Genomic DNA, 54,959 nt, shown 5'->3' with positions numbered 1-54,959 from the left:
CCGGCCTTCGTGCCGCCGGACTGTCCGTGAGCGCAGCGTTTTTACCCACGCGCGATCCGCAGGCGCGCGTGCGCCTGGGCTGGACGCTGCTCGCGCTCGCCATCGCCTGGCCCATGCTGCAACTGGCCGAGTTCAATCCCTCCGCGCTGTTCGCGCCGGGCAACCTCTCGGTGGTCGGTGGCTTTCTCGCGGGCTTCCTGCCGCCCGAAACCGCGCCCTCTTTCCTGGTGCTGCTGGGCCGCGCCACGCTCGAGACCCTGGCCATGGCCACGGCCGGCACCGCATTGGCGTTCGTCATCGCCGTGCCGCTGGCCTTTGCGACCACGCGCGCGCTGTCGGTTTCGCGCATCGGCCCCGGGCCCGGCCGCAAGCTGGGCGCGGTGCTGCGGCAATCGGGCCGGCTGGTGCTGATGGTGCTGCGCGCCATTCCCGAGATCGTCTGGGCCCTGCTCTTCGTGCGCGCGCTCGGCCTCGGCCCGGGTGCGGGCGTGCTCGCGCTCGCCATCACCTACAGCGGCATGCTCGGCAAGGTCTACGCAGAGATCCTCGAATCGACCGACACGCGCCCCGCGCGCGCGCTGCTCGAAGGCGGCAGCGGGCGCATCGCGGCGCTGTGCTACGGCCTGCTGCCCAACACCGCGCAGGAGCTGGCGTCGTACACCGTGTACCGCTGGGAATGCGCGGTGCGCGCCTCGGTGGTGATGGGTTTCGTCGGTGCCGGCGGGCTCGGCCAGTTGATGGACCAGTCGATGAAGATGCTCAACGGCGGCGAAGCCAGCAGCATCCTGCTGGTGTTCCTGCTTCTCGTGCTGCTGGCCGATGCGCTGAGCCATGCGCTGCGGAGGCTGCTGGCATGAAGGCACCGGTGTGCGTGCGCTGCCGCGTGGCCGCGCTCTCGATCCTCGTGGCGGTGGCCGCGAGCTTCGTCTACCTCGGCGTCGACTACAGCGCGCTCGCGAGCGGCGAATCGCTGCGCTTCATGGGCCGCTTCGTGCGCGAGTTCTTTCCGCCCGACCTGTCGCGCGGCTTTCTCGCCAAGGTCGGCTGGGGCGCGCTGCAGACACTGGCCGTCTCGGCGCTCGGCACGGTGCTCGCGGCCGCGGCGGGAGCAGTGCTCGCGCTGGCGGCCGCGGGCCGTGCGGGCGCGGTGCTGCGCCACGCAACGCGCTTCGTGCTCAACCTGCTGCGCAGCGTGCCCGAACTCGTGTGGGCCGCGCTCATGGTGCTGGCCGCGGGCATCGGGCCGTTCGCGGGCGCGCTCGCGCTGGCGCTGCACACCGCGGGCGTGCTCGGCCGCCTGTTCGCCGAAAGCCTCGAGAACGCGCCGCGCGAGCCCGAACAGGCGCTCGCCCTCGGCGGCGCCGGCGCCGTGGCCGCCTTCGGCTACGGCAGCCTGCCGCTGGTGCTGCCGCAGTGGGTGGCCTATGCGCTGTATCGTTGGGAAATGAACATCCGGATGGCGGCCGTGCTCGGCTTCGTCGGCGGCGGCGGGCTCGGCCAGCTGCTCTATTTCCACCTGTCGATCTTTCAGCAGCAGCAGGCCATGACGGTACTGATCGCCATGTTCGCGCTGGTGGCGCTGGTCGATCTCGCGAGCGGCCGGTTGCGCGCTACCCTGGGACATGCCCATGCCTGACCATCCCAACCCCCGCCACCAGCCGACGCGCGTGGCCGACCTGCCGCGCTTCGACACCATCATCGACGCGCGCTCGCCCTCGGAGTTCGCGCTCGACCACATTCCCGGCGCCATCAATTGCCCGGTGCTCGACGACGAGGAGCGCCGCATCGTCGGCACCATCTACAAGCAGACCGGCGCCTTCGAGGCGCGGCGCGTGGGCGGCGCGATGGTGGCGGCCAACCTTGCGCGGCACCTGCGCGAACGCTTCGGCGAGCAGCCCCCCAGCTGGCGCCCGCTGGTGTATTGCTGGCGCGGCGGGCTGCGCAGCGGCTCGATGGTCACCTGGCTGCGCCTGGTCGGCTGGGACGCGCAGCAGCTCGCGGGCGGCTACAAGAGCTACCGCCACCACGTGCTCGCGCAGATCGAGGCCGCCGTGCCCCAACTGCAGCTGCAGGTGATCTGCGGCGCCACCGGAAGCGCCAAGACGCGCGTGCTGCAGGCGCTGGCCGCGCGCGGTGCGCAGGTGCTCGACCTGGAGCACCATGCGAGCCACAAGGGCTCGCTGCTCGGCGCGCTGCCCGGCGTGCCGCAACCTTCGCAGAAGCAGTTCGAGACGCGCATCGCCACCTGCTTCGAGACGCTCGACCTCGCGCGCACGGTGTACGTGGAAGGCGAGAGCGCGCGCATCGGCAGGCTGTCGGTGCCCATCCCGCTGGTCGCCCAGATGCGCGCGGCCGCCTGCATCGAGGTGCAGGCCGATGCCGCGGCGCGCCTGGACTACCTGCTGCGCGACTACGCCTACCTCGGCGACGATCGCGAGGCGCTCGCCGCCCAGCTCGGCAAGCTCAAGGAGATGCAGGGCAAGGCGGTGGTCGAACGCTGGCAGCAATGGGCGTTCGAAGGCGCGCTCGCGCCGCTGTTTGCCGAACTGATGGCGCTTCACTACGATCCGCACTACGAGCGCTCGCAGGCGCGGCACTTCGCGCAATGGCCGCAGCGCCGGCAGGTCGCGGCGCCCGATCTCACGGAGGCGGGCATCGAGGCGGTGGCCGACGCGATCCTTCGCCTCGGCTAGCGCCGCCGCCCCTTCAGGACTGGAGCGAATCACCCATGTGTAGAAGCATCAAGACCCTGTACAACTTCGAGCCGCCCGCCACCGAGCAGGAGATCCGCGCCGCCGCACTGCAGTTCGTGCGCAAGCTCAGCGGCTTCAGCGTGCCGTCGAAGGCCAACGAGCAGGCCTTCGAGCGCGCAGTCGACGAGGTGGCCGCGAGCGCCGGACGGCTGATCGGCGCGCTGGTCACGAGCGCCGAACCGCGCGACCGGGCCATCGAGGCCGAGCGCGCGAAGGCCAGGTCGGCGGCGCGCTTCGGCACCTGAACGTTATTCACTGGAGAAAAACACCCATGCCCATCGAACTCTGGCTCGCCTTCGTCGCCGCCTCGGCCGTGCTGCTGGTCATCCCGGGGCCAACCATCCTCACGGTCATCAGCTACTCCATGTCGCACGGCCGGCGCGCCAACGTGCCGCTGGTCGCGGCGGTGGCGCTGGGCGACTCCACTGCGCTGGTGGTGTCGCTGCTCGGCCTCGGCGCCCTGCTGGCGGCCTCTGCGTTCTGGTTCACGGTGGTGAAATGGGCGGGCGGGTTGTACCTGCTCTATCTCGGCATCAAGCTGCTGCGCGCCGGCATCGGCAACACTGACATCGCGGCCCCGGCCGCGCCCGATTCGCGTTGGCGGCTGTTCGCCAACACCTACCTCGTGACGGCACTCAATCCCAAGGGCATCGTGTTCTTCGTGGCCTTCCTGCCGCAGTTCCTGAGCCCCGCAGCCGACGTGACGCGCCAGCTGTGGGTGCTGGCGATCACCTTCGTGGCGATGGCGGCGCTGAACGCCACGCTCTATGCGGTGTTCGCGGGATCGGCGCGCAGGTTGCTGGCCTCGCCGCGTGCGCAGAGGCGCTTCAACCTTGCGGGCGGTTCGCTGCTGAGCGCGGCCGGCGTCTGGGCATTGTTGGCACGCCGGCCCGCCTGAGCCGCCTCAGCGGTTCGGATTGTTCGGCCGGCGGTCGTAGCGGTTCGGCACGCCGTCGTTGTCGCGGTCGCGGTCATAGCGGTTGGGCACACCGTCGCGGTCGCGGTCCCAATCGCCATGGGCCGGGCGCGGCGGCGGCGGACGGTCGTAGGCGGGGGCGACGACGCAGCCGGCCAGCACGGCCGATGCGACCAGCAGAAGGGGCAATGTCTTGTTCATGATTTTCTCCTTGGCGTTGTGGGAAGCCGGCCTGCGCTGCGGCAAACCGAATCCGCATTGAAGTCCACCTCCGTCTCGACGCGGTATCCGCTGTGAGGCTCGCACGTGAAGTTCGTTACGGGATGTGGTGCGTGTTGCGACTTTGGACATTTGGCCGCCCAGGCGAAGGCAGCGGCGCGCCTGTTTCGGGGTAGGTGCAGTTCCCGTGGCGGGATCGTCGGGCGTTTGGCCGAGAATGGCGCGCAGCGCCTTGCTCGCACGCTTCTTTTTCCATGCCGTACCGCCCGCCCCTCCTCGCCCGACACCGCCGCCTCGCCATGGCGCTGGTGGCTGCCGTGGCATGCGCGCACGCGGTACCCACCGCCGCGGCGGTGATGCGCTTCGACGAGGTGAAGCGCGGCTTCCGGCCGTCGGACACGGCGGTGCTCGACCGCCACGGCGAGTTGCTGCAGCGCGTGCGCACCGACGCCAGCGTGCGGCGCGGCCAGTGGATCGCGCTGGCCGACGTGTCGCCCGCGCTGCGCACGGCCATGGTGCTGAGCGAGGACCGGCGCTTCTACGAGCACAGCGGCGTCGACTGGCGCGCGGTCTCGTCGGCGGCCTGGGGCAATCTCTGGAACACGCGCACGCGCGGCGCATCGACCATCACGATGCAGCTCGCCGGCCTGCTCGACGAGGACCTGCGCCGCGCCAACAGCGGCCGCACCCTGTCGCAGAAGATCGGCCAGACGGTGGCAGCCGCGCAGCTGGAACGCAGCTGGCGCAAAGACCAGATCCTCGAGGCCTACCTCAACAGCGTGCCGTTCCGCGGCGAGATCGTGGGCATCGATGCACTCTCGCGCACGCTGTTCGGCAAGGCGCCTAGCGGGCTCGATGCGCGCGAGGCCAGCGTGGCCGCCGCGCTGGTGCGCGCGCCCAATGCCAAGCCGGCGGTCGTGGCGCAGCGCGCCTGCGACGTCATGCGAGCCATGGCGCCGGGCGAAAAGATCGACTGCGAGGCGCTCGACATGTTCACCAGCGCCGCGGTGCAGCGGCGCGCCTTCGATGCGAGCGAGGGCATCGCGCCGCATGCCGCACGCCGCGCGCTGAGGGACCTGCGCGAGTCCGCCGCGACCGGGCGCGAGGACGACGCCAGCGTGCGGACCACGTTGCGCGCGCCGCTGCAGCGCTTTGCGCTCGAGACGCTGCAGCGCCACCTGAAGGAGCTGCGCGGCCGCCATGTGGAAGACGGCGCGCTCGTGGTGCTCGACAACGCGAGCGGCGAAGTGCTGGCGTGGGTCGGCTCGTCGGGGCCGCTGAGCCAGGCGGCCGAAGTGGATGCGGTCACCGCGCTGCGCCAGCCGGGCTCCACGCTCAAGCCGCTGCTCTATGCGCAGGCCATCGCCGAGCGGCGCATCACGGCCGCGTCGCTGATCGACGATTCATCGGCGCAGATCGGCACCGCCAGCGGGCTCTACATTCCGCAGAACTACGACCGCCGGTTCAAGGGGCCGGTGTCGGTACGCACCGCGCTGGCCGCATCGCTCAACGTGCCGGCCGTGCGCACCCTGGTGATGGTGTCGCCCGAATCCTTCGCGCGCCAGCTGCGCGCCGCAGGCCTGCCGCTGCGCGAGAGCGGCGACTACTACGGCTACAGCCTCGCACTCGGCAGCGCCGAGGTGTCGCTGCTGTCGCTGGCCAATGCCTACCGCGCACTCGCCAACGGCGGGCGCCACGGGCCGACGACGCTGGTCGCGCGCGCGCCTGCCGCCGTGCGCAAGCCCGTTGCGCCGGTGTTCGATCCGCGTGCGGCCTTCATCGTCGGCGACATCCTGTCCGATCCGAATGCACGCATGCGCACCTTCGGGCCCGACAGCCTGCTTTCCACACGCTTCTGGACCGCGGTCAAGACCGGCACCAGCAAGGACATGCGCGACAACTGGGCCCTGGGGTGGTCCGAGCGCTACACGGTCGGCGTGTGGGTCGGCAATGCGAGCGGCGCCGCGATGTGGGACGTGAGCGGCACCACCGGCGCGGCGCCGGTGTGGGCCGAGCTGATGCGCTTTCTGCATGCGCGCGAACCGAGCCGCGCGCCGCGCCCGCCGGCCGGCGTGGTCGCGGCGCAGGTGGCTTTCGGCGCGGGCGAAGACGGCAATGCGCTCGAAGCCGCACGCAGCGAATGGTTCGTGCAGGGCACCGAACAGCCGCTCTTCGCACTCGACACCGGCAGCACCGGCGCACCCGCGGGCGCAGTGCCTGCGCGCATCACCGCGCCGGCCGACGGCACCATCATCGCGCTCGACCCCGACATCCCGCCGTTGCATCAGCGCGTGCGCTTCGAGTCCGAAGGCCGCGGCGTGCAGTGGCACCTCGACGGCAAGCCGTTCGCGCGCGGCAACAGTGCGCAATGGCTGCCCTGGCCGGGCCGCCACGTGATCGAACTGGTGGACGCCACGGGCAAGGTGGTCGACCGGCGCCGACTCGAGGTGCGCGGCGCCGGCGTGCTCGCCAAGAGCGCAAGCCGGCGTTAACAATTGCCCTGCCGCCGACTGCGGCATTCCGGCTCGGCCAGAATTCATCCAATGATTCAATGACCCACCGGGTCGTTCGCCCCCTTTCTCTTCTTCGCATCCATGCTCCTGCAGGCACCTCGCACTTCCCTGGCCGACAGCGCGGCCAACAGCATCCGCGCCGAGATCGCGGCTGGCCGCTGGCCGGTCGGCTCGCGCATTCCGATCGAACCGCAGCTCGCGCAGTTGCTCGGCGTGAGCCGCGGCACCGTGCGCGAAGCGGTCAAGACGCTGGTCTCGCGCGGCCTGCTCGAAGTGCGGCAGGGCTCCGGCACCTACGTGCGCTCGGGCTTCGATCCGTCGGCCAGCCTGCAGAAGCTGCGCCGCGCGAGCCTGCGCGACCAGTTCGAGGTGCGCCGTGCGCTCGAGGTGGAGGCCGCGCGCCTCGCGGCCGTGCGCCACACCGCCAAGGACTTGCGCAACCTCCGGGCCCTGCTCGCCAAACGCGGCGTGCCCGATGCCGGCGACGGCGGCGCGGCCTTCGTCGAGCGCGACCTCGCCTTCCACCTCGCGATCGTCGATATCTCGGGCAACCTCGCGCTGGCCGAGACCTGCCGCTTCATCGGCGGCTACATCAAGGAAACCATCGCCAGCACGATGCACACCGCCCTGCCCGAGCCCGACAGCGCCGCGCATGGCGCGATCGTCGATGCCATCGCGAGCCGCGATCCCGACCGCGCGGCCGAGGCGGTGCGCACCTTCCTGTCGCCGATGATCGACGCGCTCGCGCGGGAGGCGGAATGAGCGCAATCCCCGTGCAGACGGTGGCGGCCAGGGAGTTGCTGATCGACGCCGAGGCCGACAGCCTGCCCGCACCGCGCGCCACGCCCGCGCCGAGCCTGGCGCGCCGCGTCCTGCTCGGCGCCAGCGTGGTGCTGATCGCCTTCAACCTGCGCCCCGTGTTCGCGAGCCTCTCGGTGGTGCTGCCGGAGATCATCCAGGCCACCGGCCTCTCGGCCACGGCCGCGAGCCTGTTGACCACGCTGCCCATCGTCTGCCTCGGCGCCTTCGCGCCGCTCGCGCCCTGGCTCGGCCGGCGCTTCGGCACCGAGCGCACGCTGCTCGGCTGCATGCTGCTGATCCTGGTGGGCACCGCGTTGCGCGGCATCGGCAGCATCCCGCTGCTGTTCGTGGCCTCGGCCATTGCGGGCAGCGGCATCGCGGTGGCGAACGTGCTGCTGTCGGGCCTGGTCAAGCGCGACTTCGCGCAGCACGCGGCGCTGATGATGGGCCTCTACACCATGGCCGTGTGCGGTGGTGCGGCCAGTGCCGCGGGCCTGACGGTGCCGCTCGAGCATGCGCTTGGCGGCGGCTGGACCGGCGCGCTCGCGATGTGGGCGGTGCCCGCGCTGCTGGTCACGCTGCTCTGGGCGCCGCAGGCACTGCCGCTCGAACCGGTCGCGAGCGAATCGGGCTTCACCGTGCGCGGCCTCTGGCGCGATCCGCTGGCCTGGCAGGTCACCTTCTTCATGGGCTTGCAGTCGGCGCTCGCGTACATCGTGATGGGCTGGCTCGCGCCGATCCTGCGCGAGCGCGGGCTCGGCAGCGAAGTGGCCGGCTACGTGGTGTCGCTCTCGGTCATGACGCAGGTGGTGACCTGCCTCGTCGTGCCCGCGCTCGCGGTGCGGTTGCGCAACCAGCGCGCGCTCGCGGCGGTGCTCTCGCTGCTCACCGTGGCGGCCATGCTCGCGATGCTGATCGCGCCGCTCGGCGGCGTGTGGCTCTGGGGCGTGCTGCTGGGCATCTCGCAGGGCGGCACCTTCGCGCTCGCGCTCACGATGATCGTGCTGCGCTCGCGTGATTCGCACATCGCGGCCCATCTCTCGGGCATGGCGCAGGGCGTGGGCTACATGGTGGCCGCGCTCGGCCCGCTCGTCGCGGGCCTGCTGCACGGCTGGACCGGCAGCTTCCGCGCGTCGGCCTGGCTCTTCGTCGGGCTCGGCATTGCGCTGGTGCTGGCCGGCCTCGGTGCGGGCCGCACGCTCTACGTCGGGGCGGTGACGGTACCGCGGCGTGGAGGAGGCGCCTGAGAACCACCGCCCGAGCGTGCCGCGCGGCCGGAGCGGATGACATTCTTGTGGCTGATCCGGGAGGTTCGTCACGCGATGCTGGCTTTTCAATCGACGGGGCCGTGCCGCTGCGTGCACGCCCGATATAGTCCGCCGAAACCGCCACTCAACCGCCGTACAGGACGACATGAACAAGCTTGCAGAACAGATCGCCTCGACGTTGCTGCCCGGAATGTTCCTGCCCGATGCTTTCGAGCAGCTGTTCACCTGGATCGAAAGCCGCGAGCTTTATGTCGATGCCGAGAAGGGGCGTATCGGCTTTCTTTTTCCAGACGCGGAGATGCAGGCCGGATGGATCGATAGCAGCCGGCCCGGCGGTACGCTCATCGAGTTCGCCGCGCAGGGCAATGCGCATCTCAAGTACTGGTTCGGGCACGAGCGCCCCGAGGTGCTGAACCGGCTTTGCGTGTTCGCGAAGACCGGCGCCGATGGGTCGATGGCCGCGTTCTGGCTGGACCCCTCCGGACAGCAGAGGATCGTCCACCTCGGGTCCGGCTCCGGATCGACGATGGTCTGTGTTCTTGCAGACACTCCTGTCGATTTCCTTCGCTTGCTGGCCATCGGTTACGACGAGATCTGCTGGGGCGAGCAATTCGCCGAGCCGCCAGCCACCCAGCCAACGGATGAGACGTTCGCAGTCCAACCCAACAAGGCCTTCCAGGAATGGGTCTGCGCCACCTTTGGCGTGACGCTGCCGTCAGCGGGATCCGAAATCGTTCCGCACCCCGACAACATGGGCGGGTCCGACTCCCAGGATGCGTTCAATCGCTGGGTGACGGCGAACGTTGCCTAGGCGTCCCAGCTACTGCGGCCCGCCGCAGAACCCGACCCGCTCGGTCGTGGTGGCGGCGAAGTGCAGGCGCGAGGTGGTGGCGGCGTTCGCGGGCGCATGCGCCGGCCAGTCGCTCTGCAGCCAGGTGTATTGCCAGCGGTAAGGCTCGCCGGGCCGCACCGGTTCGCCATAGGTGATGCGCAGGCTGCCGCTGCTTTCGTCGTGGCAGTGCTTCGACTGCTTGTATTCCTTCTCGCTGAAGCAGGCGCGGACCATCTTCGTGCACGAAAAAGGAATGCCCTCGGCCACCATGCGCGTGCCTTCGAGCGGCACGAAATCGGCCTTGCTGAACGCGGCGCCGCCGCCCGAATACGACTCCGACACTGTCTGCACCACGGCCACGGCCCACTGGCCCTCGGCCACGGGATAGAGCGCGGGCGCGAGCGACAGGTCTGCCCCCGACATCGGGTTGCCAGAGTCCTTGCGGATGGCTTCGGCATAGCCGCTGAAGTCGTGCAGCCGCTGCAGCTGCCAGCCGCCCGCGCCTTTGCCGCTGCCGCCGCGCTGCACACGCGCAATGGCAAGCGGCTCGACCGAGACCACCGCATAGTCGCCTGCGGCGCCGCCACGCGGCTTGTACAGCCCCAGCGCCTGCGCGACGCAGGGCTGGGGCAGCAGCGCGCAAAGGCGCACGCGCCAGTCCGGATCGACCGCCTCGGGCTTCTGCACCGCGACGAACACCTGGGCCGATGGCGTTGCCGCCAACGCCGGGCCGGCGGCCATCGACAAGGCAAGGAGCATCGGCAGCGCCGAAGCAGCAGCGGGGAGAAAGGCGGGCGGCTGGTTCATCGCCGGCAATGGTAGCGACGCGATGGCAAAGATGCTGCTACCAAATAATGCCAGGCTACCCACTGCCCGCACCGATGGGGTAGCCTTTGCCGTGGGCCGCCGTGGCCCGCAACGCATGGAGCGACGACGCATGACCGACAGGATCCTGGTTCTCTATGGCTCGTACCGCTCGGACCGCATGGGCATCCGGCTCGCCGACTACCTGGTCGCCGGGCTGCGTGCGCGCGGTGCCGACGCCGAACTCGTCGACGCCCAGGCCGTCGGGCTGCCGATGCTCGACCGCATGTACAAGGAATATCCCAAGGGCAGCGCACCGCCGGCCATGGAAGCCCTGGCACAGAAGATCAAGGCCGCCGACGCCTTCGTCTTCGTCACAGGCGAATACAACTGGGGACCGCAACCGGGCCTGAAGAACCTCACCGACCACTTCCTCGAGGAATGGTTCTGGCGCCCCGCGGCCATCGCGAGCTACTCGGCGGGGCGTTTCTCGGGCGTGCGCTCGGGCACGGCCTGGCATTCGATCCTGTCGGAAATGGGCATGGTCGTAGTGTCGAGCACGCTCGCCGTCGGGCCGATCTCGCAGACGCTCGATGCGGCAGCCAAGCCCACGGGCAGCGCGGGCGAGTCGCTGGACCGCGCCTTCGGCCGCTTTGCCGACGACCTCGCATGGTGGACCGAAGCGGCACGCGCGCAGCGCTCGCGCAAGGCACCGCCTTACTGAGCACGCGCGGATCGCCCGCGCAATCTGGCAGAGAACGTGAGGCCTCTCGTTGCCTTTGCGCGCGGGCTTTCCTACACTCGGCGCCATGCAACGCCAGGCTCCCATCCGCGACACATCGCGCACGGTCTTCACCGTGCGGATGATGGCGGGGTCGCACCAGACCCTCGCACATCCCTGAGCCCGGCGGTCAGCCTCCCCCTTCCCTTTTTCAGCATTCACATCGACCGCCGGGCACCCGCCCCGCGCGGTGGCGCGCCCCTTTCTGCGGGCATGCCGCGCTTTTTTCCAAGCTGATTTCTCCCGCTGTTCGCGGCCGCATCGCCTCCATGCAGGCGGGTGCGGCCGCGGCGGCCTTGCCATGCGGAAAGAGCACCGATGAACATCCAATCCATCCTCGCGCTGACGGACCTGTCCGTGCGCGGCCTGCACACCGTGGCGCGCGCGGCCTTCCTTGCGCAGGCGCACGGCGCTCTGCTGAAGATCATGTATGCGCCCGCGGCCTTCGCGGCGCCGGCCGATGCCGACGCGGCCCAACGCCTTGGCGCGCTCTGCCTCGAGACGGCCGAGGGCTTCGGCATCCTCGTGAAGAAGGTCGACGATGCCAGCGGACGGTTCGATGCCGCCGCGGAAGAGGCGCGCTGGTGCGACCTGATCGTGATCGGCGACGAGGTCGACCGTTCGCTCCCGGCCTTCTTCCACGGCCAGGCCGCCGAGCGCCTGCTGCGCAGCGCGGCCAAGCCCGTGCTGGTGAGCCGGCTCGCTGCTGCTGCGGCGGCGGGCGGCTACGCGCGCATCCTCGTCGCCGTCGATCTGCGGCGAGACGCGGGCGCGCTGGTCGACATGGCCTGCGCCTTCGACGGTGCGGCCGAGGTCGAGATGTTCCACGCCTTCAGCCCCGCGTACGAAGGCAAGCTGCGCTACGCCGACGTGTCGACGCGCATCATCGAGCACTACCGCGAGACCTGCGCACGCCATGCGCGTGAGCGGCTGCTGCGGCTGTCGGACGCGTCGAGCGCGCGCCGCAACCGCGTAGTCTCATCTGTCGGGCGCGGCGACCCCGCGCGCCAGTTGGCCGTGCAGCAGCAGTACACCCGCGCCGACCTGCTGGTGGTCGGCAAGCGCAGGCGCCCGGCGCTCATGGACTTTCTCTGCGGCAGCGTGGCGCAGCGCGTGCTTCGCGGGGCCGCGAGCGACGTGCTCGTGGTGCCGCACGACGCCATCGCCCAACGGCAGGCGCGCTTCAGATGCGAGGTGCGGATGGACTGAATCCGCCGCCTCAGCGCCCCGCGCCGCGCGGTCCGAACATGATGATCGCCATGCCGATGAAGCACACCGCCACGCCGACCCAGTCGCTCGTGGATGGCGTCACCTTGTCCACAGCCCAGAGCCACAGGATGGCAACGCCGATGTAGACCCCGCCGTAGGCCGCATACACGCGGCCCGCGGCCGTCGGATGGAGCGACAGCAGCCACGCGAAAAGCGCCAGGCTCAGTGCCGCCGGCACCAGCAGCCAGGCCGAGCGGCCTTGCTTGAGCCAAAGGTAAGGCAGGTAGCAGCCGACGATTTCGGCCAGCGCGGTGACGATGAAGAGGCCGAAGGTCTTGAGAACGTCCATGGCGCCTAGTCCCGAAACCAGATCTTGAGCGTGACGTACACCGCATAGCCCAAACCGAGCACCAACCAGGCAAGGAAGAACATGTTGGCCCAGTAGTCGCCAGCATTCGTTGCCAAGGTGTAGACCTGCATCTTGCAGGCCTTGCCGACGCATGGCACTTCGCCCCTGACCAGCGCGCGTGCGAACTCGAACAGGAAGTAGCAGGCCAGCGCAGCGGCCATCAGCAAGCCCACCGGCCCCGCGACCCCTTCGTTGCGTTCGCCGTTCTCGTTCCAGCGCCCCTTGCGGAGCTGTTTCTGCCCGTATTTGTACCAGGCGAATCCAAGCAGGAGCATCAGAAAGTAGTAGAGGGCGGTGATCATGTCGTCGAACCGTGGCGCTGTGAAAAGAGCGCGTCGGCACGGATCGTATCCGAGCAACGGAGCGTCACGTCGACGACCGCTGTGCCCTGTTGGACGCAGGGCGTCCCCGTCGCCTGCTAGCCCGAATACCCCGCCAGACGCGGCAGGAACAGCACCAGGTCGGGCCACACCGTCACCAGCGCCAGTGCGCCGAACATGACCAGCAGGAACGGAAAGGCTTCCCGCACCAGCACCGCCATCGAGACATTGGCGATCTTGCTCATCATGAACAGCAGCAGCCCGTAAGGCGGCGTGACGAGGCCGATCATGATGTTCAGCACCGCCATCACGCCGAAGTGCACCGGGTCGATGCCCAGCGACACCGCGGTCGGCAGCAGCACGGGCAGGATGATCAGGATGATGGTCGAGCCTTCGAGGAAGGCGCCGAGCACCAGCAGGATCAGGTTGACGAGCAGCAGAAAGGCCATCGGCGAAAGGCTCAAGCCCTTCATCGCGGTGCTCAGCGTGGCGGGAATGTTCTCCGACGTGATCACGTAGTTGAACACCAGCGCACCCGCGATCAGCATGCCGATCGAGACGCTCATGCGCGCGCTCGACAGCAGCGACTGGTACAGGTCGGCCCAGCGCATGCTGCGGTAGAGCCCGACGGAGATCAGCAGCGCATAGGCGGCGGCGATGCCGGCGGCCTCGGTGGGCGTGGTCACGCCGCTGTAGAGGCAGCCGAGCAGGATCACCGGCAGCATCAGCGCCGGCAGCGCTTCGCGCGTGATGCGCGGCATCTCGCGCAGCGGCACCCTCGGCTCCACCGGAAAGCCGCGGCGCCGCGCGAGCACGTAGATCAGTGCCATCTGCACCGCACCGAGCAGCAGGCCGGGCAGCACGCCGCCGATGAAGAGATAGCCGATCGAGGTGCCCGACACCAGCGCATAGAGCACCAGCGGGATCGAGGGCGGCAGGATGGGGCCGATCACCGCCGAAACCGCGCTCAGCGCGGCGGCGAAGCCCGGCGTGTACTTGCCGTCGCGGGTCATCATGGCCTGCATCAGCTTGCCGGAGCCCGCGGCATCGGCCAGCGCCGAGCCCGACATGCTCGCGAACACAATGCTCTGCAGCACGTTGACCTGCGCGAGTCCGCCCGGAAAGCGGCCCACGAGCGCATTGCAGAAGCGCAGCAGCCGGTCGAGGATGCTGCCCGAGCTCATGATGGTGGCCGCGAGGATGAAGAGCGGAATCGCGAGCAGCAGAAAGCTCGAGTAGGTGCCGTTGAGCAGCTGCTCGGCCGCGGCGCCCATGTCCATGCCCTTGAGGTACAGGTACAGCACCGAGCCGGCGATCATCGCGTGGCCGACGGGCACGCCGAGCAGGCTGAGCGCCACGATCGCGTAGAGCGCCAGCGAGAGGGGACTGGTGAAATTCACAATGCGGAGGGAGAAGCGGATGGATCGGCAGGCGCGGTGCGCGCGGGTCCGCGCACGAGCAGGCGAAGGTTGCGGGCGATGACGGCCACGACGAAGACGAGGTAGATCGCATAGAGCCAGTCCATGCGAATGCCGAGGTACGAGCTCTTCTCGACCTTCATGAAGCTCACGTAGTCGTACGACGCGGGCAGCGACATGCCGAACAGCACGATCACGCCGAGCGAGGCCACGGCGCCGGCGACGCGCCGCACGCGCCGGCTGGCGATGCCGGCGACGATGTCGATGCGGATCTCTTCCTCGTCCTTCAGCACGAAGGCCGCGCCCCACAGCACCAGCCAGAGCCAGGCCGCGAGCGAGAGCTCGGTGGTCCAGCCCACGGGCCAGTCGAAGATGTAGCGCGCAGCGATCTGCACGATGAAGGCGACGAAGATCACCGCCAGAAGCGTGGCCGCAACCGCCTCGGCGAAGCGGTGCAGCAGATGGAGGATGCGGCCGAGCATTGCAGCAGCCGCCTTCACTTCATGGCGTTGATCTTGTCGAGCATGCCGGCCGGCCAGCTCTTGGCGTCGGCCGAGGCGAGGTACGCCTTCTGCGCATGTGCACGGAAGGCGGCGATGTCGGGCGCATACACCTCGAGCCCCTGCTTGCGGAAGCTCTCGGCCAGTTCAGCCTCGCGCTTCTGGTGCTCGGCGGTGCTCCAGGCGATGGCCTTGTCGGCGGCGGCCTGGAAGGCCTGCTGCTTCGCGGGCGCCATGCCCTGCCAGGTCTTCATGTTGACGGCCAGCACGTCGAAAGCCACGAGGTGCGAGGTCAGCACGATCTGCGACATGACCTCGTAGAACTTCATGTTCTGCACGTTCGGCAGCGGGTTGTCCTGGCCGTCGATTGCGCCGGTCTGCAGGCCGGTGTAGGTCTCGGCGTAGGCCATGGGCGTGGGGTTGGCACCGAGCGAGCGGCCCAGCATCTGCCAGGTGTCGCCGGGCGGCATGCGCAGCTTGATGCCGGCCAGGTCGGCGGGCGCGTTGATGCGCTTCTTGGGCTTGATGCCGACGTGGCGCGTGCCGAAGAAGGTCGGCCCGAGGATCTTCACCTTGAGCTGGTCTTCGACCATCTTCTTCATCTGCGTTGCGAGGTCGCTCGCGAAGAAGCTGTTCAGGTGGTTGGCGTCGCGGAACAGGTAGGCCGAGGTGAGCAGCGACCATGCGGGCACCTGCTTGGAGATGTCCTGCGGCGCTATGTTGCCCATCTCGAGGTTGTCGCGCTGCAGCGCCACGAGTTCGGTGCCCTGGCGGAACAGCGTCGAGTTGAGGAACATCTCGACCTTGAAGTCGGCCTCGATGTCCTTGGCGAACTGCTTCATCATGTCGGCGCGAATGTCCTTGTCGGAGAACACGGCGGCGAAGCGCAGCGTGGGCTGGCCCTGGGCCCAGGCCGGCACGGCGGCACCGGCGGCCAGCGCGGCACCCGCGCCCAGCAGCGTGCGGCGGTCGATGGAACGGTTCATGGTTTTGTCTCCTGTTTTCTCTTGGCGATTGGAATGATGAACGAAGGCGAAGGCGGGCTCAGGCCGCGGTGGCCGCCGCGGGCTCCGGCGCCAGCCGCTGGGCCAGCGCCCGGAGCGCGAGCTCGTAGCCGAAGGGCCCGAAGCCGCAGATCACGCCGGTGGCCGCCAGCGAGACCAGCGAATTCTGATAGAGCGCGTCGCGCCGATGGATGTTGGTCACGTGGACTTCGGCGATCGGCTGGTCCAGCGTCTTGAGCGCATCGAGCAGCGGGATCGAGCGGAACGACAGCCCCGCCGGATTGATGACGACCGCCGCGGCACGCTCGCGCGCTTCCTGTACCCAGTCGACGAGCACGCCTTCGTGGTTGCTCTGGCGAAATTCGCAGCCGAGGCCCAGTTCGTCCGCCACGCGGCGGCAGAGCTGCTCCACCTGCGCCAGCGTCGTGCTGCCGTACAGGTGCGGCTCGCGCACGCCGAGCAGGTTGAGGTTGGGGCCGTTGAGGATGTAGACGATGGGACGCATGCGGCCGATTCTTCGGCCCGGCCGCCAAAGGCTTTCCAGACTGGAAACCTATTTCATAATGCGGCGCATGAGCATCTCCCTCGACCGTGGCCTCTCCGTGCTGGAGCATCTCTCGCACCATCCGCAGGGGCTGCCGCTGACGCTGCTCGCGTCCGAGCTCGACATTCCGCCGAGCGCCTGCCACCGCTTGCTCGCGGAGCTGCAGCGCCGCGGCTACGTGCGGCAGGCACGCAAGCAGGGCGACTATGTGCTGACCACCAAGGTGGTGTCGCTCGGGCTCGGTTTCCTGAGCGGCGCGGGCATCGTGAACGTGGCCGAGCCGCTGCTGGAGCGGCTCGGGCAGGCTTCGGGCGAGCTGGTCCGCCTGTCGATCGTCGACGAGGATCGCCTGACCTGGGTCGCCAAGTCGCAGGGCCTGCGCCAGGCGGGGCTGCGCTACGACCCCGACATGGGCATGGACGCGCGCCTGTCGTGCACCTCGTCGGGCCATGCCTGGCTGATGACGCTGAGCGACGAGCGCGCGCTCGAACTGGTCTCGCGCCAGGGCTTCGGCACGCCGGCCGAATACGGTCCGAAGGCGCCCACGACGATCCGTGCGCTGCTCGGCTACCTGCACGCGGCGCGGGTGCGCGGCTACGCGATGATCGACGAGGTCTTCGCGCCCGGCATGTCGGCCATGGCCGCGCCGGTGTTCCGCCGCAAGGAAGTGATCGGCGTCATCAGCATCGCGGGGCCGCGCACCCGCCTGGGCAGCGACCGCATGCACGAACTCGCGCCCGCGCTGCTGGCCGCCACCGCCGAGCTCGGGCCGGTCAGCAATGCGTCGAGCCTGTTCGGGCGGCCCGCGCTCGGCAAGGGCTGATCGGGCCCGCTTCTTCCCGCGCGGATTGCAGGATCAGGCAAGAACGCCGTTCGATTCGTCTACCGCCCGCCGCAGTGTCGGCACGAAACTTCCCTGCATGGCCGGCGCAGCCCCTGCGCCATGCTTCAGACAGACCGCAGAGGAGTTTCACATGAGCGCAATCCAGGAGAAAGTCGTCCTCATCACCGGCGCGAGCGGCGCCATCGGCGAAGCCACTGCGCGCCTGCTGGCACGCCGCGGCGCCAAGGTGGTGCTCGGCGCCCGCCGCACCGAGCGGCTCGAGGCGCTGGCCGGGCAGATCGCGACCGAAGGCGGCACCGCGAGCTGGCAGCGGCTCGACGTGACGTGGCGCCCCGACGTCGAATCTTTCGCCGAATTCGCGCTCGAGCAGCACGACCGCATCGACGTGCTGGTCAATGCCGCTGGCGTGATGCCGCTCGCGCCGCTGTGGACGCGCAAGGTCGACGAGTGGGAGCTGATGATCGACGTCAACCTGCGCGGCGTGCTGCTCGGCATGGCGGCGGTGCTGCCGACGATGCAGGAACAGGGCGCGGGCCACATCGTCAACGTGGCGCCGGTGCCGGCCGAGGGCGTGTCGCCGAACTCGGCCGTCTACTGCGGCACACAGTATGCGATCGACGCGGTTTCCGAAGGCCTGCGGCAGGAGCATGCCGGGCGCATTCGCGTGACGGTGGTGCGCCCCGACGTGAGTGCGGCGAACATCACGCTGGCCGACCACATCGCGGCCTGCAGTGCGTTCGAGCGCATGGTCACGCGGCGCCGCATCGCGGTGCCCGCCGAGGCGGTGGCGCGCTCGATCGCCGGCGCGATCGAAGGCGGCAGCATTGCCGCGCCACGCCGCCCGGCATGGCGGCCGCGGCCGGCCGAGCACGCCGCGTTCTGACGCCGTTCAGGCCCGCGGCTCGGCGGGCAGGTAGATCCGCGTCAGGCCCTTGGCGATGGCGTCGACGATCTGCTCCTTGCGCAGCCCGATGTGCTCCTTGAGCACGCGCTGCGCCGCGGTTTCGTCGCGCGCGGCCAGCGCCTTCAGGATCTGCTGGTGCTCCTTCTGCGTGGCGTTGCGCCCCACGTTCTCCATGTCGATCCAGCGGATGAAGCGGATGCGCTCGTTCAGCACGCCCAGCATGCGGCGCAACTCCTGGTTGCGTGCCATGTCGGCAATGCGCAGATGGAAGCCCTCGTCGAGCTCCACCAACTGCTCCACCGGCGCATCGGGCGGCGCCTTCTGGCTCGCAGCCAGGTAGGTCCGGGCCTGGGCGATGTCCTCGTCGGTGGCGCGCAGGATCGCCAGCGACAGGCAGGCGCTTTCGACGGCCACCCGCGCCTCGTACAGGTCGAGCGTCTCCTGCACATCGAGCGGACGGCGCACGAAGCCGCGCGTGGCGGGCAGCAGGAAGCCGTCGTTCACCAGCCGGGCCAGCGCCTCGCGCACGGGCGTTCGGCTCACGCCCAGCCGCTCGGCCAGCTCGATCTCGCTGAGGCGCTCGCCCGGCTTGAGCTGGTAGGAGATCGCCATGTCGCGCAGCGCCTCGAAGACGCCCGAGCCCCGTTCGCGCCGCAGCTTGGAGATGGGTGTGACGGGGCCGGGCGCGACCACCGGGCTGCCGCTTGTCTTGTGCATGTTTTTAAGTATACTGAAATGCGTTCTTAACTGGACCCCCACAGGGTCCACCCCGCTGGAGCTTATCGAATGTCATCCATGAACGGCGCGGACGCGCTGGTGCGCATGCTGCAACTCAACGGCGTCAAGCACATCTTCGGACTGTGCGGCGACACCAGCCTGCCCTTCTACGACGCACTGGCGCGCCTCGACCACGGCATGGACCACGTGCTCACGCGCGACGAGCGCAGCGCCGCCTACATGGCCGACGCCTATGCCCGCGTCACCGGCAAGCCCGGCATCTGCGAAGGTCCGAGCGGCGGCGGCGCGACCTACCTGCTGCCCGGACTGGTGGAAGCCAACGAATCGGCCATTCCGGTGCTGGGCATCACCTCGGACGTGTCGGTCGGCGCGCGCGGCAAGTTCCCGCTGACCGAACTCGACCAGCAGGCGCTCTACCAGCCGCTGACCAAGTGGAACACCACGATCGACCGCGTCGACCAGATCCCGCACGCGGTGCGCAGCGCCTTCCGCGCCATGGTCACCGGCCGGCCCGGCGCCACGCACATCTGCCTGCCCTACGACGTGCAGAAACACGCCATCGATCCGGCTGAGGTCTGGGCGCAGCCGGGGCACGACCGCTACCCCGCCTACCGCTTCGCGCCCGACCCGGCCGAGGTCGAACGCGCGGCCGACAAGCTGGTGGCGGCGCGCTGCCCGGTCATCGTGTGCGGCGGCGGCGTGGTCATCTCGGGCGGCCATGCCGCGCTGGAGGCGCTGGCCACGCAGCTGAACGCGCCCGTCTGCATCACCATCAGCGGCAGCGGCAGCCTGCCGAGCAGCCATCCGCTGAATGCGGGCGTGATCGGCACCAACGGCGGCGTCGAGGCCACGCGCGATGTCATCGCCGAGGCCGACCTGGTGCTGTTCGTCGGCGCGCGCGCGGGCTCGACCACCACCGAACACTGGAAGATGCCGGCACGCGAGGTAGCGATCCTGCACCTGGACATCGACCCCGGCACCATCGCCACCAACTACCGCACCGACGTGGCACTGGTCGGCGACGCACGCCTGGGCCTGGCCGCGCTGGCCGCGGCGGTGGGCGAGCGCATCGCGCACCGGCCGGCCGATGCCGCCGACGGCCGCGCGATCGTGGCGCGCAGCCGCGCGCAGAAGCAGGCCTTCTTTGCCGGGCTGGCCCGATCGACCGATCGCCCGATCAAGCCCGAGCGGGTGGTCGATGCACTGAACCGGCTGCTGCCCGCCAATGCCGTGGTGGTGGCCGACCCCGGCACGCCGTGCCCGTATTTCGCCGCCTACTTCGACGCACCGCAGGCCGGGCGCCACTTCATCACCAACCGCGCCCACGGTGCGCTCGGCTTCTCGATGGCCGCAGGCGTCGGCGCGGCGTTCGGCCGGCCCGACGCCATGGTGGTCTCCGTGATGGGCGACGGCAGCTTCGGCTTCACCTGCGGCGAGATGGAAACCATCGTGCGACGCGGCGTGCCGTTGAAGATGATCGTGTTCTCCAACGCGGTGTTCGGCTGGATCAAGGCCAGCCAGAAGACCGGCTACGACGAGCGCTACTACTCGGTCGACTTCAACCGCACCGACCATGCGCGCGTGGCCGAGGCCTTCGGCGTGAAGGCCTGGCGCGTGGAAGACCCGAGCGAGCTGGAGGCCGCGCTCAAGGCGGCGCTGGCGCATGACGGTCCGGCGCTGGTCGACGTGCTCTCGCAGCCGTTGCAAGACACCGCCGTGCCGGTCAGCCAGTGGATGGGTTGAGCAAGAATCGAGCGTCCAACAGCAGTCACTCACATCGAAAGGCCAACAAGATGCAGTTCCCGATCCATCGCCGCCGCGCCCTGCTGGCCGCGGCCGCCCTGAGCCTGGCGGGCGCCGCCGCGGCCCAGCCGTCCGACGCGCCGCTGCACATGGTGGTCACCTTTCCGCCTGGCGGCAGCACCGACATCGCGGCGCGCATCATGCAGCCCGAGCTCGAAAAGCGCCTGGGCCGCCCGGTGGTGGTCGAGAACCGGCCCGGCGCCGCGAGCCAGCTGGCGACCAGCCACGTGGCCAAGTCGGCGCCCAACGGCAACACCGTGCTGGTGGCCTTCGACACGCACGCCATCAACCCCATCGCCAAGTCGCGCCTGCCCTACGACACCTTCAAGGACTTCACCGGCGTCACGCTGGCGGTGCGCTTCCCGCTGGTGATCGGCGCCTCGGCCTCGGTGCCGGCCAAGGACCTGCGCGGCTTCATCGACGCGGCGAAAAAAGAACCGTCGCGCTTCAGCTACGCATCGACCGGCGTCGGCTCCATGAATCACCTGGTCATGGAAGACATCAAGCGCCGCGCTGGCGTCTATGTGCTGCACGTGCCCTACGGCGGCGGCGGGCCGGCCGTTCAGGCGGTGGTGGGCAACGTCTCGCAGCTCACGCTGCTGAGCTACGCCGCGCTCAAGGGCCAGATCGCCGCAGGCAAGATCAAGCCGCTGGCCGTCACGGGCACCGAGCGCCTGCCCGACCTGCCGGACGTGCCCACCGTGGCCGAGTCGGGCTTTCCGGGCTTCCAGGCCTATTCGTGGATCGGCATCTTCGCGCCCGCGGCCACGCCGGCCGACAAGCTGGGCCCGCTCACCGAAGGTTTCCGCGCCGCGCTGCAGGCGCCCGAGGTGAAGAACAGGCTCACGCAGGCGGGCTTCGAAGTGATGGCCACCGATGGGCCGGGCGTCGACCGCCATGCGCGCGCCGAGTTCGAGCGCTGGACCGCCTTCGTGCGCGAGACCAAACTGAAGCTGGAGGAATGACGATGCCCATGGCGCTGGACCATGTGGTGATCGCGGTCGAATCGCTCGACGAGGCGGTGGCCGACTACCGGCTCGCCGGCTTCAACGTCATTGCCGGCGGCAGGCATCCGGGGCGCAACACCGCCAACGCGCTCGCGGTGTTCGACGACGGCAGCTACCTCGAGCTGATCGCCTACTCGGCGCCTTCGCCCGAAGAGCGCTGGTGGCGCGTGCTCGATGCGGCCGGTGAGGGCCTGGTCGACTTCGCGCTCTGGCCAGAGGACATCGATGCCGCCGTGGCCGCCGCGCGCAAACGCGGGCTGGCCGAACTGACCGCCGTGCCCGGTGCCCGGCAGCGGCCCGATGGCGTGCGCATCGCCTGGAGCTCGGCGCGGCAGGTGCGGCACGACCTGCCTTTTCTCTGCGCCGACATCACGCCGCGGGCGCTGCGCGTGCCCGAAGGCGACGTGCGCCGCCATGCCAACGGTGTGCGCGGCATTGCCGCGGTGCAGGTCGCCGTGCACGACGTCGAGGAAAGCCTGGCGCGCTACCGCATGCTGCTCGGCCCCGATGCGATGGCCGGTGATGGCCGTGTGCGCCTGCAGGGTTTCGACATCGCGCTGCACGCCGAGCCCGGCCGCTCGCGCGGCGAAGGGCCGAGCGCCATCACGTTGAAAGTCGATGCGGCCGGCAACCCTGGCCAGATCGACCCGGCGCTGACGCACGGCGTGGCGTTCGCGCTGACCGGTTCGTAGCACCGGGGGGCCCGCGTGGGGCTTGGCTAACATCGCCCCATGGTTTCCACCACGCGCCTTCCGTCGACCCAGGGTCTGCTCGCTTTCGAGGCCGTCGCGCGGCTGCGCAGCGTGAACCTTGCCGCCGAGGAGCTCAGCGTCACGCCGAGCGCGGTGAGCCACCGCATCCGGCAGCTCGAACTGCAGCTCGGACTCAAGTTCTTTTCCGGCGGCGATTTCGGCCTCAGCACCGACGGCCTCGCCTACCTTGCCCGCGTGCGCGAGGCCATCGCCGCGCTGCAGCAGGTGCCCGGGCGCGAGCCCGCATCGCAGCTGCGGCGGCTGCGCGTGGCCGTCACGCCCACCTTCTCGCGCCAGATGCTGCTGCCGCGGCTGGCACAGTTTCGCGATGCCTATCCGAACATCGAACTGATGCTGCAGGTCACCATGCCGGTGCGCAACCAGACTGCCGAGGAAGCCGACCTCGAACTGCGCTTCGGCAGCGGACCCTTTCATGACCGTGAGTTCTGCCAACTGCTGGCCGACGATGTGTCGCCGGCCTGCAGCCCGGCCTACCTGGCACGCCACGGGCCATTCGAAGAGGGCTTTGCGAGCGAGGCCGAGATCGCGCGGGCCCAGCTGCTGCGCACGCCGCTCGAGTCGTGGCGCATCTGGTTCAAGGCCTGCGACATCGGACTGCCCGAGCCGGCCACGGGCCATCAGTTCAACGACCTGGGCCTGGCCCTCGACGCGGCCGCCGAGGACTTCGGCGTCGTGCTGATGCACCTGCGGCTCGGCCGCGCCTGGCTCGAGAGCGGGCGGCTGGTGCGGCTTTCGGCGCGCAGCGTGCCGTCGCCCAATGCGTACTTCCTGTGCTGGCGCCCGGGCGCGATGGAGCGCTGGGAGTGCGCGACGTTCGTCAAATGGCTGCGGCAGGCGCTGCGCGACGGCGCACAGCCCTGAATTCTTTTCAGCACCGCCGCGGGTATTTTTCAGATCGGCCGCGCCGCGGCGCGCCACACTCGGCGCGGGCGCAGCCTGCCTGCTGTCCATAATGGCGCGCCAACGCCGCACCGGCCGACCCCTACAAGCGATACCGAGGAGACACCCCTTGCCCGACCTTTCCAAGATCACCACCATCGAAGACCTGCGGGTGATCGCCAAGCGACGCGTGCCGAAGATGTTCTACGACTACGCCGATTCCGGCGCGTGGACCGAAGGCACCTACCGCGCCAACGAAAGCGACTTTCAGAGCATCAAGTTGCGCCAGCGCGTGGCGGTGAACATGGAGGGCCGCAGCACGCGCACCACCATGGTCGGCCAGGACGTCGCCATGCCCGTGGCCATTGCGCCGACCGGCCTCACGGGCATGCAGCATGCCGACGGCGAGATCCTCGGCGCGCGCGCGGCCAAGGCCTTCGGCGTTCCGTTCACGCTGTCGACCATGAGCATCTGCTCGCTCGAGGACATTGCCGAACACACCGGGCGCCATCCGTTCTGGTTCCAGCTCTACGTGATGAAGGACCGCGACTTCATCGAGCGCCTGATCGAGCGCGCCCGCGCCGCCAACGTGTCGGCGCTGCAGCTCACGCTCGACCTGCAGATCCTCGGCCAGCGCCACAAGGACATCAAGAACGGCCTGACCGCGCCGCCCAAGCCCACGCTGAAGAACCTGATCAACCTTGCGACCAAGCCGCGGTGGTGCATGGGCATGCTCGGCACGAAGCGCCGCACCTTCGGCAACATCGCCGGCCATGCCAAGGGCGTGAAGGACCTGTCGTCGCTGTCGTCGTGGACCGCCGAGCAGTTCGACCCGGCGCTGAGCTGGGCCGACGTGGAATGGATCAAGAAGCGCTGGGGCGGCAAGCTGATCCTCAAGGGCATCATGGACGTGGAAGACGCACGCCTGGCGGCCGCGAGCGGCGCCGATGCGCTCATCGTATCGAACCACGGCGGACGCCAGCTCGACGGCGCGCCGTCTTCCATCGCCGCGCTGCCCGCCATCGTCGATGCCGTGGGCCGCGAAATCGAGGTCTGGATGGACGGCGGCATCCGCAGCGGCCAGGACGTGCTCAAGGCGCGCGCCCTGGGCGCTCGCGGCACGCTGATCGGCCGCAGCTTTCTCTATGCCCTGGGCGCGTACGGCGAGGCGGGCGTGACGCGCGCGCTGCAGATCATCCACCGCGAGCTCGACCTCACGATGGCCTTCTGCGGCCGTACCGACATCGACACGGTGGATTCGGGGATCCTGCTGCCGGGGACGTTCTAAGCCCCCATCGGCTGCAGGCTTGCGGCAACGGCTGACAAGCACGCCCCAAAAGGCGTGCCGAGAATGACGGTTCCAACAACATCGCCCTCGAGGCGGCAGAAACCATCATGACCGTAGCTCAGCCCGGCGCCGGAGGCCTTTCGGCGTCCGCCGCATCCACCCTGTCTCCACCCCACTACACGCCCGAAGAGAAGCGCCACCGCATCTTCTCGATCATGGCGGCCTCGTCGGGCAACCTCGTCGAGTGGTTCGACTTCTACGTCTACGCCTTCTCCGCGCTGTACTTCGCGTCGGCCTTCTTCCCCCAGTCGGATCCCACCGTTCAGTTGCTCAACACGGCCGGCGTGTTCGCGGCCGGCTTCCTCATGCGGCCGATCGGCGGCTGGCTGTTCGGCCGCATCGCCGACAAGGTCGGGCGCAAGACATCGATGCTGATCTCGGTCACGATGATGTGCGCCGGCTCGCTCGTCATCGCCTTCCTGCCGACCTACGCGCAGATCGGCGCCTGGGCGCCGTTCCTGCTGCTGGTGTGCCGCCTGTTCCAGGGGCTGTCGGTCGGGGGCGAGTACGGCACCACCGCCACCTACATGAGCGAGGTGGCGCTGCGTGGCCAGCGCGGCTTCTTCTCGTCGTTCCAGTACGTCACGCTCATCGGTGGGCAGCTGCTCGCGGTGCTCGTCATCGTGGTGCTCGAACAGCTGCTCACCGAGGCCGAGCTCAAGGCGTGGGGCTGGCGCATTCCGTTCGTGATCGGCGCCGTGGCCGCGGTGGTGGCTCTGCTGCTGCGCCGCACGCTGCACGAAACGCAGAGCGCCGAGGCCAAGGCCAACAAGGAGGCCGGCACCATGGCCGGGCTCTTCAAGCACCACATGCCGGCCTTCTTGACCGTGCTGGGCTACACCGCCGGCGGTTCGCTGATCTTCTACACCTTCACCACGTACATGCAGAAGTACCTGGTGAACACGGTGCACCTGCCGATCAAGACCGCAAGCTACGTAATGACCGGCGCACTGTTCGTCTACATGTGCATGCAGCCGGTGTTCGGCGCGCTGTCCGATCGCATCGGGCGGCGCAACAACATGCTGCTGTTCGGCGGCCTCGGCGCGCTCGCGACGGTGCCGATCCTCACGGCGCTGCAGCACACCACCAACCCCGTGGTGGCCTTCGTACTGATCGTCGTCGCGCTCGCGATCGTGAGCTTCTACACCTCGATCAGCGGCATCGTGAAAGCCGAGATGTTCCCGCCCGAAGTGCGCGCCCTCGGCGTCGGCCTGGCGTATGCCGTGGCCAATGCGATCTTCGGCGGCTCGGCCGAATACGTGGCGCTGGGCCTCAAGGCGCTGGGCCACGAGTCGGCCTTCTTCTGGTACGTGACCGTGATGATGGTGGTGGCCTTTCTCGTGAGCCTGCGCCTGCCGCGGCAGGCGAGCTACCTGCATCACGACCATTGAGCGCACGACGGCAGATTCAGGGCGCGCGCGACGGCACCCGACTTTCCAGCGGCGGCGGCTGCCATGCCGGCTGGATGCGGCAACCGTTCTTGCCGTCGGTGTCGTAACGTGGCATGAGTGCCGTGCAGCGCGCGGCAAGCCGCTCGGGCGTGGGCTTCTCGCCCTTGTCGATCCAGTCGAGCAGCGCATCGAAGAGCGCGGGGTACTGCGACTCGGCCAGGTAGCTGTGCTCGCGCTCGGCGCTGAAGCTCTGTACCAGCAACTCGCCGGTGCCCGCGGCATCGCGGATGCGGCGGTAGGCGCTTTCGAGCTCGACGAAGGCGGTCGGGTCGTCGATCGCATGCAGGCCCAGCGTGGGCAGCCCAGTGCGCCCCGTCGGCTGGCTGTCGGCCGCGAGCGCGCCCTTGGCCTGCGGATCGGCCGCATAACGCATCACGCCGGCGTTCAGCGCGTCGGCCTCGGCGGGGGTCGGCGCGGCGTAGCGCACGCCGACGTTGCCGAAGGGGTTGCGGCCACCGAGCCGCAGTTGCACCAGGTCCTGGAACAGCCAGGTCGCCCAGTTCAGGTGGCCGACGAGCGCGCGCTCGGGAATCTTCACCGCGGCCAGGATGGTCTTGAGCCGCGCGGCCTGCTCGGGCGTGCGCTGTGCGGCCGGCAGGCCGACGCCGGTGCATTCGCGCACGCGCTCGGCCAGGTCCTTGCGCGTGAGCTTCGCGTCCATCGGCAGGCCTTGCCAGAGCGGGTATTGCGGCTCGTCGGGGCGCGGATGGTTGCGGCACACGTATTGGTAGACCACGCGCAGGTCGAGCCGGAAATCGTAGGCGCTGTTGCCGCCGCCGAGCACGCCGCTGGTCAGCAGCAACCCGTCGTACGGACTCTTGACGGCGCCGCCCGCGGGCGCATAGAGCTCGGCCGCCTTGGCGGCCACGCCCGCGCCGTAGCTCTGGCCGTGCAGCAGCGTGCGGCGCGGCGGACCGAAGTGCTGCACGACGATGCGGCGCAGCCGCTCGGTGTCCTCGGCGGCCATCGTTACGCCGTAGCCGCCGCGGCGGTAGCTGGAGCCGGCCCATGCGTGGCCCGCCTTCACAGTGATGGCCCAGCGCTTGAGGTCCTGCTCGCTACGCGCGAGCCGCGGCGGACCGGTCTCGGGGCCGCCATGCGCATGCATCACGAGCACCCCGCGGTTCCAGTCCTTCGGGATCGCGATCCAGTAGAACGCGCCTGCGCCGTCGGCGCCCGTGTAGCAGCGCGCGCCCTCGGGCACGGGCTGCGGGCACGTAGCGGGCTCAGGCGCGGTGGCGCGGGCGGCATGCGCGGAGTTCACGCCGCTCATGAGCGCGAGTGCGAGACCGGCGGCCGAGGCCAGCCGTGCATGTCGCCGAGAGGAAGCCTGTTTCGTGTTCATCAATGCCTTGCTCCGAGTTCAAGCGCCGCATCCGTGCCAGAACCGGTCACGAATCCCACGACGCCGCTGTTGAAGATGAGATGCCCGGGCCGGCCCGCATCGGCCTCGGCCACGCCCGGCACCGGCGTGTCGTAGCGCAGCGCCGCTGCGGCCCCGCGCAGGTTGAAACTGCTGCCGGCCAGCGTGGCTTCGCCGGCCTGCCCCGCCACGCTGACCATGGCGTAGCTGCCATCGGCCGCGCCTGCGGCCAGGCTCTGCTGCGCCGCGTACAGGCGCAGGCCGAAATTCGCGGCCGATTCGCGCACCAGGTGCAGCGGCAGCGCGGCGCCGTTGACGAGGCCGATCACCATCGAGCCCGTGAGCGTGCCGCCAGTGGTGGTGGCGCCGCTCGTGGGCGAGGTGGTGCGCAGGTCGAAGGCGTTGCGTGCGGCGTTGTAGCTGATGTAGCCCTTCTCTGTGTCGGTGCAGGAAGCGTCGTAGACGATGAAACTGGCGGCATGGCGGCAGTACTGGAAAGTGCCCGCATTGCGCAAGCGCACCGCGCCTTCGTAGGCCACCGGGCCCGCACCGCCCTGCTGCACGCCCACCGCATTGAAGATGTTCGCGACCGGATTGAACACCGTGGGCGTTGCCGCGTTCTCGAAGGTGTCGCGGAACGCAAGCAGCGGCGCGAAGCCGCCGCCAGCGGGCGCGTTCACGCCGCCCAGCAGCACGCCGCCGGCCGCGAACGAGAACACCGCGCCGCTTTCGCCGCTCGTGTAGCTGCACTGCCCCTGCGACACCAGCGCGCCGCTGCGCACGGTGCCCGCCGCGCGCTGCAGGCTCGCATCGACGGTGACGGTGTAGGCCATGGTGGCAGGATCGATCGCCACGCTGAGTTCCTCACCGAAGCTGTTGCCGCCCTTGTAGGTGGTGGGTGCCGCGGGCAGGTTCGGGCAGGCGAGCGGGTCGCCCACCTCGGTGACGCAGCTGTAGTTGACGGCCGCATCGAGGCTGCCGCTGCCACGGTACTTGGGCCAGGCCGGATAGCGGCACAGCGGGCGGGTGCGGCCGTAGGTGCCGGCCACCGCATCCACCGCGATGCCGGTCTCGGGGGCCAGGCCTTTTTCGGCCCAGCCTTCGAGCGCGGCGAGCGAATCCCAGTTGGGAATGAACACGCCGGTGCCGTGGCCCATGCCGGGCACGGTGTAGAAGCGCACGCTCTCGTCCACCGCGGCCTGCCCGAGCATGGCGACCATCTGCTTGTAGTAGTCGATCGTGGAGTTGGGGCTGATCACCTCGTCGGCCAGGCCGTGCAGCATGATGAGCTTGCCGCCGCGCGCGAAGAAGGGCGCAAGGTTCGGGTCGGTCGCGTCGGACAGCCGCGACACCTCGGCCACGCGCGAGGTGTACATGCCGGGGTCGAGCGGATCGAAGGCCAGCGTGTCGAAGTCGGCCACGCGGGTGACGAAGTACTTCACCCACTGATCGCCCGTGACGTACATGTTCGCATCGGCCGATGTGGCCGGGTTCCCCGGCACCTTGCGCGTGCCGAGGTCGCGCGAGGTGTACGGGCCGGCCACGAGGGCGCCTTCGAGCAGGTTATAGCCGCCGGCACGCCGCACGCCGTTGGCCAGGCTGTAGCCGGCGAACTCGAGCGGCGATTCGATGGTGCGGACCGTCGCGAGCTGCGCGTCCGACAGGCAGCCGTCGCCGTTGTCGGTGCCGCCGCTGCAGCGCAGCGAGGCGAGGATCGGCGCATTGAGCTGGCGGCAGCTCTCGACGTTGCTCACGATGGCGTCGGCCGCGCCGTCGAGCCTGTCGCACGCATCGAGCACTGTCTTCTGCACCAGCAGCGTCTTGGCCACGTTCATCCAGCCGGCACCGCCATTTGTGTAGAGCGCACGGCCCACGGCCACGTTCGACAGCCGAGTGCCGGTGTAGTTGAGCGCGGGCTCGTTGGCGATCACGCCGTCGTAGTCGAGCGGCCAGCGCTGGATGTGGCTGAGCGCGTCGCGCCCTCCCGTGGAGGTTCCGAGGAAATAGGCTTTCTCCGGCTCGACGCCGTAGCGTGCGAGCACCAGCGCCTGGGCCACGTCGCGCGTTTTCTTGAGTGCAAGTCCGCCGTAATTGGCGAGCTGCTCGTCGTTGGCTGCGAAGCGCGCGTCGGTGATGCTGCTCGACTGGTGGCCGGAGTCGCCGCCGTAGGTGGCGTAGCCGAGCGCAAGCGGCGCGGGCTTGGCCGCAGGCCCGAAGCGGATCGCCTCGGTGCCGTCGATCAGCACGCCGTTGAACCCGCCGCCGCCGAAGTGGATGGTCTTGCGGTTCCACTGCTCGGGCAGGTTGAGCGCGAACTGGATCGCCTGCGCTGCAGGGTCCACGGGCTCGATGGTGCCGCGCACACGGCAATGCTCGCCGAGCGTGTTGCCCGGATCACCGGCCGCAACGGGCGTGGCGCTGGTCACGGTGGCGCCCCCCGTCGGCAGCCCGATGGCCGAAGCCGGCACACTCCTGCCGGCCAGTTCGGCGCACGAGAGCACCGGCACCACGGGCGGCGGCGGCGGATTGTCAGGCGGGTCTTCGCCGGATGGGTGACCACCTGCGGCCGGCGGTGGCAGGAAGAAGCCGCTGCTGCTGCCGCCTCCCCCGCCGCCGCAAGCGGCCAGCGCCAGCGACACGGCAAGCGCAGCGCCGTACGGGCGGCAGGCGCGGAACATCGTCTTGGGCATCGACGCGGGCGGGCGCGGTGGGCGCATGGGTTCGTCTCCGGCATGCAGTCTCGATGGACCGCTTGTTGTTTGATCAGGCGGCCGGACGATAAGTCGACGTATGACTTCGGGTCAAATAAGATAAGCCGCCTGTTCAATATAAAAAATATATGAGAGACAACCCATGGACATCCGCGCGCTGAAGTACTTCACCGCCGTGGCCGAGACGGGCCACATGACGCGCGCCGCCGAGCAGCTCGGCATCCAGCAGCCGCCGCTGAGCCTGCAGATCAAGGCGCTCGAGCGCGAGCTGGGCATGCTGCTGTTCCGCCGCCATCCGCGCGGCGTGGCGCTCACCGATGCGGGCCGGCTGTTCCTGGCCGAGGCGCTGCGCATGCTGCAGGACATGGAGGCCATGAAGCAGCGCATGGCGCGCGTGGCGAGCGGCCAGGCAGGCACGTTGTCGGTCGGCTTCACGAGTTCGGCCGCGGCGCACCGCTTCATGCCCGGCGCGCTGCGCGCGTTTCGGCGCGCGCACCCCGACATCGATTTGCAACTGCGCGAGGACCACGCCGCCGCGCTCACCGAGGCGCTGGCCGCCGGTCGGCTGCATTGCGGCCTGCTGCGCGTGCCGGTGGCGCGGCCCGAGGGGCTGATGTTCGAGACGCTGCTGCGCGAGCCGGTGCTCGTCGCGATGCCGAGCGACCATCGGCTGGCGCGCGGCAAGGGTGCGCGCCCGCTGCCGCTCGCCAGGCTCTGCGAGGAAGGCATCATCCTGGTGCGCCGCCCCGGCGCGCCCGGCCTCTATGCCGATCTGCTCGCGCTGTGCCTTGCCAAGGGCCTGCGTCCACGCGTGGTGGCCGAAGTCGACCGCATGATGACCAACCTCAACCTCGTGGCCGCTGGCGTCGGCCTCTCGGTGGTGCCGGCCTCGATGGCCGGGGTGCATGCGGATGCGATCGCCTATGCGCGCCTCGCCGATGGCGGCCAGCTCGATGCGCCGCTCACGCTGGTGTCGCGCGCCGACGAAGACAGCCTGCCCGCGCAGCACTTCGCCGCGCTGCTGCGCCGGCTCGCCGCCGAGGCCCCGCGGTCATGATGAACACGCCCGCGCCGTCGCGCCGGCATTTCGTGCGACAGGCGGGCGCGCTGCTCGCAGCCGCCTGCGCCGCGCCGCGCCTGGTGCTGGCCGCTGCGCCGGCGTGGCCGCTGCGGCCCCTCCGGCTGATCGTGGTGTACCCGCCCGGCGGTGTCAGCGACGGCATGGCACGTGCGCTGGCCGAGCCGCTCGCGGACGCCCTCGGCGTGCCGGTGCGGGTCGAAAACCGCGCCGGTGCGGGCGGCAGTGTCGGCATGGATGCGCTCGCGCGCGCCGCACCCGACGGCTGCACGCTCGCCTTCTCGGCCATCAGCCCGCTCACCCTGCATCCACTGCTCGCACGCGTGGCCTACGACCCGCTGCGCGGCTTCGCGCCCGTGGCCAGCGTCATGCGCACGCCGGTGCTGGTGGTCGGCACGCCGGCCTTCGCGGGCCGCAGCTTCGACGACCTGGTCGGGTTGGCGCGCAGCCATCCCGGCGCGTTGCGCTGGGCCACCTCGGGCGTGGCCACCCTCGGACACATGGTGCTGGCGCAGGTGCGCCTGCAGGGCCGCCTCGACATCACGCACGTCCCCTACCAGGGCGGCGGACCGCAGCTCAACGATGCGCTCGCGGGGCACTTCGAGGTGCTGTCGACCAACGTCGCCGCGCAGCAGCTGCAGTACATCGATAGCAGCCGGCTGCGCGCGCTCGCGGTGGGCGCGCCCGCGCGCATCGAGGCGCTGCCGCAGGTGCCCACGCTAGCGGAACTGGGCTTCGAGAGGGCGAACCGCGATTCGCTCTTCGGCATCTTCGCGCCGGCGCGCACCCCGGCGGCGGTGGTGCAGCGCCTCAATGCGGAGATCAATCGACTGCTGGTTGGCGCGCCGCTCGCAGGCCGGCTGCGCGAGGCGCACAACATCCCTGCCGTGGGCAGCAGCGACGACTTTGCGCGCGAGATCGCGGCGGACCGGCGGCGGAACCGGGAACTGGGGGCTGGGGACCGGTCGCAGTTCGACTGACCGACCGCTCAGGCCTCTGCGATCCAGAGGCCGGGGTAGTCGCGCACGAAGGCGTCGCCGGTCACCTGCAGCGTCGCCGCATAGTCGAAGCGCTTCGCCTCGTAGCCGTAGGCATCGTCGGCGGTGCGCTCGTAGCGCTGCATGAGTTCGGTGAGCACGCCGCCGCCGTCGAGGTCGACCCAGGCGGCCGGCGCGTCGGCGCCTTCGCCCACTGCCAGATGAAGCCGGCGCAGCTGCAGCAGGTTGGTGGCCGGCGTGAAGCCGAGGTCGAGGTCGATGCAGTGCGACAGGTCGGGCACCGGCTCGTCGTTGAGCTTCCAGAGGCCGCGCGCATCGCGCGCGATCGCCAGGTCGACCGCCGCGCCACCGAGCCAGCCGCGCACGGTGCCCCACTGCGTGTGCCAGTGCAGGTCGCAGCGCACGCGGTAGTGCAGCTGGCCGTTGCGGCCGTCCTCGAGGCGGAACACGGCGGCGCCGTCGAGCTGCCATGCCGAGGCGTTGCGCTCGAGACGGCAGGCGTCATGGCCCGGTACGTCGAGCCGGCGCCACAGGATGGATGCGACGGTTTGCATGCCACGGATGATCGCGCGAGCGCGCGCCCGAGGCAAGCGTTCTCAGGGCGCGAGCGCGGCGAGCACGTGGTCGAGGAATTCGCGTGCGGTCGCACCGAAGTCGGGCGGCAACCAGTTGCGCTCGAACAGCCGCGCGAAATCGGCTTCGAGCGCGGGATGGGTCTGCACGAAATCGGCGATCTCGGCGCGCAGCGCGTTGCGCTCGCCGGGGGTCGAGTCCTGGTTGTACTCGGCCATGATCTCGGCGCCGGTCTCGCCGAAGAGCACGTCGGCACCCTGGCCGAAGTAGACGCTCGTGAGGTTCTCGAGGAGTTCGTAGCGGTGCATGGCATCTGCTCGTCGAAGAGTTTTCGAGGTGGGAACGCCAGCATGCCACGGCGCCGTCCGGCTAACATCCTCCGCTCGATCATTTCAGGAGCGTGCACGTGGAATCCTGGTTCGCCGACGCCAAACCGATCACCGCGCTGGAGCCCGAGATCGCCTTTCACCTTTCGGAAGAATTCCAGGCCGCGGCCTACCAGCGGCCCGAGCCGCTAGTGCTGCCTTCGTTTCCGCGCGCGGAACGGCTGCAGGTGCGCAGCGCGGAGCTGCCCGGCCACGAGGCGGAGCTCGCCGCCTACTACCGCCGCATCGTCGACCTCGCGCGCCGGCATGGCATGAAGCTGGACCAGGTGCGGCAGTATTTTTGGCTCGACCTGCGCTTCGACAACGAGGCGGCGGGCGTGCGCCTGTCCTTTCCCTGGTATGACACCTTCGCCGCCATGGACCATGTGCTGCAGGCGCTGGCGGGAACGGACGAAGGCCTGATCTACGACGACCAGGACCAAGGCTGGGAACTTGAAGTGTGGGCACGCAATGGCACGCTCTACATTCGCGAGAGCGATCCCGACTCCGACGACTTTGGTGTCGCGGTGACGCTGCCGCGCGCAGGCCTTCGGGACCGCATCGTCCCGCTGCGTGCGCGCACCCAGCAGCTCATTGCGGCCCTCGCCAAGGAACTCGGGGCCGACGTGTGGACCACGGGCGAGGCCGCGGGCTTGCTGTAGCCGCACGACTCCGACGGTCAGGCCGTTACGCGCTCAGCCGCGAAGCGGCAACGCAAGCAGCACGGACCTGAGGAATTCTTCGGCGGTGTTCCCGAATTCCGGCGGCCGGTACGAGCGGTGGAAATCCCGCGAGAACACCTGCTCCAGCTCGACCGGGTCGCGGTGCGCGTTCATGAAATCGACCATCTGCGTGCGCAGTGCGTGCACCTCGCCGGCTGTCCAGGTCTCACGCAGGCTCGCCATGATCTCCTCGGCCGTTTCGCCGAAAAGGATGTCGGCGTCCTGGCCGAAGTAGATGCTGGTCAGGTCGCCCAGCAGGTTGTAGCGCTTCGGCACAGCCACGGCTGGTCTCAGATCGGATATGCGGTCAGGATGTAGAACGGCTTGCCGTTGTAGCTTTCCATCTTGAGGATGATCCGCACGCCGCTGAGGTCGTTGACCGCCGTGCTGCCGAACTGCACGCCCCGCCCGACCACGTAGCCCACCACGTGTTCGATTTCCGGCGACTTGCTGCCGGCCGCCGCGGTGCGCGACCACGCCTTGACGGCAGCCGAGTTGGCGCGCAGCGTCTCGGAGATGGCGCGCTCCGCGATGGCGAGATCGCTGAAGGTCGACACGGCCTTGGGGCCGGGCCGCGTGGGGGTTCGCACGCGCGCCAGGAGCTGGGCATCGGTCTGGCCCACATGGCGGGCCATGGTGTGGCCGCCGAGCCGCGTTCCTGCAGCGGCCTCGTGCTGCACCAAACGGATGCGGCCGCCCCGCATCACCGAGACGATGCGCGCGGCGCCAAGGCCGGCGGTTACCGCCAGCGGCACCGCCACGTCCACTGCCAGGCCGATGCCCTCGGCCGTCTCGCGCGACGCGCCCAGCGCCTCGGCGGCCGAGGTCGCGGTGACTGCCGTGGCGGTGCGCTGCGGCACGCCGGTCCAGACCTGACGGCCCGAGGTGGAGAGCGTGTCGAAGCCGTGCACGCCCAGCACCACGCAGCCGGCCTTGCTGACCATGGTGGGTTCGGGCGCAAGGCACAGCACGCCGGCGCCGACGAGTTCGACCACGCCGCCCACGAGCCCGACCGTGCCCCAGAGCCGGTTGCTCAGGCTGGCGGATTCAGGCACCTCCTGGTCGCCGAGCACCGCCGCCATCTGCACCGGTGTCAGGGCGATCGTCATACCTTCGACTTCGTCATCCATGCCGGGGATTCCTTTCGTTGCCATGGGTGTGTTCATGCCATCGGACGGTCGGGTCAAAACCGTTGTCGGCCGCATTCTGGCATGCAGGCCAGCCGGGCGGCAGCGCCTGCAAGGACACCCCGGCCGCGAGACAATCGGGGCCGTGAGTTCCTCGCCCGCGCCAACACCGCCACTTCGCCGCATCGCCCACCTCGACATGGACGCCTTCTTCGCGTCGGTCGAGCTGCTGCGCTATCCGCAGCTCAAGGGCCTGCCGGTGGTGATCGGCGGCGGCCGCCGCAGCGTCGACGAGGCGATGCGCAACCTGCCGCCCGGCGGCACGCTGGCCGACATTCCGGTGGGGGCCTTCGCGCGGCTCAAGAACTACGTGGGCCGCGGCGTGATCACCACCGCCACCTACCCGGCGCGGCAGTTCGGCGTGGGCTCGGCCATGGGCCTCATGAAGGCCGCCAAGCTCTGCCCGCAGGCGATCCTGCTGCCGGTGGATTTCGACGAGATCCGCAAGTACTCGCGCACCTTCAAGAAGGTCATCGCCGAGATCGCGCCCTTGATGGAGGACCGCGGTGTCGACGAGGTCTACATCGACTTCACCGACGTGCCCGGCGGCCAGCGCGAGGGCGGCCGCACGCTCGCGCGGCTGATCCAGAAAGCCATCTTCGACGCCACCGGGCTGACCTGCTCGATCGGCGTGGCGCCCAACAAGCTCATCGCCAAGATGGCGAGCGAGTTCAACAAGCCCAACGGGATCTCGGTGGTGTTCGAGGACGACCTGCAGACGCGCATCTGGCCACTGCCCTGCCGCAAGGTGAACGGCATCGGGCCCAAGGCCGACGAGAAGCTCAAGCGCCTGGGCATCGAGACCATCGGCCAGCTCGCCGCCTGCGAGCGGGGCTGGCTGATCGAGAACTTTGGCAAGTCGACCGGTGCCTGGATGCACGAGGTCGCGTGGGGCCGCGACAACCGGCCGGTGGTGACCGAGAGCGAGCCGGTCTCGATGAGCCGCGAGACCACCTTCGAGCGCGACCTGCACGCGGTGCGCGACCGCGCGGAACTCGGCGCGATCTTCACCCACCTGTGCGAGAAGGTGGCCGAAGACCTGCAGCGCAAGGGCTACGTCGGCAAGACCATCGGCATCAAGCTGCGCTACGACGACTTCAAGATCGCCACGCGCGACCAGACCATCGACCGCTTCACGAACGACGCGAAGACGATCCGCCACACAGGCGGCCTGTGCCTGAAGCGCGTGCCGCTCGAACGACCACTGCGCCTGTTGGGCGTGCGCGTGGGCGCTCTGGCCAAGGCCGGGAGCCCCGAAGCGCTGGCGGCGCCGGGCAATGCGGTGCCGCGCGCCGCCGCCAGTGCCGCCGTGTCGGCCACCGCGTCGCTGTTCTGAGAAGCGGACCTGCAATGGCACGCTGGCTCCGGCGCGTCGCGTTCTTGCTGTCGGGCCTGGTGATGGTTGCAGGGCTCTACGTGGCCGCGGCCTGCGTGCTGATGTTCTGGCCCGCCAACCCGGCTGCGCGCGTGCCGGCGCAGCCGCCCGCGGTCGAGGCCTGGGTGCTGAGCAACGGCGTGCACACCGACCTGGTGTTTCCGGTCCGCTCGGCCACCATCGACTGGGATCAGCTCTTTCCGCCGGCGCACTTCAAGGCCGTGGCGCCCGAGGCCGAGTTCGTCGCCATCGGCTGGGGCGACCGCGAGTTCTACCTGCACACGCCGACCTGGGCCGATCTCACCGTGCCGCGCGCCTTCGGCGCCCTGCTCGGCGGCAACCGCGCGCTGCTCCACGTGACCTATCTCACGCGTGCCCAGCTACAAGGCAATGCCTGGCACCTGCCGCTTTCGCAGGCACAGTACGCGCGGCTTGTCGGCTACGTGCGCGCGACGCTGGCCGAAGGCCGCGCCACGCCCATCGCTGGTGCGCACTACGGCAACGACGACGCGTTCTACGAGGCCGAAGGCGGCTATCACCTGTTCGAGACCTGCAACACCTGGACCGGCCGCGCGCTGCGCCAGGCGGGCGTCACGGTGAGCCGATGGACGCCGTTCGACTTCAACGTGACCTGGCACCTGCAGCCGTTGCAGCCGCCTTGAGCGCGCTCAGGGCTTCGGCACGCCGCGCTGCCACCGCGGCCAGTTCGCGACGATGTGGTCGACCACGCGCGTGCCCACGAGCGCGATGTTCTCGACCGTCTCGGCGAAACCGCCGGCCGTCTCGCCGGGCGCCGGGTCGAGGTGCTGCAGCGTGGTCTCGTTCGGATTGCCCTGGTCGAAGTTGACGGCGCCGCGCAGGCTCATCACGCGGCCGGTGCCGTGGCTGCGCTGGATCACCAGCGTGATCGCGGCAGCTTCCATTTCGGTGATGACGTAGTCGTCGGCGCCGTAGAGCTTGGCGATGTACTGCGCCTGCTTCGACATGCCCGGGCCGTGGAAGAAGGTGTCGCCGGTCATGTGGGTGCCGGTGGTCACGGAAGGCGCGCGCCGCGCGGCGGTGTCGGGGTAGCGCAGGCGGTACTTGCGCGCGCTGTCGGAATCCTTGAGTGGTGTGTTCGCGCTGAGCTTCATGGCCCAGCCGACCAGGTCGGGGTCGAGCTTGAAGCGGCGGTATTCCTCGTAGCCTTTGCGCGGCATGAAGGTGGGTTCGCCGGGCTTGTTCTCCTCGGGCGCCCAGCGGTGGCCGAGGTCGTAGTCGACGAGCCAGGTGGCCCAGCTCACTTCGCCGATGGTGCCGCGCGCGGGCGGCGTGCCGGCCACGCCCGAGATCACGTAGTACGCCTCGGAGAAGTCGAAGCGCGGATCGAGCAGGATGGCCTGCATCGAAGCCGATGAATTGACCTTGCCCATGCCGAGCACCGCACCGCACACGCCGTCGGCATTGCAGTAGGCCGGCTGCAGCGCGCCGCGCACAGCGACGGGCTGGGCGCCTTTCCAGTAGCGCTCGTACCAATGCTGGAACTCGCCCGCGCGGTCGCCGCTGTTCTGGCCGATCTCGAACATGGCGGCCACGAAAACCTTCACCTTGATCGGTGCGGCCGCGGCCGTGCGCGCGGGCGGCACGGGCGCGGTCGATGCGGTGGGTGCGGCGCAGCCGGCGGCGAACAGTGCCGCAACGCACACGGCGGCCAGTCGAGGAACAGACATCATTTTTCGGGAACTCCAGTGAAGACGAAAGCGCCGCAATCGCACCGGTGGCGATTGCGGCGTCCTACAGGCGCCCATTGTCGGTGCAGGCACAAGCGCTGGGTACGCCACCACGCAACCCCCATGCCGGCCCGCTCCAAACCGACCTCCTCGACCGCCCCGCCCTCGAAACCGGCACCCACAGCCGCGTCCATCGCCAACGGCCTCGTCTATGTGAACCCCGACATGCCGGGCATCCAGCGCCTGAAGCATGGCGACCACTTCCGCTATCGCGATCCCGAAGGTCGCTGGGTGCGCGACGCCGACGAGCTCTCGCGCATCCGCCGGCTGGCGATTCCGCCGGCCTACACCGACGTGTGGATCTGCCCGCTGCCGAACGGCCATCTGCAGGCGACCGGCATGGATGCGCGCGGGCGCAAGCAGTATCGCTACCACCCCGACTGGCGCCTCCACAAGGACGAGACCAAGTTCGAGCGGCTCGAAGCCTTCGCGCTCGCGCTGCCGCGCATCCGGGCGCGCGTGGCACGCGATCTGCAGGACGGCGGCGGCGGTGGTGCGCCGGGCCGGCACCGCGTGCTCGCGGCGCTGGTGCGGCTGCTCGACACCACGTTGCTGCGCGTGGGCAACGAGGAATACGCGCAAAGCAACCGCTCCTACGGGCTCACCACGCTGCGCAACCGGCATGTGGCGGTGAAGGGTGCAGCGCTGAATCTGCGCTTTCGCGGCAAGAGCGGCGTGATGCATGAGGCGAAGCTCGACGATCCGCGCGTCGCGAAGGTGGTGCGCCAGTGCCAGCAGTTGCCCGGCCAGGCACTGTTCCAGTACCAGGACGAGGACGGCACGCTGCACAGCGTCTCGTCGACCGACGTGAACGACTACCTGGCCGAAGCCTCGCCCGGCGAGCGCTTCACCGCCAAGGACTTCCGCACCTGGCACGGCACGGTGCAGGCGTTGGAGCTGACGCGGCTTGCCTGCGAGCCCGGCCGTGCGGCCGCCGACGGCAGCCGCTACACGGCCAAGGAGATCCTGGCGGCGGTCGCGAAGCAGCTCGGCAACACGCCGGCTGTGTGCAAGAAGGCGTACGTGCATCCGGCCGTGCTCGCACTCGGCAGCGCGCTCGCGGGCGCCGAGGGCGATCCGTCGGCCGAGGTGCTGCGCCAGATGTCCGCGCGCACCGCGACGGCCGGCCGCACGCGCGGCCTCCATGCGCCGGAGCAGCGGTTGCTCGCGTTCCTGCGATTGAACCGGCTGCGCTTGGCGCGGGGGCTTCGCGCGAGTCGCAGCAACGGCAAGGCCGCCGCGCGCAGAAAGACTCAGCCGGCCGCGAGGGAGAAGCAGACGCTGTCGCGTTCCAGCGCGACGGTGTAGCCGAGGTCGTCGGCCAGGCTCTGCAGCGCGATGGCGTCGATGGCGAGCGCGCGCGGGGCGCGGTGCGCATCGAGCACCGGGCTGGTGGCGCCCGATGCGCGCGGCGTGCCGACCAGGCACAGCGCATCGTCACCGCGGGCTTCGATGCGGATCGCGCCGGTCTCGGTTTCGCCGTCGTGCAGGTAGCCGAGCGCGCCCAGGAACAGATAGCGCAGCGCCGCGCCCTGCGGCCAGCGCGTCTCGTCGGTGCCTGAAGCAAGCGCCGGATCGACGTCGAGCGTGATGCCGTGCATGTCGAAGGCTGCGCGCATCAGGCCGACGCATTGGGCGACCAGCGCACTGCGCGTGATGCCGTCGTCGGCGGTGGCGAGTTCCCAGTCGCGCAGCGAGCGGATGCCTTCGACGAGTTCGGACATCTGGTGGTCGATGAGCGCGACGCGCTCCTCGCACGCCGCGGCGTCGATCGTGGGCGCGCCGACCTGGCGCTTGAGCATCAAGAGGGCCATGCGCATCACCGACACGGGGGCGGCCATGTCGTGGCGCAAGGCGGGCAGCGCGCGCGTCAGCAGTTCGTGGCGCACGCCGGCGGCGATCCAGCTACGGGCCCCGGGCGAGGCCTTCATCGCGCGTGGGGAGCCGAAGAAGGCTCCGCGCCGATGTTCGGGTGGGCCCGCACCGGGGTGCGAGGCGCGGCAAGGGGCACGTTCACGTTGCGCGTCCTGAAGCGAAGAAGAGGCAAGCAGTATCGTGCCCGCTCCCGGCGCCAGGTGTAGGAGCGTGCCTACGGTTATGGTTTGCCGAGGTAGACCCGGACGTCCTTCACTTCGACCCCCGCCGCCGCCACGGCCGAGCGCAGCTGCGCCTCGGTCACGCCCAGCGTCTGGGTCCAGTAGCGCACCTCGTGCGGCTCGTTCACGTTGATGCGGCTGCGGTCCTGCGGGCCGCGTTTGCTCAGGTCGTCTGCCATGGTGTTGTTTCCTTTTTCAGCCAGCGTTCGCTGTATTTAGTGCCGATGAACGATGCGCCAGACGGCCGCTGCCGCGCTGGAGGACGGCGGCGCGGGCGCATGCAGGACAGGTCCGAATCGACCGCCGGCATTCGCAATTTCCGAAGGCTGGGTTCCGCAATCGCTGAACCACGAAGGGGCGCAGCGGCATAGATTCGGAGCATCCACCCACACCGAAGCCGATGACCCACGCCAACGACCAAAAGAACTTTCCCGACATCCGCGATGCGGTGCGCGGGCTGTGCGCGCAATTTCCCGACGCGTACTTCCGCCGGGTCGACGAGGCGCGCGGCTATCCCGCCGAGTTCGTCGATGCGCTCACCAAGGCCGGCTGGATGGCCGCGCTGATCCCGCAGGAATACGGTGGCTCCGGCCTCGGGCTCACCGAGGCGTCGGTCATCATGGAAGAGATCAACCGCTCGGGCGGCAACTCGGGCGCTTGCCACGGCCAGATGTACAACATGGGCACGCTGCTGCGCCACGGCAGCGAGACCCAGAAGCGCGCCTACCTGCCGCGCATCGCGAGCGGCGACCTGCGGCTGCAGTCGATGGGCGTGACCGAGCCCACCACCGGCACCGACACGACGAAGATCAAGACCACCGCCGTACGCAAGGGCGACCGCTACGTCATCAACGGCCAGAAGGTCTGGATCTCGCGCATCCAGCATTCGGACCTGATGATCCTGCTGGCGCGCACCACGCCGCTCGCCGAGGTGAAGAAGAAATCGGAAGGCATGTCGATCTTCATCGTCGACCTGCGCGAGGCGATCGGAAAGGGCATGACGGTGCGCCCGATCCCGAACATGGTGAACCACGAGACCAACGAGCTGTTCTTCGAGAACCTCGAGATCCCGGTCGAGAACCTGATCGGCGAGGAAGGCCAGGGTTTCAGGTACATCCTCGACGGGCTCAACGCCGAGCGCACGCTGATCGCGGCCGAATGCATCGGCGACGGCTATTGGTTCATCGACCGCGTGACCGCCTACACCAAGGAACGCGTGGTGTTCGGCCGCCCGATCGGCCAGAACCAGGGCGTTCAGTTCCCGATCGCCGAGGCCTTCATCGAGATCGAGGCCGCGAACCTGATGCGCTACGAAGCATGCCGACTGTTCGATGCGCGCGAGCCCTGCGGAGCCCAGGCCAACATGGCGAAGTACCTCGCGGCCAAGGCGAGCTGGGAGGCGGCCAACGCCTGCCTGCAGTTCCACGGCGGCTTCGGCTTCGCCTGCGAATACGACATCGAGCGCAAGTTCCGCGAAACCCGGCTCTACCAGGTGGCGCCGATCTCGACCAACCTGATCCTGAGCTACGTGGCCGAGCACATGCTCGGGCTGCCGCGGTCTTTTTGACTCGCCCCCAGGCTTCGCGCACTTCGTGTCGCTTCTCCACCCCCTACCGGGGCAACACCTGAGGCCCGGCAAAGCCGGTTCCTCGGTGTTCTAGGCCCACCCCCGAAGCGGCTCACTTCGTGTAGCCGCCTCCCCCTCAAGGGGGCAACACCAGCGGCCCGGCAAAGCCGGTTCCTCGGTGTTCCACGAAAGGATCCTTCATGACTTCCGCCACCATCGACCATCCCAGCCAGGTGCTTGCGACCTTCGCCGCCGAGTTGAAGCTCGCGGACATTCCCGCGCCCGTCCTGCGCCGTACCGAGGACCTGGTGCTCGACTGGCTCGGCTCGGTGCTCGCGGCACGCGCCGCGCGGCCGGTGCGCAGCATCGAGCGCTTCGCGCTGGCCATGGGACCGGCCGAAGGGCCGAGCGAGCTGCTGACCTCGCGCCGCACGACGTCGCCGGTGTTCGCGGCGCTGGTCAATGCCGCGGCCTCGCACTTCGTGGAGCAGGACGACGTGCACAACGGCTCGGTGTTCCATCCGGCGGCGGTGGTGATCGCGCCCGCGCTCGCGGTGGCGCAGAGCCTCGGCGCGAGCGGCGCGCAATTGCTCACGGCGGTGGTCGCGGGCTACGAGGTGGGCATCCGCGTGGGCGAGTTCCTTGGGCGCTCGCACTACAAGACCTTCCACACCACTGCGACGGCCGGCACGCTCGCTGCCGCGGCGGCCGTGGGTAACCTGCTCGCGCTCACGCCCGCGCAGATGCTCCACGCCTTCGGCTCGGCCGGCACGCAGTCGGCCGGCCTCTGGGAGTTCTTGCGCGACGCGGCGGACTCCAAGCAACTGCACTGCGCGCATGCGGCCGCGAGCGGGCTGATGTCGGCCTACCTGGCGCAGGACGGCTTCACGGGCGCCGCGAAGATCCTCGAAGGCGCACAGGGCCTGGCGGCGGGCATGTCGAGCGATGCCAATCCGGCGCGGCTCGTCGACCGGCTCGGCATGCGCTGGGCGCTGGCCGAGACCTCTTTCAAGTACCACGCCTCGTGCCGCCACACGCATCCCGCAGCCGACGCGCTGCTGCAGGTGATGACCGCGCACGGGCTCCGCCCGGCCGACGTGTCGCACGTGATCGCGCACGTACACCAGGGCGCCATCGACGTGCTCGGGCGCGTGGCGGTGCCTGCCACGGTGCACCAGGCCAAGTTCTCGATGGGCACGGTGCTCGGGCTGATCGCGGTGCATGGCCGCGCAGGCCTCGGCGAGTTCGACCGCGACTTTCTCGCCGACGAGGTGGCTGCCTTCCGCGACAAGGTGGCGATGGCACTCGACGCCGAGGTCGATGCGGCCTATCCCGGGCGCTGGATCGGCAAGGTCAGCGTGCGCACCACCGACGGCCGCACGCTGCACGGCCGCGTGGACGAGCCCAAGGGCGACCCGGGCAACAGCCTGAGCCGCGCCGAGATCGAGGACAAGATGCAGCGGCTGGCGCAGTACGGCGAAGGCGTGACCGCCGAGGAGGCGAAGGCGCTGTGCGGGCGCGTGTGGGCGCTGGAGACCACGCCGCGCATGGCGCGATGGCTGGGCTGACTTTCAGGCGAACAGCCGCCCCTGCCCCGGCGAACGCGCATCGAGCCCCGCCGTGCGCACGAGGTCCCAGAAGCCCGCGGGCGAGCTCGACACCACGGGCACCGACAACCGCGCCTCGACTTCGCGCACCGCGTCGAGCGTGACGAGGCCGCCGCACGAGATCAGGATGCCGTCCGCGCCGGGCTGCGCATCGAACACGCGCAGGCACAGGTCGACGAGCACCTGCGTGGGCACCTGGCCCACGGCCTGCACGTCGGAGATCGCCAGCCCTTCGAGCGCGAGCGGCTCGAAGCCGCTGTCGTCGAGGTAGCGCCGCAACTGCGCGTTGACCTCGTCGATGTAGGCCGTGGCCACCGCCACGCGGCGCACGCCCAGGTGGCGCAGCCCGCCGGTGATGGCGTTGCTCATGGTCGTGCAGGGCAGCCCGGTGGCGCGGGCCATCTCGGCCTGCAGTTCGCGGTTGAAGGCCGCGCCGCGAAAGAAGCTCAGCGAGGTGCCCATGAGCGAAACCGCGCTCGCGCCCTCGGCCTTGAGCGCAACGGCCTTCTCGACCACGGTGTCGATCACCTCGGTGTAGCCGCGCGTGGAGATCTCGCCGAGGCCGAGGCCCAGCGCGCTGAAGCGGATGCGCTCGCCGTAGAGCAGCGGGCCGTCCACCGGCACGGCGCCGGCGGCCGGTGGCACGATGAGGCCGAGGTGGGGCACGGCCATCATCACTTGCCTTCGGCCACGATGCCCTGCTCGGCGATGATGCGCTGCCAGCGCTTGGTCTCCTCGGCCATGTCCTTGCCGAGCTGCGCTGGCGTGGCATAGGCGCGCAGCGTGCCCTGGGCGGTCGCCGCGGCAGCGGCTTCGGGCGTGTCGAGCACGGCCTTGACCGCGGCCGACAGCTTCTCGACGACCTCGTCGGGCGTGCCGGCCGGCGCGAGCACGAAGATGCGCGGCGCCACGTCGAAGCCCGGCAGCGCGTCGGCCATTGCGGGCACGCTTTCGGCGCCCTCGAGCTTCGCGGTGTTCATCAGGCCGATGGCGCGCAGCTTGCCGGCCTTGGCCTGCGCCATGCCGGCCGTGGCGCTGACCACGCCGATCGGCACCTGGCCGCCGACCACGTCGGGCACGATCTGCGCGGCGCCGCGGTACGGCACGTGCACCACCTTGCTGCCACTGGTCTGCTTGAGCATCTCGAAGCCCAGGTGATGCACCGTCCCGACGCCCGAGGTGGCATAGGAGTAGTGTCCCGGGCGGGCCTTGAGCTCCTTGACGAATTCGGCCGGCGTCTTGGCCGGAAAGTCGTTGCCCGTGACGATCATCAGCGGCGAGACGAACGCGCCCGCCACCGGCCTGAAGCTGGTGAGCGGATCGACCGAGGCCCTGGGCTGCAGCAGCTTGGCGGCCAGCAGCGCGCTGTCGCCCATCATGAGCGTGTAGCCGTCGGGTGCCGACTTGGCGACGAATTCGGCCGCGATCATGCCGGTGGCGCCGGTGCGGTTGTCGACCAGCACCTGCTGCCCGAGCACGGTGGCAAGCCGGGTGCCGAGCAGCCGCGCGACCGCATCGACCCCGCCGCCGGCCGAATAGCCGACCACGAGCCGGATCGGCTTGTCGGGGTACTTCTGGGCCCAGGCGGCGGGAGCCGCGAGCAAGGTCGCAAGGCCGAGGGCCGTGGCCGTGCGCAAGGCGTGGCGACGGGCGGGGCGAGTGATTTCTCTAGCTTTCATCATGTCTCCAGGTTTTCTGTCAATGCCGTCTGCGCGGCTCTATTCAAGTGCACCCGCGGAACGGGCTTTGCCCGGCCGCCGGGTGCGCCCCCCAGTGGGGGAAGCGCCGAAGGCGCAACGGGGGGCGTCCTTCCTATGCCTTGCCCTTGCCGCCGGAGGTGGGCAGCTTGGCGAGTTCGCGCACGCGGTCGGCATTGGGCGAGAAGCCCAGCCCCGGTGCCTCGGGCAGCGTCAGCCAGCCGTTTTCGGGCACCGGGAGGCCGTCGAAGATCTGCTTGAGCATCTCCACCGCCACATAGTGGTATTCGACCAGCCCGCCGTTCGACACGCCCGCATGCAGGTGCATGTTGTGGAACGGCCAGGCGCCGCCGTTGTCGATCGGCACGTTGAAGGCCGCGGCCATGCCGGCGATCTTCAGGCACTGCGAATAGCCACCCGAGATCGTCACATTGGGCTGCAGCACGTCGGCGGCCTGGTTCACCAGCAGGTCGCGGAAGCGGAAGGCCAGGCCTTCGTTCTGGCCGCAGGCGAGCGGAATGCGCGTGCGGCTGCGCAGCGTCGCCATCTGGCGCACGTCGTTCTGCGTCAGCGGCTCCTCGAAGAAGCTGATGCCGTAGGGCTCGATGCGCTGCGCGAGTTCGCTCGCATGGAACAGGTCGAGGCCGCAGTTGGCGTCGACGTAGAGCTTCACGTCGGGGCCGACGGCCTCGCGCACGGCGGCGACGCGGCGCACGTCCTCGGCGATCACCTCGTCGAGCGGGCGCGGCTCGTCGCGGCGCGCGAGCGCGTGGTTGCCGACGGTCATCTTCAGGCGCTGGAAGCCCTGCGACACCCACAGCTTCGCAGCGGCGGCAAGCTGGTCGCGCTCGAAGAAGCCGAAGCCGAAGGTGGCATACACCGGCACCTTGCCGCGTGCGCCCCCGAACAGGCGCCACAGCGGCTGGCCGAGCGCCTTGCCCTTCAGGTCCCACAGCGCGATGTCGAGCGCGGCGATGGTGTGGCTCGCATAGCCGGTCTGCCCGCGCGGCGAGAGCAGCCAGTAGAGCTTCTCCCAGAGCCGCTCGGTGGCCATCGGGTCTTCGCCGATGAGCGCCGGGCCGGCCACGTCGCGCACGGCGGCGGCAATGATCTCTTCCTCGGTGATGGCGGTCATGCCGTGGCCGACGAGACCGGTGTCGGTCTCGATCTCGGTGAGGCACAGCGACAGCGATGTCTGCTTGTTGAGGCCGACCACGTCGATGGTGACGGGAATGTTCAGTGGCGTGGCGCTGACGCGAACGATCTTCAAGTGCATGTCTCCTTTGGTTTGCACGCATCTTTGCGCGGCGGCCGCGGGAGAACAATTCTTTTTTGGCGAGCGCGAGCCTTCGTGCGGCGCGAAGGCTCGGCGTCGGCGCGGCGTCAGTCGGGCCGGCCGAGGTGGTCGAGCACCGAGCGCGCGGCCACGGTCAGCTCGTTCAGCCGGCGCACGCACAGCAGGTGCCGGCGCGCGGCCCAGGGCGCATCGAGCTTGAGGCAGCGCAGCTTGAGGATCTGCAGCTGCGGGAGGATCGCCGCATAGGGCAGCAGGCCGATGCCGACGCCCTGCTCGACCATGCGGCAGACCATGTCGAAGCTGCCCACCTGCATGCGCACCTTGAGCGGCACCTGCGCCTCGAGCGCGGCGGCCACCATCACCCGGTGCAGCGCCGTGCCTTCGCGCACCACGATATGGTCATGGCGCAGCATTTCGTCCACGCCGATGCGCCGGCGCCGCGCGAGCGGGTGGTCGCGTGCGACCACCACCGCCAACTCATCGCTGCGGTAGGGCAGGCACTCCAGGCCTTCGGCGGGCGTCTGGCCCTCGATCACGCCGATGTCGGCCAGGCCGGCCTGCACGGCCTTCACTACCTCGGTGCTCGCACGCTCCTGCAGGTCAATCTTGAGCACCGGGTGCAGCCGCAGGAACGAGCCGATCTGCGCCGGCAGGAACTGCGCAATGGCCGATGCGTTGGCGGTGATGCTGACCACGCCCGCCACGCCGTTCTGGAAGTCGTCGAACTCGGCGCCGAGCCGGTCGAGCGCCGACAGCACGGCGCGCGCATGCAGCAAGAGGCCGTGGCCGGCCGAAGTGAGCGTGACGCCGCGCGCATGCCGCACCAGGAGCGGCAGCTTCGCGCGCGCCTCGAGGTCGGAAATGCGCTTGCTCGCGGCGGCGAGCGCGATATGGCAGCGCTTGGCACCTTCGCTGATGCTGCCGTGGTCGGCCACGGCGGCGAAGAGGCGCAGCGACTTGAGGTCGGCGGACAAGGCGAGCGGGCTCTCGGGATGCGCGCGGGGTTTACTGCCGCGCGGTGCGCACGTTCGCCGGCAATGCCTGCGGCGAGCTGGTGCGGAATGGGTTGATGTCGAGCCCGCCGCGGCGCGTGTAGCGCGCGTACACCGCGAGCTTGTTCGGCCCGCAGCGCTTCCAGATGTCGGTGAACATGCGCTCGACGCAGGGCTCGTGGAACTCGTTGTGGTTGCGAAAGCTCACGATGTACGCGAGCAGCCCGGCCTGGTCGATGGCGGGGCCGCTGTAGCGGATCTGCACACTGCCCCAGTCGGGCTGGCCGGTGACGAGACAGTTGCTCTTGAGCAGCCGGCTCGTGAGCGTCTCGTTCACGGGCGGCTGGCTGGTGTCGCTCGACAGCAGCTCGGGCGCGGGCTGGTAGTGGGTGCACTCGATGTCGAGGCGGTCGAGGTCGAGCCCGTCGAGCTCGTGCACCGGCTCGCGGTCGAACATGTCGGGCGCGAGCAGCTTCACGCCGATGCCCGCGGCCTGGCCGCTGCCGCGCCAGAGCGCTTCGGACAGATCGGCACGCAGCCGGTCGCGCACCGCCTCGAGGTTGGCGAACGGGCTGCTGTTGAAGCTGTTCAGGTAGAGCTTGAACGATTTGCTCTCAATGATGTTGGGCGTCTCGCAGGGAATGGTGAAGTGCGCGATGGCGAGCTGCGGCTTGCCGCGCAGGTTGAGCCAACTGACCTCGAACGCGGTCCAGAGGTCGGCGCCGAAGAACGGCAGCGCACCGGCCTGGATGCCCATGGCTTCGCGCTGGGTGGCCCGCGGAATCGGGAACAGCAGCGTGGGGTCGTACTTGTCGGCGTAGTCCGAGGCGCGGCCGAGCTGCGACTGCTCGGGCGTGTTGGGGCCGGAACCGGCGTTGGGGGGGATGTTGTCGAGGCTCATGGTGTGGGGTGCTCCAGCGCCGCATTCAGGAACGGCGCGATATGGTTGACGAGGATGGCGCACACCTCGGGCGGCAGGTCGTGGCCCATGCCGGGAATGCCGATGAACCGGGAACCCGGGATGCGCTTGGCGGTGTCCACGCCGCAGGCGGTCGGCACCAGCGCATCGGACTCGCCGTGCAGCACCAGCGTGGGGCACTTGATGCGCGCAAGCAGCTGAGGCCGGCCGGTATCGGCACCGATCGCGAGCATCTGCCGGAAGATGCCGGACGGCCGGTAGGCGCGCCGCATGCTGAAGGTGAGGCGCTCGGAAAGCGCCTCGGTGCTCTGCGGATAGGTCGGGCTCTGGATGAGCTTGAGCAGCCGGACGCTGTGCGCAACGAGGTCGGCCTCGCCGCCGCCGAGCGGACGCCTGAGAAGCATGGCCGCGACGTCGCTGCGCGGCCCCGGCAGGCCGCGCGCGCCGCTGGAGCTCATGATGCTCACGAGGCGGGTCACGCGCTCGGGCCACTCGGCCGCAAGGTGCTGGGCGATCATGCCGCCCATCGAGGCGCCGACGACATGCGCCTGCGGGATGCCGAGTGCATCGAGCACGCCGAGCGAATCGCGCGCCATGTCCTGCAGTGTGTAGGCCGAGCGCACCTGCAGGCCGAGGCGGTGGCGGATGGTTTCCCACACCACGTTGCCGGTGCCGGCATGGTCGAAGCCCTCGCTCAGGCCGGCATCGCGGTTGTCGTGGCGCACCACGCGAAAGCCCGCATCGACGAGCCCCTGCACGAACTCGTTCGGCCAGCCGATGAGCTGCATGCCCAGGCCCATGATGAGCAGCACCACGGGGCGGCCCTCGCCGCCGGTGTCGTCGACCTCGATCTGCAGGCCATTGGCGCGAACTTTCATGCGCCTACCGAAATTCGCGCTCGCGCAGCCACTTGGTCGCGACCCATTTCTCGCCCGCGAGAACCGGGGCGCCGCCATGCAGCGTGCGCGTGCCGGGGTCGGGCGCGTCGTAGCTGAAGAACACGCCGGTGCCGCGCACGGGCGCCACTTCGAGGCCCACGTCGGGGAAGGTGGTGGCGCCGCCCTGCTCGGGCTCCTGCAGGTACATGACGAGCGTGGCGACGCGCTGGCCGCCGCGCTTGAGGATGGTGGGCGTGCCGGGCTCGTCGGGGTCGAAGTAGTCGAAATGCGGGCGGTACTGGGCGCCGGGCGCATAGCGCAGGATCTGCAGGCCCTCGCCGAATTCGAGCGGCCAGCGCAGCAGCCGGGCAATGCGCGCTTCGAGGCGCGCGACGCATTCGTTCTCGCCGCGCTCGAAGAACATGCCCTCGCTGGTGCGGTCGATGTTCAGCACTTCGCCGCCGGTGCGCGTCTCGACCGTGAGCGAGCGCGCGAGTCGCACCCGCGCCGCGGCGATCAGGGTCTCGCACTCCTCGGGCGACACGAGGTTGCCGAAGACCACGACGCGCGGATGCTGCAGTGTCTGCAGCACCTGCACGCGGCGGTCTCCCGCGTCGATGTAGAGCGGCGCGCCCTCGAGGTCGGGGCCGGGCATTTCGGTGCGCCGGGGCGGCTGCACGGCTTCGAGCGAGGGAAAGCCCGTCTCGAGCTGCGCGAGTGCGAGGTCGGTGGCCGCGTCCTGCCACCCGGCCTCGCGCATCGACGCGCGCAGCGCAGGCACCGAGTGCCCTGCCGCAAGCTGCGACACCAGCCATTCCTTCAGCTCGGGACTGATCGCCTGTGACATCTCAAGTCTTCCTCCTGAAAACGAGCCGCTCGGCACGGGATGCCTGCGCGTCGAAACCATAACCCTCGAGGTCGAATTTTTCCAGCGCCCGCGGCGTAGCGGCCTTGTGCAGCACGGCCCAGCGCGCGAGCAGCCCGCGTGCGCGCTTGGCATGGAAGCTCACGATCTTGTAGCGGTCGGTCTTCCATTCCTCGAACACGCATTCGACCACGCGCGCCTTGAGCGCCTTCAGGTCGACCGAGCGGAAGTACTCCTGCGACGCCACATTGACCACCACCGGGGTGCGGTCCGCCACAAGGCGCTCGTTCAGAAGCTCCGCGATGCGCGTACCCCAGAAGGCATACAGGTCCTTGCCGTGCCGGTTGGCAAGCGGCGTGCCCATTTCGAGGCGGTAGGGCTGCAGCAGGTCGAGCGGGCGCAGCACGCCGTACAGGCCGCTGAGGATGCAGACGTGCGCCTGCGCCCAGGCCAGCTGCGCGGCAGTGAACGAACGCGCATCGAGGCCGCCATAGACGTCGCCGTCGAAGGCGAAGGCCGCCTGGCGCGCGTTCTTCGGCGTGCTCTTGCCGGCCCAGGCCTGGTAGCGCGCCACGTTCAGGGCCGAGAGCTTGTCGGACAGGTGCATCAGTTCGGAGATCTGCTGCGGCGACTTCTCGCGCAACAGCCGGATCAGCTCGGCAGAGGGGCCGCGCGGGGCCTCGAAATGGGGAATGGTGGCGGGGATCTCGGCGGGAACGGGGGTGTCGTAGTCGAGCGACTTCGCAGGGGAGAGCAGGAACAGCATGCCGGAATTATCAGTGGCGACCGCGACATGAAGGCCGCCGGTAAAATCGCCGGCAATCCCACCCTGTCACCAGCGGCACCCGAGGGTGCCGTTTTGCATTTGCCATGAGCGAACCCATCTCCCCCATTGCCCAGCCCGGCCTCGAGAGCCTGTCCAAATCCTTCGAACCCGCCGCCATCGAGGCGCACTGGGGCCCGGAGTGGGAGCAGCGCGGCTACGCCCGTGCCGGCTTCCGCGGCACGCAGCAGTCCAAGGACGGTGCCGAGTCGTTCGCGATCCAGCTGCCGCCGCCCAACGTGACGGGCACGCTGCACATGGGCCATGCCTTCAACCAGACCGTGATGGACAGCCTGACGCGCTACCACCGCATGAAGGGCGACAACACGCTCTGGGTGCCGGGCACCGACCATGCCGGCATCGCGACGCAGATCGTGGTGGAGCGCCAGCTGCAGGAACAGAAGATCAGCCGCCACGACATGGGCCCGACGCCGGCCGAGGCGCGCAAAAACTTCGTCGCCAAGGTCTGGGAGTGGAAGGAAAAGAGCGGCAACACCATCACCCGCCAGATGCGCCGGATGGGCGACACGGTCGACTGGAGCCGCGAGTACTTCACGATGGACGACGACCTCTCGAAGGTGGTCACGCAGACCTTCGTCGCGCTCCATGAAGAAGGCCTGATCTACCGCGGCAAGCGCCTGGGCAACTGGGACCCGGTGCTCAAGACCTCGGTCAGCGACCTCGAAGTCGAAAGCGAAGAGGAAGACGGCTTCCTCTGGCACATCGCCTACCCGCTCGAAGACGGCAGCGGCACGCTGACCGTGGCGACCACCCGGCCCGAGACCATGCTCGGCGACACGGCCGTGATGGTGCACCCGGAAGACGAGCGCTACCGGCACCTGATCGGCCAGCGCGTGCGGCTGCCGCTGGTGGGGCGGCTCATTCCGGTCATTGCCGACGACTACGTCGACAAGGAATTCGGCACCGGCGTGGTCAAGGTCACGCCCGCGCACGACTACAACGACTACGCCGTCGGCCAGCGCCACGAGCTCGAGGTGATCGGCATCCTCACGCTCGACGCCACCATCAACGAGAACGCGCCCGAGAAGTACCGCGGCATGGACCGCTTCGTGGCGCGCAAGGCCGTGGTGGCCGATCTCGAGGCGCTCGGGCTCATGGTCGAGATCAAGAAGCACCGGCTCATGGTGCCGCGCTGCACGCGTTCGGGTGCGGTGGTCGAGCCCATGCTCACCGACCAGTGGTACGTGGCGATGATGCGGCCCGGCGCCGACGGCCAGTCGATCGCGCAGAAGGCCATCGACGTGGTGAAGTCGGGCGAAGTGCGCTTCGTGCCCGAGAACTGGGTCAACACCTACAACCACTGGATGGAGAACATCCAGGACTGGACCATTTCGCGCCAGCTCTGGTGGGGCCATCAGATTCCGGCCTGGTACGACGAGGACGGCAATGTGTACGTGGCGCACGACGAGGCCGAGGCGCAGGCCAAGGCGCCGGGCAAGCAACTCCGCCGCGACGAGGACGTGCTCGACACCTGGTATTCGTCGGCGATGGTGCCCTTCTCGTCGCTCGGCTGGCCCGAGAAGACGCCGGAGCTCGACCTGTACCTGCCTTCGAGCGTGCTGGTCACGGGCTACGACATCATCTTCTTCTGGGTCGCCCGGATGATCATGATGACGAAGCACTTCACGGGCAGGGTGCCGTTCCGCGACGTGTACATGCATGGCCTGGTGCGCGACGCGCAGGGCAAGAAGATGAGCAAGTCCGAGGGCAACGTGCTCGACCCGGTCGACCTGATCGACGGCATCGCGCTGCCCGAGCTGCTCGACAAGCGCACGCAGGGCCTGCGCCGCCCCGAGACCGCACCGGCGGTCCGCAAGAACACGCAGAAGGAGTTTCCCGACGGCATTCCGGCCTTCGGCGCCGACGCGCTGCGCTTCACCTTTGCCTCGCTCGCCTCGCTCGGGCGCAACATCAACTTCGACAGCAAGCGCTGCGAGGGCTACCGCAACTTCTGCAACAAGCTCTGGAACGCGACGCGCTTCGTGCTGATGAATTGCGAAGGCCAGGACTGCGGCCTGCGCGAGCACACGAAGGAAGAATGCGCCGTCGGCGGACCGGCGCACGGCTACCTGAAGTTCAGCCGCGCCGACTTCTGGATCGTGTCGCAGCTGCAGCGCGTCGAGGCCGAAGTGGCCAAGGGCTTCGAGGAATACCGGCTCGACAACGTCGCCAACGCGATCTACCAGTTCGCCTGGGACGAGTTCTGCGACTGGTACCTCGAGATCGCGAAGGTGCAGATCCAGACCGGCGACGATGCGCAGAAGCGCGCCACGCGCCGCACGCTGATCCGCACGCTCGAGGCGCTGCTGCGGCTCGCGCATCCGATCATTCCGTTCATCACCGAGGAACTCTGGCAGAAGGTGGCGCCGGTGGCCGGGCGCGAAGGCGAATCGATCATGGTGGCGGCCTATCCGCAGAGCCAGCCCGCGAAGATCGACGAGGCCGCCGAGGCGCACGTGGCGCGGCTCAAGGCGCTGGTGGACGCCTGCCGCACGCTGCGCGGCGAGATGAACGTGTCGCCCGCCACGCGCCTGCCGCTCTACGCGGTGGCCGACGATGCCGAGGGCGCGGCGTTCCTGCGCGATGCGGCGCCAGTGCTGCAGGCGCTCGCCAAGCTCAAGGAAGTGAAGGTCTTCGACGACGAGGACTCGTGGGCCGCGGCCGCCGAGGCTGCGCCCGTGGCGGTGGTGGGCACGGCGCGGCTGTGCCTGCACATGGAGATCGACAAGGCCGCCGAGAAGCTGCGCATCGGCAAGGAGATCGCGCGCGTCGAGGGCGAGGTCCAGAAAGTGAACGGCAAGCTCGGCAACGAGGCCTTCGTGGCGAAGGCGCCGGCCGCGGTGATCGACCAGGAGCGCAAGCGGCTGGCCGATTTCAGCGCCACATTGGAGCGTTTGCGCGACCAACTTGTGCGCCTCGGCTGACACATGTCAATTCGGGCAGGGTTTAGCATAAGAAGGCGGCATTTAGATGCCGCTTTTCGACCGTAAACCTTCTTCTTCAACCGAACGAACAAACGCCCGAACTGTCCATGCCCACACCCTCGACACGCATCCGCAAGGCCGTATTCCCCGTTGCCGGGTTCGGCACCCGCTTCCTGCCCGCCACCAAGGCGCAGCCAAAGGAAATGCTGCCGGTTGTCGACAAGCCACTCATCCAGTACGCGGTTGAGGAAGCCTACGCAGCGGGCATTCGCGACATGATTTTCGTAACTGGCCGAAACAAACGTGCCATCGAAGACCACTACGACACGGCCTACGAACTGGAGAGCCAGCTAGAAGCCAGCGGCAAGACCGCGCTGCTCGACATCGCGCGCTCGGTGATGCCCGACGACATGACCTGCTCCTACGTGCGCCAGCCTCGCATGCTGGGCCTCGGCCATGCGGTGCTCTGCGCCGAGCACCTGGTGGGCAACGAGCCCTTCGCCGTGCTGCTGGCCGACGACCTGATGGTCGGCCCGTCGGGTGGCGAGCCGGTGCTGGCGCAGATGACGGCCGCCTTCGAAAAGCTCGGCGCTTCGCTGCTCGCCGTGCAGGAAGTGCCGCTGGAACACGTCAAGCGCTACGGCATCGTGGCCGGCCAATCGATCGGCGACGACCTCGTGAAGGTCGACCGCATGGTCGAGAAGCCCAAGCCCGAGGACGCGCCGTCGCGCCTTGGCGTGGCGGGGCGCTACATCCTCACGCCCGGTGTGTTCGACGAAATACGCAACCAGCCCAAGGGCGCGGGCGGCGAGATCCAGCTCACCGACGGCATCGCCGCGCTGATGAAGAAGGAAGCGGTCTACGCCTATGCCTACAAGGGCACGCGCTACGACTGCGGCAGCAAGGAAGGCTTCCTGCAGGCCTCGGTGGAACTGGCACTCGCGCACCCCGAGGTCGGCGGCCAGTTCCGCGAATACCTCAAGAGCCTCGAGCTCTGAAACGGAAAGGGGCCCCGCGCAGTCTGTGTAAATAGTCTGCCGCCCGCTTAGATCGAGATGCCCCGCGAGAGCGGGGCATTTTTCGTTAGGCGAGCG

Annotated in this window: 56 protein-coding genes (1 of these 56 running past the window's edge); 30 read left to right on the top strand and 26 right to left on the bottom strand. The window is 69.4% G+C overall.

Translation table 11 applies throughout. The annotated features are described in order from the left end of the window. The 6 genes in view from AC3A6R_RS24330 to AC3A6R_RS24305 are tightly spaced (at most 35 nt apart) and all read left to right on the top strand, a layout consistent with a single transcriptional unit that may run on beyond the window. A protein-coding gene (locus tag AC3A6R_RS24330; protein WP_487865863.1) for a phosphonate ABC transporter ATP-binding protein crosses the window boundary here: on the top strand, positions 1-30 show its 3' end. It extends 801 nt beyond the left edge of the window; the window shows 30 of its 831 coding nt (coding positions 802-831); the start codon falls outside the window, past its left edge; its stop codon occupies positions 28-30. Next, positions 27-857 (top strand): PhnE/PtxC family ABC transporter permease, encoded by an 831-nt coding sequence (locus AC3A6R_RS24325; protein ID WP_487865862.1) that lies wholly within the window; start codon positions 27-29, stop codon positions 855-857. Before AC3A6R_RS24330 ends, AC3A6R_RS24325 begins: the two co-directional genes overlap by 4 nt. Beyond that, positions 854-1,636 (top strand): phosphonate ABC transporter, permease protein PhnE, encoded by a 783-nt coding sequence (gene phnE / locus AC3A6R_RS24320; protein ID WP_487865861.1) that lies wholly within the window; start codon positions 854-856, stop codon positions 1,634-1,636. The genes AC3A6R_RS24325 and phnE overlap by 4 nt, the downstream gene beginning before the upstream one ends. Beyond that, positions 1,629-2,693, top strand: a complete 1,065-nt coding sequence (gene mnmH / locus AC3A6R_RS24315; RefSeq protein WP_487858411.1) for a tRNA 2-selenouridine(34) synthase MnmH — start codon at positions 1,629-1,631, stop codon at positions 2,691-2,693. The genes phnE and mnmH overlap by 8 nt, the downstream gene beginning before the upstream one ends. A 35-nt stretch (positions 2,694-2,728) precedes the next feature. Further along, positions 2,729-2,998 (top strand): DUF2277 domain-containing protein, encoded by a 270-nt coding sequence (locus AC3A6R_RS24310; protein ID WP_487858412.1) that lies wholly within the window; start codon positions 2,729-2,731, stop codon positions 2,996-2,998. Between the two features lie 26 nt (positions 2,999-3,024). Then, a complete protein-coding gene (locus tag AC3A6R_RS24305; RefSeq protein WP_487858413.1) occupies positions 3,025-3,651 on the top strand; it encodes a LysE family translocator in 627 nt (208 codons plus the stop codon). 6 nt (positions 3,652-3,657) lie between these two features. Here the strand turns inward: AC3A6R_RS24305 and AC3A6R_RS24300 are convergent, their stop codons facing one another. Next, positions 3,658-3,870 (bottom strand): thrombospondin type 3 repeat-containing protein, encoded by a 213-nt coding sequence (locus AC3A6R_RS24300; RefSeq protein ID WP_487865860.1) that lies wholly within the window; start codon positions 3,868-3,870, stop codon positions 3,658-3,660. A 317-nt stretch (positions 3,871-4,187) separates the two neighbouring features. Between AC3A6R_RS24300 and pbpC the strand changes: the two genes are divergently transcribed. From pbpC to AC3A6R_RS24280, 4 genes are all read left to right on the top strand, one after another. Then, on the top strand, positions 4,188-6,380 hold the full coding sequence (pbpC, locus tag AC3A6R_RS24295) for a penicillin-binding protein 1C (protein ID WP_487865859.1): 2,193 nt from the start codon (positions 4,188-4,190) through the stop codon (positions 6,378-6,380). A gap of 102 nt (positions 6,381-6,482) precedes the next feature. Continuing rightward, entirely contained in the window at positions 6,483-7,163 is a 681-nt protein-coding gene (locus AC3A6R_RS24290; protein ID WP_487865858.1) for a FadR/GntR family transcriptional regulator, read from the top strand. Next, positions 7,160-8,449, top strand: coding sequence for a CynX/NimT family MFS transporter (locus tag AC3A6R_RS24285; RefSeq protein ID WP_487865857.1), 1,290 nt, complete (start codon positions 7,160-7,162; stop codon positions 8,447-8,449). Before AC3A6R_RS24290 ends, AC3A6R_RS24285 begins: the two co-directional genes overlap by 4 nt. 166 nt (positions 8,450-8,615) lie before the next feature. Further along, complete coding sequence (locus AC3A6R_RS24280) at positions 8,616-9,281, top strand: hypothetical protein (RefSeq protein WP_487865856.1); 666 nt, start codon at positions 8,616-8,618, stop codon at positions 9,279-9,281. Positions 9,282-9,290: 9 nt separating this feature from the next. On the opposite strand, the gene AC3A6R_RS24275 is transcribed toward AC3A6R_RS24280, so the two are convergent. Further along, positions 9,291-10,109, bottom strand: coding sequence for a hypothetical protein (locus AC3A6R_RS24275; RefSeq protein WP_487865855.1), 819 nt, complete (start codon positions 10,107-10,109; stop codon positions 9,291-9,293). A 130-nt stretch (positions 10,110-10,239) separates the two neighbouring features. Between AC3A6R_RS24275 and AC3A6R_RS24270 the strand changes: the two genes are divergently transcribed. Both AC3A6R_RS24270 and AC3A6R_RS24265 read left to right on the top strand, forming a co-directional pair. Beyond that, positions 10,240-10,830: an NADPH-dependent FMN reductase gene (locus AC3A6R_RS24270; RefSeq protein WP_487858419.1), complete on the top strand. Its 591-nt coding sequence runs from the start codon at positions 10,240-10,242 to the stop codon at positions 10,828-10,830. 375 nt (positions 10,831-11,205) lie between these two features. After that, positions 11,206-12,096 carry a universal stress protein gene (locus AC3A6R_RS24265; protein WP_487865854.1) on the top strand — a complete coding sequence of 297 codons (891 nt, stop codon included), beginning with the start codon at positions 11,206-11,208 and terminating at the stop codon, positions 12,094-12,096. A gap of 10 nt (positions 12,097-12,106) precedes the next feature. On the opposite strand, the gene AC3A6R_RS24260 is transcribed toward AC3A6R_RS24265, so the two are convergent. The 6 genes from AC3A6R_RS24260 to AC3A6R_RS24235 form a co-directional block, all read right to left on the bottom strand. After that, entirely contained in the window at positions 12,107-12,445 is a 339-nt protein-coding gene (locus AC3A6R_RS24260; protein WP_487858421.1) for a YnfA family protein, read from the bottom strand. Positions 12,446-12,450: 5 nt separating this feature from the next. Then, on the bottom strand, positions 12,451-12,807 hold the full coding sequence (locus tag AC3A6R_RS24255) for a hypothetical protein (RefSeq protein ID WP_487858422.1): 357 nt from the start codon (positions 12,805-12,807) through the stop codon (positions 12,451-12,453). Between the two features lie 116 nt (positions 12,808-12,923). Then, positions 12,924-14,225 (bottom strand): TRAP transporter large permease, encoded by a 1,302-nt coding sequence (locus AC3A6R_RS24250; protein ID WP_487858423.1) that lies wholly within the window; start codon positions 14,223-14,225, stop codon positions 12,924-12,926. Beyond that, entirely contained in the window at positions 14,222-14,725 is a 504-nt protein-coding gene (locus tag AC3A6R_RS24245) for a TRAP transporter small permease (protein WP_487858424.1), read from the bottom strand. The genes AC3A6R_RS24250 and AC3A6R_RS24245 overlap by 4 nt, the downstream gene beginning before the upstream one ends. A gap of 14 nt (positions 14,726-14,739) precedes the next feature. Beyond that, on the bottom strand, positions 14,740-15,729 hold the full coding sequence (dctP, locus tag AC3A6R_RS24240) for a TRAP transporter substrate-binding protein DctP (RefSeq protein WP_487865853.1): 990 nt from the start codon (positions 15,727-15,729) through the stop codon (positions 14,740-14,742). A gap of 58 nt (positions 15,730-15,787) precedes the next feature. Then, positions 15,788-16,252: a type II 3-dehydroquinate dehydratase gene (locus tag AC3A6R_RS24235; protein ID WP_487858426.1), complete on the bottom strand. Its 465-nt coding sequence runs from the start codon at positions 16,250-16,252 to the stop codon at positions 15,788-15,790. A gap of 67 nt (positions 16,253-16,319) precedes the next feature. Between AC3A6R_RS24235 and AC3A6R_RS24230 the strand changes: the two genes are divergently transcribed. Further along, the gene (locus AC3A6R_RS24230; protein WP_487858427.1) at positions 16,320-17,114 is read left to right on the top strand and encodes an IclR family transcriptional regulator; all 795 of its coding nucleotides are present in this window, start codon (positions 16,320-16,322) and stop codon (positions 17,112-17,114) included. 151 nt (positions 17,115-17,265) lie between these two features. After that, entirely contained in the window at positions 17,266-18,018 is a 753-nt protein-coding gene (locus AC3A6R_RS24225) for an SDR family oxidoreductase (protein WP_487865852.1), read from the top strand. 6 nt (positions 18,019-18,024) lie between these two features. On the opposite strand, the gene AC3A6R_RS24220 is transcribed toward AC3A6R_RS24225, so the two are convergent. After that, complete coding sequence (locus AC3A6R_RS24220) at positions 18,025-18,756, bottom strand: GntR family transcriptional regulator (protein ID WP_487858429.1); 732 nt, start codon at positions 18,754-18,756, stop codon at positions 18,025-18,027. 69 nt (positions 18,757-18,825) lie between these two features. On the opposite strand from AC3A6R_RS24220, the gene AC3A6R_RS24215 reads away from it, so the two are divergent. The 6 genes from AC3A6R_RS24215 (at position 18,826) to AC3A6R_RS24190 (ending at position 25,978) form a co-directional block, all read left to right on the top strand. After that, the gene (locus AC3A6R_RS24215; RefSeq protein ID WP_487858430.1) at positions 18,826-20,520 is read left to right on the top strand and encodes a thiamine pyrophosphate-binding protein; all 1,695 of its coding nucleotides are present in this window, start codon (positions 18,826-18,828) and stop codon (positions 20,518-20,520) included. A 50-nt stretch (positions 20,521-20,570) separates the two neighbouring features. Next, positions 20,571-21,545: a tripartite tricarboxylate transporter substrate binding protein gene (locus AC3A6R_RS24210; protein ID WP_487858431.1), complete on the top strand. Its 975-nt coding sequence runs from the start codon at positions 20,571-20,573 to the stop codon at positions 21,543-21,545. 2 nt (positions 21,546-21,547) lie between these two features. Beyond that, positions 21,548-22,279 (top strand): VOC family protein, encoded by a 732-nt coding sequence (locus tag AC3A6R_RS24205; protein WP_487865851.1) that lies wholly within the window; start codon positions 21,548-21,550, stop codon positions 22,277-22,279. A 39-nt stretch (positions 22,280-22,318) separates the two neighbouring features. Next, positions 22,319-23,221 carry a LysR substrate-binding domain-containing protein gene (locus AC3A6R_RS24200; RefSeq protein WP_487865850.1) on the top strand — a complete coding sequence of 301 codons (903 nt, stop codon included), beginning with the start codon at positions 22,319-22,321 and terminating at the stop codon, positions 23,219-23,221. 148 nt (positions 23,222-23,369) lie between these two features. After that, positions 23,370-24,527 (top strand): alpha-hydroxy acid oxidase, encoded by a 1,158-nt coding sequence (locus tag AC3A6R_RS24195; protein WP_487858434.1) that lies wholly within the window; start codon positions 23,370-23,372, stop codon positions 24,525-24,527. 107 nt (positions 24,528-24,634) lie between these two features. After that, a complete protein-coding gene (locus tag AC3A6R_RS24190; RefSeq protein ID WP_487858435.1) occupies positions 24,635-25,978 on the top strand; it encodes an MFS family transporter in 1,344 nt (447 codons plus the stop codon). Positions 25,979-25,994: 16 nt separating this feature from the next. Here AC3A6R_RS24190 and AC3A6R_RS24185 read toward each other — a convergent pair whose 3' ends face one another. Next, positions 25,995-27,383 carry an alpha/beta hydrolase family protein gene (locus AC3A6R_RS24185; protein WP_487865849.1) on the bottom strand — a complete coding sequence of 463 codons (1,389 nt, stop codon included), beginning with the start codon at positions 27,381-27,383 and terminating at the stop codon, positions 25,995-25,997. Beyond that, complete coding sequence (locus AC3A6R_RS24180) at positions 27,383-30,118, bottom strand: tannase/feruloyl esterase family alpha/beta hydrolase (RefSeq protein WP_487865848.1); 2,736 nt, start codon at positions 30,116-30,118, stop codon at positions 27,383-27,385. Before AC3A6R_RS24180 ends, AC3A6R_RS24185 begins: the two co-directional genes overlap by 1 nt. 136 nt (positions 30,119-30,254) lie before the next feature. Between AC3A6R_RS24180 and AC3A6R_RS24175 the strand changes: the two genes are divergently transcribed. Continuing rightward, on the top strand, positions 30,255-31,169 hold the full coding sequence (locus AC3A6R_RS24175; RefSeq protein ID WP_487865847.1) for a LysR substrate-binding domain-containing protein: 915 nt from the start codon (positions 30,255-30,257) through the stop codon (positions 31,167-31,169). Further along, positions 31,166-32,170 (top strand): Bug family tripartite tricarboxylate transporter substrate binding protein, encoded by a 1,005-nt coding sequence (locus AC3A6R_RS24170; RefSeq protein ID WP_487865846.1) that lies wholly within the window; start codon positions 31,166-31,168, stop codon positions 32,168-32,170. The genes AC3A6R_RS24175 and AC3A6R_RS24170 overlap by 4 nt, the downstream gene beginning before the upstream one ends. A gap of 8 nt (positions 32,171-32,178) precedes the next feature. Here AC3A6R_RS24170 and AC3A6R_RS24165 read toward each other — a convergent pair whose 3' ends face one another. Continuing rightward, entirely contained in the window at positions 32,179-32,742 is a 564-nt protein-coding gene (locus AC3A6R_RS24165) for a putative glycolipid-binding domain-containing protein (protein ID WP_487865845.1), read from the bottom strand. 42 nt (positions 32,743-32,784) lie between these two features. Next, positions 32,785-33,069: a contact-dependent growth inhibition system immunity protein gene (locus tag AC3A6R_RS24160; protein WP_487865844.1), complete on the bottom strand. Its 285-nt coding sequence runs from the start codon at positions 33,067-33,069 to the stop codon at positions 32,785-32,787. Positions 33,070-33,167: 98 nt separating this feature from the next. On the opposite strand from AC3A6R_RS24160, the gene AC3A6R_RS24155 reads away from it, so the two are divergent. Further along, positions 33,168-33,788 (top strand): hypothetical protein, encoded by a 621-nt coding sequence (locus AC3A6R_RS24155; RefSeq protein WP_487865843.1) that lies wholly within the window; start codon positions 33,168-33,170, stop codon positions 33,786-33,788. Positions 33,789-33,821: 33 nt separating this feature from the next. On the opposite strand, the gene AC3A6R_RS24150 is transcribed toward AC3A6R_RS24155, so the two are convergent. Together AC3A6R_RS24150 and AC3A6R_RS24145 are read right to left on the bottom strand one after the other, a co-directional pair. Further along, positions 33,822-34,130, bottom strand: a complete 309-nt coding sequence (locus AC3A6R_RS24150; protein ID WP_487865842.1) for a contact-dependent growth inhibition system immunity protein — start codon at positions 34,128-34,130, stop codon at positions 33,822-33,824. 8 nt (positions 34,131-34,138) lie between these two features. Further along, positions 34,139-34,978: an RNase A-like domain-containing protein gene (locus tag AC3A6R_RS24145; protein ID WP_487865841.1), complete on the bottom strand. Its 840-nt coding sequence runs from the start codon at positions 34,976-34,978 to the stop codon at positions 34,139-34,141. 142 nt (positions 34,979-35,120) lie between these two features. Between AC3A6R_RS24145 and AC3A6R_RS24140 the strand changes: the two genes are divergently transcribed. Together AC3A6R_RS24140 and AC3A6R_RS24135 are read left to right on the top strand one after the other, a co-directional pair. Then, positions 35,121-36,371: a Y-family DNA polymerase gene (locus AC3A6R_RS24140; protein WP_487865840.1), complete on the top strand. Its 1,251-nt coding sequence runs from the start codon at positions 35,121-35,123 to the stop codon at positions 36,369-36,371. Between the two features lie 14 nt (positions 36,372-36,385). Next, positions 36,386-37,072: a TIGR02117 family protein gene (locus tag AC3A6R_RS24135; protein WP_487865839.1), complete on the top strand. Its 687-nt coding sequence runs from the start codon at positions 36,386-36,388 to the stop codon at positions 37,070-37,072. Between the two features lie 6 nt (positions 37,073-37,078). On the opposite strand, the gene AC3A6R_RS24130 is transcribed toward AC3A6R_RS24135, so the two are convergent. Continuing rightward, the gene (locus tag AC3A6R_RS24130; RefSeq protein WP_487865838.1) at positions 37,079-38,122 is read right to left on the bottom strand and encodes a purine-nucleoside phosphorylase; all 1,044 of its coding nucleotides are present in this window, start codon (positions 38,120-38,122) and stop codon (positions 37,079-37,081) included. 120 nt (positions 38,123-38,242) lie between these two features. On the opposite strand from AC3A6R_RS24130, the gene AC3A6R_RS24125 reads away from it, so the two are divergent. Further along, entirely contained in the window at positions 38,243-39,487 is a 1,245-nt protein-coding gene (locus AC3A6R_RS24125) for a DNA topoisomerase IB (protein WP_487865837.1), read from the top strand. On the opposite strand, the gene AC3A6R_RS24120 is transcribed toward AC3A6R_RS24125, so the two are convergent. Together AC3A6R_RS24120 and AC3A6R_RS24115 are read right to left on the bottom strand one after the other, a co-directional pair. Continuing rightward, positions 39,433-40,110, bottom strand: a complete 678-nt coding sequence (locus AC3A6R_RS24120; RefSeq protein ID WP_487865836.1) for a hypothetical protein — start codon at positions 40,108-40,110, stop codon at positions 39,433-39,435. The genes AC3A6R_RS24125 and AC3A6R_RS24120 overlap by 55 nt on opposite strands. A 164-nt stretch (positions 40,111-40,274) precedes the next feature. Beyond that, positions 40,275-40,454, bottom strand: coding sequence for a DUF3606 domain-containing protein (locus tag AC3A6R_RS24115; RefSeq protein WP_337295628.1), 180 nt, complete (start codon positions 40,452-40,454; stop codon positions 40,275-40,277). Between the two features lie 221 nt (positions 40,455-40,675). Between AC3A6R_RS24115 and AC3A6R_RS24110 the strand changes: the two genes are divergently transcribed. Together AC3A6R_RS24110 and AC3A6R_RS24105 are read left to right on the top strand one after the other, a co-directional pair. Continuing rightward, a complete protein-coding gene (locus AC3A6R_RS24110; protein ID WP_487858450.1) occupies positions 40,676-41,842 on the top strand; it encodes an acyl-CoA dehydrogenase family protein in 1,167 nt (388 codons plus the stop codon). Positions 41,843-42,042: 200 nt separating this feature from the next. After that, complete coding sequence (locus AC3A6R_RS24105; protein WP_487865835.1) at positions 42,043-43,410, top strand: MmgE/PrpD family protein; 1,368 nt, start codon at positions 42,043-42,045, stop codon at positions 43,408-43,410. Positions 43,411-43,413: 3 nt separating this feature from the next. Here AC3A6R_RS24105 and AC3A6R_RS24100 read toward each other — a convergent pair whose 3' ends face one another. The 8 genes from AC3A6R_RS24100 to yaaA form a co-directional block, all read right to left on the bottom strand. Then, positions 43,414-44,124 (bottom strand): arylmalonate decarboxylase, encoded by a 711-nt coding sequence (locus tag AC3A6R_RS24100; protein WP_487865834.1) that lies wholly within the window; start codon positions 44,122-44,124, stop codon positions 43,414-43,416. Continuing rightward, the gene (locus tag AC3A6R_RS24095; protein WP_487858453.1) at positions 44,124-45,128 is read right to left on the bottom strand and encodes a Bug family tripartite tricarboxylate transporter substrate binding protein; all 1,005 of its coding nucleotides are present in this window, start codon (positions 45,126-45,128) and stop codon (positions 44,124-44,126) included. The genes AC3A6R_RS24100 and AC3A6R_RS24095 overlap by 1 nt, the downstream gene beginning before the upstream one ends. A 133-nt stretch (positions 45,129-45,261) precedes the next feature. Beyond that, positions 45,262-46,416, bottom strand: a complete 1,155-nt coding sequence (locus tag AC3A6R_RS24090; RefSeq protein ID WP_487865833.1) for a mandelate racemase/muconate lactonizing enzyme family protein — start codon at positions 46,414-46,416, stop codon at positions 45,262-45,264. Positions 46,417-46,529: 113 nt separating this feature from the next. Beyond that, positions 46,530-47,417: a LysR family transcriptional regulator gene (locus AC3A6R_RS24085; protein ID WP_487865832.1), complete on the bottom strand. Its 888-nt coding sequence runs from the start codon at positions 47,415-47,417 to the stop codon at positions 46,530-46,532. A 31-nt stretch (positions 47,418-47,448) separates the two neighbouring features. Then, positions 47,449-48,336: an NADPH-dependent 7-cyano-7-deazaguanine reductase QueF gene (gene queF / locus AC3A6R_RS24080; RefSeq protein WP_487858456.1), complete on the bottom strand. Its 888-nt coding sequence runs from the start codon at positions 48,334-48,336 to the stop codon at positions 47,449-47,451. After that, positions 48,333-49,232, bottom strand: a complete 900-nt coding sequence (locus AC3A6R_RS24075; protein WP_487865831.1) for an alpha/beta fold hydrolase — start codon at positions 49,230-49,232, stop codon at positions 48,333-48,335. Before AC3A6R_RS24075 ends, queF begins: the two co-directional genes overlap by 4 nt. A 4-nt stretch (positions 49,233-49,236) precedes the next feature. Next, on the bottom strand, positions 49,237-50,079 hold the full coding sequence (locus tag AC3A6R_RS24070) for a 2OG-Fe(II) oxygenase (protein WP_487865830.1): 843 nt from the start codon (positions 50,077-50,079) through the stop codon (positions 49,237-49,239). Between the two features lies 1 nt (position 50,080). Further along, a complete protein-coding gene (gene yaaA, locus AC3A6R_RS24065) occupies positions 50,081-50,863 on the bottom strand; it encodes a peroxide stress protein YaaA (protein ID WP_487865829.1) in 783 nt (260 codons plus the stop codon). A 104-nt stretch (positions 50,864-50,967) separates the two neighbouring features. On the opposite strand from yaaA, the gene AC3A6R_RS24060 reads away from it, so the two are divergent. Together AC3A6R_RS24060 and galU are read left to right on the top strand one after the other, a co-directional pair. Further along, complete coding sequence (locus AC3A6R_RS24060) at positions 50,968-53,865, top strand: valine--tRNA ligase (protein WP_487865828.1); 2,898 nt, start codon at positions 50,968-50,970, stop codon at positions 53,863-53,865. 107 nt (positions 53,866-53,972) lie between these two features. Continuing rightward, complete coding sequence (gene galU / locus AC3A6R_RS24055) at positions 53,973-54,863, top strand: UTP--glucose-1-phosphate uridylyltransferase GalU (RefSeq protein ID WP_487858461.1); 891 nt, start codon at positions 53,973-53,975, stop codon at positions 54,861-54,863. Positions 54,864-54,959: the final 96 nt, after the last annotated feature.

Source organism: Variovorax sp. Soil_C_19 (genome assembly GCF_057657255.1).
The sequence above is the reverse complement of the archived record's forward strand: the minus strand, read 5'-3'. Positions and strand labels throughout refer to the sequence as shown.

Bases quoted from the DNA above. Each gene is read 5' to 3' on its own strand.
- phnE (WP_487865861.1), top strand. From the start codon at position 854: ATGAAGGCACCGGTGTGCGTGCGCTGCCGCGTGGCCGCGCTCTCGATC.
- mnmH (WP_487858411.1), top strand. From the start codon at position 1,629: ATGCCTGACCATCCCAACCCCCGCCACCAGCCGACGCGCGTGGCCGAC.
- AC3A6R_RS24310 (WP_487858412.1), top strand. From the start codon at position 2,729: ATGTGTAGAAGCATCAAGACCCTGTACAACTTCGAGCCGCCCGCCACC.
- AC3A6R_RS24305 (WP_487858413.1), top strand. From the start codon at position 3,025: ATGCCCATCGAACTCTGGCTCGCCTTCGTCGCCGCCTCGGCCGTGCTG.
- AC3A6R_RS24300 (WP_487865860.1), bottom strand. From the start codon at position 3,870: ATGAACAAGACATTGCCCCTTCTGCTGGTCGCATCGGCCGTGCTGGCC.
- pbpC (WP_487865859.1), top strand. From the start codon at position 4,188: ATGGCGCTGGTGGCTGCCGTGGCATGCGCGCACGCGGTACCCACCGCC.
- AC3A6R_RS24290 (WP_487865858.1), top strand. From the start codon at position 6,483: ATGCTCCTGCAGGCACCTCGCACTTCCCTGGCCGACAGCGCGGCCAAC.
- AC3A6R_RS24285 (WP_487865857.1), top strand. From the start codon at position 7,160: ATGAGCGCAATCCCCGTGCAGACGGTGGCGGCCAGGGAGTTGCTGATC.
- AC3A6R_RS24280 (WP_487865856.1), top strand. From the start codon at position 8,616: ATGAACAAGCTTGCAGAACAGATCGCCTCGACGTTGCTGCCCGGAATG.
- AC3A6R_RS24275 (WP_487865855.1), bottom strand. From the start codon at position 10,109: ATGAACCAGCCGCCCGCCTTTCTCCCCGCTGCTGCTTCGGCGCTGCCG.
- AC3A6R_RS24270 (WP_487858419.1), top strand. From the start codon at position 10,240: ATGACCGACAGGATCCTGGTTCTCTATGGCTCGTACCGCTCGGACCGC.
- AC3A6R_RS24265 (WP_487865854.1), top strand. From the start codon at position 11,206: ATGAACATCCAATCCATCCTCGCGCTGACGGACCTGTCCGTGCGCGGC.
- AC3A6R_RS24260 (WP_487858421.1), bottom strand. From the start codon at position 12,445: ATGGACGTTCTCAAGACCTTCGGCCTCTTCATCGTCACCGCGCTGGCC.
- AC3A6R_RS24255 (WP_487858422.1), bottom strand. From the start codon at position 12,807: ATGATCACCGCCCTCTACTACTTTCTGATGCTCCTGCTTGGATTCGCC.
- AC3A6R_RS24245 (WP_487858424.1), bottom strand. From the start codon at position 14,725: ATGCTCGGCCGCATCCTCCATCTGCTGCACCGCTTCGCCGAGGCGGTT.
- dctP (WP_487865853.1), bottom strand. From the start codon at position 15,729: ATGAACCGTTCCATCGACCGCCGCACGCTGCTGGGCGCGGGTGCCGCG.
- AC3A6R_RS24235 (WP_487858426.1), bottom strand. From the start codon at position 16,252: ATGCGTCCCATCGTCTACATCCTCAACGGCCCCAACCTCAACCTGCTC.
- AC3A6R_RS24230 (WP_487858427.1), top strand. From the start codon at position 16,320: ATGAGCATCTCCCTCGACCGTGGCCTCTCCGTGCTGGAGCATCTCTCG.
- AC3A6R_RS24225 (WP_487865852.1), top strand. From the start codon at position 17,266: ATGAGCGCAATCCAGGAGAAAGTCGTCCTCATCACCGGCGCGAGCGGC.
- AC3A6R_RS24220 (WP_487858429.1), bottom strand. From the start codon at position 18,756: ATGCACAAGACAAGCGGCAGCCCGGTGGTCGCGCCCGGCCCCGTCACA.
- AC3A6R_RS24215 (WP_487858430.1), top strand. From the start codon at position 18,826: ATGTCATCCATGAACGGCGCGGACGCGCTGGTGCGCATGCTGCAACTC.
- AC3A6R_RS24210 (WP_487858431.1), top strand. From the start codon at position 20,571: ATGCAGTTCCCGATCCATCGCCGCCGCGCCCTGCTGGCCGCGGCCGCC.
- AC3A6R_RS24205 (WP_487865851.1), top strand. From the start codon at position 21,548: ATGCCCATGGCGCTGGACCATGTGGTGATCGCGGTCGAATCGCTCGAC.
- AC3A6R_RS24200 (WP_487865850.1), top strand. From the start codon at position 22,319: ATGGTTTCCACCACGCGCCTTCCGTCGACCCAGGGTCTGCTCGCTTTC.
- AC3A6R_RS24190 (WP_487858435.1), top strand. From the start codon at position 24,635: ATGACCGTAGCTCAGCCCGGCGCCGGAGGCCTTTCGGCGTCCGCCGCA.
- AC3A6R_RS24185 (WP_487865849.1), bottom strand. From the start codon at position 27,383: ATGAACACGAAACAGGCTTCCTCTCGGCGACATGCACGGCTGGCCTCG.
- AC3A6R_RS24180 (WP_487865848.1), bottom strand. From the start codon at position 30,118: ATGCGCCCACCGCGCCCGCCCGCGTCGATGCCCAAGACGATGTTCCGC.
- AC3A6R_RS24175 (WP_487865847.1), top strand. From the start codon at position 30,255: ATGGACATCCGCGCGCTGAAGTACTTCACCGCCGTGGCCGAGACGGGC.
- AC3A6R_RS24170 (WP_487865846.1), top strand. From the start codon at position 31,166: ATGATGAACACGCCCGCGCCGTCGCGCCGGCATTTCGTGCGACAGGCG.
- AC3A6R_RS24165 (WP_487865845.1), bottom strand. From the start codon at position 32,742: ATGCAAACCGTCGCATCCATCCTGTGGCGCCGGCTCGACGTACCGGGC.
- AC3A6R_RS24160 (WP_487865844.1), bottom strand. From the start codon at position 33,069: ATGCACCGCTACGAACTCCTCGAGAACCTCACGAGCGTCTACTTCGGC.
- AC3A6R_RS24145 (WP_487865841.1), bottom strand. From the start codon at position 34,978: ATGGATGACGAAGTCGAAGGTATGACGATCGCCCTGACACCGGTGCAG.
- AC3A6R_RS24135 (WP_487865839.1), top strand. From the start codon at position 36,386: ATGGCACGCTGGCTCCGGCGCGTCGCGTTCTTGCTGTCGGGCCTGGTG.
- AC3A6R_RS24130 (WP_487865838.1), bottom strand. From the start codon at position 38,122: ATGATGTCTGTTCCTCGACTGGCCGCCGTGTGCGTTGCGGCACTGTTC.
- AC3A6R_RS24125 (WP_487865837.1), top strand. From the start codon at position 38,243: ATGCCGGCCCGCTCCAAACCGACCTCCTCGACCGCCCCGCCCTCGAAA.
- AC3A6R_RS24120 (WP_487865836.1), bottom strand. From the start codon at position 40,110: ATGAAGGCCTCGCCCGGGGCCCGTAGCTGGATCGCCGCCGGCGTGCGC.
- AC3A6R_RS24115 (WP_337295628.1), bottom strand. From the start codon at position 40,454: ATGGCAGACGACCTGAGCAAACGCGGCCCGCAGGACCGCAGCCGCATC.
- AC3A6R_RS24110 (WP_487858450.1), top strand. From the start codon at position 40,676: ATGACCCACGCCAACGACCAAAAGAACTTTCCCGACATCCGCGATGCG.
- AC3A6R_RS24105 (WP_487865835.1), top strand. From the start codon at position 42,043: ATGACTTCCGCCACCATCGACCATCCCAGCCAGGTGCTTGCGACCTTC.
- AC3A6R_RS24100 (WP_487865834.1), bottom strand. From the start codon at position 44,124: ATGATGGCCGTGCCCCACCTCGGCCTCATCGTGCCACCGGCCGCCGGC.
- AC3A6R_RS24095 (WP_487858453.1), bottom strand. From the start codon at position 45,128: ATGAAAGCTAGAGAAATCACTCGCCCCGCCCGTCGCCACGCCTTGCGC.
- queF (WP_487858456.1), bottom strand. From the start codon at position 48,336: ATGAGCCTCGACAACATCCCCCCCAACGCCGGTTCCGGCCCCAACACG.
- AC3A6R_RS24075 (WP_487865831.1), bottom strand. From the start codon at position 49,232: ATGAAAGTTCGCGCCAATGGCCTGCAGATCGAGGTCGACGACACCGGC.
- AC3A6R_RS24070 (WP_487865830.1), bottom strand. From the start codon at position 50,079: ATGTCACAGGCGATCAGTCCCGAGCTGAAGGAATGGCTGGTGTCGCAG.
- yaaA (WP_487865829.1), bottom strand. From the start codon at position 50,863: ATGCTGTTCCTGCTCTCCCCTGCGAAGTCGCTCGACTACGACACCCCC.
- AC3A6R_RS24060 (WP_487865828.1), top strand. From the start codon at position 50,968: ATGAGCGAACCCATCTCCCCCATTGCCCAGCCCGGCCTCGAGAGCCTG.
- galU (WP_487858461.1), top strand. From the start codon at position 53,973: ATGCCCACACCCTCGACACGCATCCGCAAGGCCGTATTCCCCGTTGCC.